General features: G+C 68.4%; 52 protein-coding genes, 1 pseudogene and 1 riboswitch (1 of these 54 only partly in view). Of the genes and pseudogenes, 31 read left to right on the plus strand and 22 right to left on the minus strand.

What is annotated here, in order from left to right:
* Window positions 1–342: pseudogene (locus NBRGI_RS24770) on the minus strand (lipase); the annotation flags it as partial.
* A gap of 251 nt (window positions 343–593) precedes the next feature.
* Window positions 594–1799: an esterase/lipase family protein gene (locus NBRGI_RS24775; RefSeq protein ID WP_148310942.1), complete on the minus strand. Its 1206-nt coding sequence runs from the start codon at window positions 1797–1799 to the stop codon at window positions 594–596.
* 279 nt (window positions 1800–2078) lie between these two features.
* On the opposite strand from NBRGI_RS24775, the gene NBRGI_RS24780 reads away from it, so the two are divergent.
* Window positions 2079–3089: an FAS1-like dehydratase domain-containing protein gene (locus NBRGI_RS24780; protein WP_051728015.1), complete on the plus strand. Its 1011-nt coding sequence runs from the start codon at window positions 2079–2081 to the stop codon at window positions 3087–3089.
* A 4-nt stretch (window positions 3090–3093) separates the two neighbouring features.
* On the opposite strand, the gene NBRGI_RS24785 is transcribed toward NBRGI_RS24780, so the two are convergent.
* From NBRGI_RS24785 to NBRGI_RS24800, 4 genes are read right to left on the minus strand one after another with little or no spacing between them, the layout of a single operon-like run.
* Window positions 3094–4116, minus strand: a complete 1023-nt coding sequence (locus NBRGI_RS24785; RefSeq protein ID WP_029899612.1) for an LLM class flavin-dependent oxidoreductase — start codon at window positions 4114–4116, stop codon at window positions 3094–3096.
* Window positions 4117–4153: 37 nt separating this feature from the next.
* A complete protein-coding gene (locus tag NBRGI_RS24790; protein WP_029899613.1) occupies window positions 4154–5191 on the minus strand; it encodes an alpha/beta hydrolase in 1038 nt (345 codons plus the stop codon).
* A complete protein-coding gene (locus NBRGI_RS24795) occupies window positions 5188–6138 on the minus strand; it encodes an acyl-ACP desaturase (RefSeq protein ID WP_029899614.1) in 951 nt (316 codons plus the stop codon). The genes NBRGI_RS24790 and NBRGI_RS24795 overlap by 4 nt, the downstream gene beginning before the upstream one ends.
* Before the next feature lie 57 nt (window positions 6139–6195).
* Window positions 6196–7167, minus strand: coding sequence for a transcriptional regulator (locus tag NBRGI_RS24800; protein WP_235211093.1), 972 nt, complete (start codon window positions 7165–7167; stop codon window positions 6196–6198).
* Between the two features lie 535 nt (window positions 7168–7702).
* On the opposite strand from NBRGI_RS24800, the gene NBRGI_RS24805 reads away from it, so the two are divergent.
* Window positions 7703–9250, plus strand: a complete 1548-nt coding sequence (locus NBRGI_RS24805; protein ID WP_029899616.1) for an acyl-CoA carboxylase subunit beta — start codon at window positions 7703–7705, stop codon at window positions 9248–9250.
* A gap of 278 nt (window positions 9251–9528) precedes the next feature.
* On the opposite strand, the gene NBRGI_RS24810 is transcribed toward NBRGI_RS24805, so the two are convergent.
* The 6 genes from NBRGI_RS24810 to NBRGI_RS24835 all read right to left on the minus strand — a co-directional run bounded on the left by NBRGI_RS24810 (window position 9529) and on the right by NBRGI_RS24835 (window position 15943).
* Entirely contained in the window at window positions 9529–10113 is a 585-nt protein-coding gene (locus NBRGI_RS24810) for an Rv1733c family protein (protein WP_148310943.1), read from the minus strand.
* Complete coding sequence (locus NBRGI_RS24815) at window positions 10110–10754, minus strand: TetR/AcrR family transcriptional regulator (RefSeq protein ID WP_029899618.1); 645 nt, start codon at window positions 10752–10754, stop codon at window positions 10110–10112. Before NBRGI_RS24815 ends, NBRGI_RS24810 begins: the two co-directional genes overlap by 4 nt.
* A 58-nt stretch (window positions 10755–10812) precedes the next feature.
* The gene (locus NBRGI_RS24820; protein WP_029899619.1) at window positions 10813–11751 is read right to left on the minus strand and encodes a helix-turn-helix domain-containing protein; all 939 of its coding nucleotides are present in this window, start codon (window positions 11749–11751) and stop codon (window positions 10813–10815) included.
* 105 nt (window positions 11752–11856) lie between these two features.
* Complete coding sequence (locus NBRGI_RS24825; RefSeq protein ID WP_029899620.1) at window positions 11857–12924, minus strand: fused (3R)-hydroxyacyl-ACP dehydratase subunits HadA/HadB; 1068 nt, start codon at window positions 12922–12924, stop codon at window positions 11857–11859.
* Window positions 12925–13138: 214 nt separating this feature from the next.
* A complete protein-coding gene (locus tag NBRGI_RS24830; RefSeq protein WP_029899621.1) occupies window positions 13139–14569 on the minus strand; it encodes a lipase family protein in 1431 nt (476 codons plus the stop codon).
* Window positions 14570–14767: 198 nt separating this feature from the next.
* On the minus strand, window positions 14768–15943 hold the full coding sequence (locus tag NBRGI_RS24835; protein WP_029899622.1) for a lipase family protein: 1176 nt from the start codon (window positions 15941–15943) through the stop codon (window positions 14768–14770).
* Between the two features lie 342 nt (window positions 15944–16285).
* Here NBRGI_RS24835 and NBRGI_RS24840 point away from each other — a divergent pair, with 342 nt between their 5' ends.
* Window positions 16286–16528 (plus strand): hypothetical protein, encoded by a 243-nt coding sequence (locus NBRGI_RS24840; protein ID WP_029899623.1) that lies wholly within the window; start codon window positions 16286–16288, stop codon window positions 16526–16528.
* Between the two features lie 183 nt (window positions 16529–16711).
* On the opposite strand, the gene NBRGI_RS24845 is transcribed toward NBRGI_RS24840, so the two are convergent.
* Window positions 16712–17821 carry a lipase family protein gene (locus NBRGI_RS24845; RefSeq protein ID WP_036560691.1) on the minus strand — a complete coding sequence of 370 codons (1110 nt, stop codon included), beginning with the start codon at window positions 17819–17821 and terminating at the stop codon, window positions 16712–16714.
* 252 nt (window positions 17822–18073) lie between these two features.
* Here NBRGI_RS24845 and NBRGI_RS24850 point away from each other — a divergent pair, with 252 nt between their 5' ends.
* The 4 genes from NBRGI_RS24850 (at window position 18074) to NBRGI_RS45420 (ending at window position 20121) form a co-directional block, all read left to right on the plus strand.
* Window positions 18074–18535, plus strand: coding sequence for a DUF2599 domain-containing protein (locus NBRGI_RS24850; protein WP_036560694.1), 462 nt, complete (start codon window positions 18074–18076; stop codon window positions 18533–18535).
* 32 nt (window positions 18536–18567) lie between these two features.
* On the plus strand, window positions 18568–19257 hold the full coding sequence (locus tag NBRGI_RS24855) for an SDR family oxidoreductase (protein WP_029899626.1): 690 nt from the start codon (window positions 18568–18570) through the stop codon (window positions 19255–19257).
* A 34-nt stretch (window positions 19258–19291) separates the two neighbouring features.
* A complete protein-coding gene (locus tag NBRGI_RS24860) occupies window positions 19292–19594 on the plus strand; it encodes a putative quinol monooxygenase (RefSeq protein WP_029899627.1) in 303 nt (100 codons plus the stop codon).
* 296 nt (window positions 19595–19890) lie between these two features.
* Window positions 19891–20121: a hypothetical protein gene (locus NBRGI_RS45420; RefSeq protein ID WP_226887355.1), complete on the plus strand. Its 231-nt coding sequence runs from the start codon at window positions 19891–19893 to the stop codon at window positions 20119–20121.
* A gap of 442 nt (window positions 20122–20563) precedes the next feature.
* Here the strand turns inward: NBRGI_RS45420 and NBRGI_RS24875 are convergent, their stop codons facing one another.
* Both NBRGI_RS24875 and NBRGI_RS24880 read right to left on the minus strand, forming a co-directional pair.
* Window positions 20564–21451 (minus strand): helix-turn-helix domain-containing protein, encoded by an 888-nt coding sequence (locus NBRGI_RS24875; protein WP_029899629.1) that lies wholly within the window; start codon window positions 21449–21451, stop codon window positions 20564–20566.
* A gap of 88 nt (window positions 21452–21539) precedes the next feature.
* Window positions 21540–21761 carry a DUF397 domain-containing protein gene (locus tag NBRGI_RS24880; RefSeq protein WP_029899630.1) on the minus strand — a complete coding sequence of 74 codons (222 nt, stop codon included), beginning with the start codon at window positions 21759–21761 and terminating at the stop codon, window positions 21540–21542.
* An 859-nt stretch (window positions 21762–22620) separates the two neighbouring features.
* Here NBRGI_RS24880 and NBRGI_RS24885 point away from each other — a divergent pair.
* From NBRGI_RS24885 to NBRGI_RS24895, 3 genes are all read left to right on the plus strand, one after another.
* Complete coding sequence (locus NBRGI_RS24885; protein ID WP_014984799.1) at window positions 22621–22857, plus strand: hypothetical protein; 237 nt, start codon at window positions 22621–22623, stop codon at window positions 22855–22857.
* Window positions 22858–23064: 207 nt separating this feature from the next.
* The gene (locus NBRGI_RS24890; protein WP_029899631.1) at window positions 23065–24327 is read left to right on the plus strand and encodes a PucR family transcriptional regulator; all 1263 of its coding nucleotides are present in this window, start codon (window positions 23065–23067) and stop codon (window positions 24325–24327) included.
* A 90-nt stretch (window positions 24328–24417) separates the two neighbouring features.
* Window positions 24418–24852 carry a CBS domain-containing protein gene (locus NBRGI_RS24895; protein ID WP_029899632.1) on the plus strand — a complete coding sequence of 145 codons (435 nt, stop codon included), beginning with the start codon at window positions 24418–24420 and terminating at the stop codon, window positions 24850–24852.
* Window positions 24853–24854: 2 nt separating this feature from the next.
* Here NBRGI_RS24895 and NBRGI_RS24900 read toward each other — a convergent pair whose 3' ends face one another.
* Window positions 24855–25277, minus strand: a complete 423-nt coding sequence (locus NBRGI_RS24900) for a pyridoxamine 5'-phosphate oxidase family protein (RefSeq protein ID WP_029899633.1) — start codon at window positions 25275–25277, stop codon at window positions 24855–24857.
* A gap of 166 nt (window positions 25278–25443) precedes the next feature.
* Here NBRGI_RS24900 and NBRGI_RS24905 point away from each other — a divergent pair, with 166 nt between their 5' ends.
* The 10 genes from NBRGI_RS24905 (at window position 25444) to NBRGI_RS24950 (ending at window position 36966) form a co-directional block, all read left to right on the plus strand.
* On the plus strand, window positions 25444–26709 hold the full coding sequence (locus NBRGI_RS24905; RefSeq protein WP_029899634.1) for an aminotransferase class V-fold PLP-dependent enzyme: 1266 nt from the start codon (window positions 25444–25446) through the stop codon (window positions 26707–26709).
* Window positions 26710–26711: 2 nt separating this feature from the next.
* Window positions 26712–27995: a heavy-metal-associated domain-containing protein gene (locus NBRGI_RS24910; protein ID WP_235211094.1), complete on the plus strand. Its 1284-nt coding sequence runs from the start codon at window positions 26712–26714 to the stop codon at window positions 27993–27995.
* Window positions 27992–29482 (plus strand): decarboxylase, encoded by a 1491-nt coding sequence (locus tag NBRGI_RS24915; protein WP_029899636.1) that lies wholly within the window; start codon window positions 27992–27994, stop codon window positions 29480–29482. Before NBRGI_RS24910 ends, NBRGI_RS24915 begins: the two co-directional genes overlap by 4 nt.
* A complete protein-coding gene (locus NBRGI_RS24920) occupies window positions 29482–30807 on the plus strand; it encodes a pyridoxal-phosphate dependent enzyme (protein ID WP_029899637.1) in 1326 nt (441 codons plus the stop codon). Before NBRGI_RS24915 ends, NBRGI_RS24920 begins: the two co-directional genes overlap by 1 nt.
* 108 nt (window positions 30808–30915) lie before the next feature.
* Window positions 30916–31323, plus strand: a complete 408-nt coding sequence (locus tag NBRGI_RS24925; protein WP_029899638.1) for a hypothetical protein — start codon at window positions 30916–30918, stop codon at window positions 31321–31323.
* A 117-nt stretch (window positions 31324–31440) separates the two neighbouring features.
* On the plus strand, window positions 31441–32070 hold the full coding sequence (locus tag NBRGI_RS24930; protein WP_014984790.1) for a TetR/AcrR family transcriptional regulator: 630 nt from the start codon (window positions 31441–31443) through the stop codon (window positions 32068–32070).
* A 101-nt stretch (window positions 32071–32171) separates the two neighbouring features.
* A riboswitch (M-box (ykoK) riboswitch) is annotated at window positions 32172–32342 on the plus strand.
* Between the two features lie 319 nt (window positions 32343–32661).
* Window positions 32662–33381: an MgtC/SapB family protein gene (locus NBRGI_RS24935; protein ID WP_029899639.1), complete on the plus strand. Its 720-nt coding sequence runs from the start codon at window positions 32662–32664 to the stop codon at window positions 33379–33381.
* Window positions 33378–35114, plus strand: coding sequence for an ABC transporter permease (locus NBRGI_RS24940; protein ID WP_029899640.1), 1737 nt, complete (start codon window positions 33378–33380; stop codon window positions 35112–35114). Before NBRGI_RS24935 ends, NBRGI_RS24940 begins: the two co-directional genes overlap by 4 nt.
* Before the next feature lie 82 nt (window positions 35115–35196).
* Complete coding sequence (locus NBRGI_RS24945) at window positions 35197–36534, plus strand: ABC transporter ATP-binding protein (RefSeq protein ID WP_029899641.1); 1338 nt, start codon at window positions 35197–35199, stop codon at window positions 36532–36534.
* A 66-nt stretch (window positions 36535–36600) separates the two neighbouring features.
* On the plus strand, window positions 36601–36966 hold the full coding sequence (locus NBRGI_RS24950; RefSeq protein ID WP_036560699.1) for a hypothetical protein: 366 nt from the start codon (window positions 36601–36603) through the stop codon (window positions 36964–36966).
* A gap of 7 nt (window positions 36967–36973) precedes the next feature.
* On the opposite strand, the gene NBRGI_RS45425 is transcribed toward NBRGI_RS24950, so the two are convergent.
* Window positions 36974–40234 (minus strand): tetratricopeptide repeat protein, encoded by a 3261-nt coding sequence (locus NBRGI_RS45425; RefSeq protein ID WP_051728017.1) that lies wholly within the window; start codon window positions 40232–40234, stop codon window positions 36974–36976.
* 41 nt (window positions 40235–40275) lie between these two features.
* On the minus strand, window positions 40276–43308 hold the full coding sequence (locus tag NBRGI_RS45430) for a tetratricopeptide repeat protein (protein WP_148310944.1): 3033 nt from the start codon (window positions 43306–43308) through the stop codon (window positions 40276–40278).
* 189 nt (window positions 43309–43497) lie between these two features.
* Between NBRGI_RS45430 and NBRGI_RS24965 the strand changes: the two genes are divergently transcribed.
* The 5 genes from NBRGI_RS24965 (at window position 43498) to ligD (ending at window position 47506) form a co-directional block, all read left to right on the plus strand.
* Window positions 43498–43731, plus strand: a complete 234-nt coding sequence (locus NBRGI_RS24965) for a hypothetical protein (protein ID WP_029899645.1) — start codon at window positions 43498–43500, stop codon at window positions 43729–43731.
* Window positions 43732–43750: 19 nt separating this feature from the next.
* Window positions 43751–44851, plus strand: a complete 1101-nt coding sequence (locus NBRGI_RS24970) for an SPFH domain-containing protein (protein WP_014984781.1) — start codon at window positions 43751–43753, stop codon at window positions 44849–44851.
* Window positions 44852–44885: 34 nt separating this feature from the next.
* Window positions 44886–45290, plus strand: coding sequence for a cold-shock protein (locus NBRGI_RS24975; protein ID WP_014984780.1), 405 nt, complete (start codon window positions 44886–44888; stop codon window positions 45288–45290).
* A gap of 135 nt (window positions 45291–45425) precedes the next feature.
* Window positions 45426–46508 (plus strand): ATP-dependent DNA ligase, encoded by a 1083-nt coding sequence (locus tag NBRGI_RS24980; protein ID WP_200882218.1) that lies wholly within the window; start codon window positions 45426–45428, stop codon window positions 46506–46508.
* Window positions 46505–47506 carry a non-homologous end-joining DNA ligase gene (ligD, locus tag NBRGI_RS24985; RefSeq protein WP_029899647.1) on the plus strand — a complete coding sequence of 334 codons (1002 nt, stop codon included), beginning with the start codon at window positions 46505–46507 and terminating at the stop codon, window positions 47504–47506. The genes NBRGI_RS24980 and ligD overlap by 4 nt, the downstream gene beginning before the upstream one ends.
* 28 nt (window positions 47507–47534) lie before the next feature.
* Here the strand turns inward: ligD and NBRGI_RS24990 are convergent, their stop codons facing one another.
* Window positions 47535–48305 carry a DUF4190 domain-containing protein gene (locus NBRGI_RS24990; protein WP_029899648.1) on the minus strand — a complete coding sequence of 257 codons (771 nt, stop codon included), beginning with the start codon at window positions 48303–48305 and terminating at the stop codon, window positions 47535–47537.
* A gap of 253 nt (window positions 48306–48558) precedes the next feature.
* On the opposite strand from NBRGI_RS24990, the gene NBRGI_RS24995 reads away from it, so the two are divergent.
* Window positions 48559–48918 carry a hypothetical protein gene (locus NBRGI_RS24995; protein ID WP_029899649.1) on the plus strand — a complete coding sequence of 120 codons (360 nt, stop codon included), beginning with the start codon at window positions 48559–48561 and terminating at the stop codon, window positions 48916–48918.
* 19 nt (window positions 48919–48937) lie between these two features.
* Here NBRGI_RS24995 and NBRGI_RS25000 read toward each other — a convergent pair whose 3' ends face one another.
* From NBRGI_RS25000 to NBRGI_RS25010, 3 genes are all read right to left on the minus strand, one after another.
* Complete coding sequence (locus tag NBRGI_RS25000) at window positions 48938–49591, minus strand: TetR/AcrR family transcriptional regulator (RefSeq protein ID WP_014984775.1); 654 nt, start codon at window positions 49589–49591, stop codon at window positions 48938–48940.
* Complete coding sequence (locus NBRGI_RS25005) at window positions 49575–50720, minus strand: acyl-CoA dehydrogenase family protein (protein ID WP_029899650.1); 1146 nt, start codon at window positions 50718–50720, stop codon at window positions 49575–49577. Before NBRGI_RS25005 ends, NBRGI_RS25000 begins: the two co-directional genes overlap by 17 nt.
* A 103-nt stretch (window positions 50721–50823) precedes the next feature.
* Window positions 50824–51510 carry a TetR/AcrR family transcriptional regulator gene (locus tag NBRGI_RS25010; protein ID WP_029899651.1) on the minus strand — a complete coding sequence of 229 codons (687 nt, stop codon included), beginning with the start codon at window positions 51508–51510 and terminating at the stop codon, window positions 50824–50826.
* Window positions 51511–51682: 172 nt separating this feature from the next.
* Between NBRGI_RS25010 and NBRGI_RS25015 the strand changes: the two genes are divergently transcribed.
* From NBRGI_RS25015 to NBRGI_RS25035, 5 genes are all read left to right on the plus strand, one after another.
* Complete coding sequence (locus NBRGI_RS25015) at window positions 51683–52612, plus strand: alpha/beta fold hydrolase (RefSeq protein ID WP_029899652.1); 930 nt, start codon at window positions 51683–51685, stop codon at window positions 52610–52612.
* Window positions 52613–52673: 61 nt separating this feature from the next.
* On the plus strand, window positions 52674–52889 hold the full coding sequence (locus NBRGI_RS25020) for a hypothetical protein (protein ID WP_029899653.1): 216 nt from the start codon (window positions 52674–52676) through the stop codon (window positions 52887–52889).
* Window positions 52886–54409 carry a hypothetical protein gene (locus NBRGI_RS25025; RefSeq protein ID WP_029899654.1) on the plus strand — a complete coding sequence of 508 codons (1524 nt, stop codon included), beginning with the start codon at window positions 52886–52888 and terminating at the stop codon, window positions 54407–54409. Before NBRGI_RS25020 ends, NBRGI_RS25025 begins: the two co-directional genes overlap by 4 nt.
* Window positions 54410–54454: 45 nt before the next feature.
* On the plus strand, window positions 54455–55261 hold the full coding sequence (locus NBRGI_RS25030; RefSeq protein ID WP_029899655.1) for a hypothetical protein: 807 nt from the start codon (window positions 54455–54457) through the stop codon (window positions 55259–55261).
* Window positions 55262–55358: 97 nt separating this feature from the next.
* Window positions 55359–56352, plus strand: the 5' portion of a protein-coding gene (locus NBRGI_RS25035) for an SDR family NAD(P)-dependent oxidoreductase (protein ID WP_029899656.1). It continues 437 nt past the right edge of the window; 994 of the gene's 1431 nt are visible here — the first part of the coding sequence; the start codon lies at window positions 55359–55361; the stop codon falls past the right edge of the window.

Genomic DNA, 56352 nt, shown 5'->3' on the forward strand with positions numbered 1-56352 from the left:
ACGCGGATGCGCCGCGGTCGGCCGGCAGTTCCAGTCGTTGCTGCCCGGCGGCGCCGCGTCCGGATGGAACAGGCCGTAGCCGAAAGCCGCCAGGAACGCGCGCTGCGGCGGACCGTGACCGACGGTGTCACTGGCGAATCCACCGGACAGGCCGGAGATGCTGTCGGACGCGGCGATCGGCGCGGGCCGCCCGCGCACACCGATCAGCTCGGCGAGCCGCGCGGCCACCGACGGCTCCGGCGGTGCGGCGCGCACGGTCGGGGCCGCAAGCCCGAGCACGAGCATCGCGACACCTGTCAACACCGCGGCGATCGACCACCGACCGGCGGACCTTCGTCTCATCGCACGCCTTCCACTGCACACCTTGCCGAGAACTGCCGCACAACAACACGATCCGGTGCGGGGGCCCGGATCCCCTGCACGTGGTCCCGGACCTGCCCGCACCGGATCGGCGCGACTTCGAGCAAAACAGCGCTCGATGGAGGCGATGCGACAGCTCGGCCAATGGCCGGTGAATCTCGTTCAGTCCCCCTACAACGAGTACAGACCGAGCGGCGCGTGCGATCGCCGCTCGGTCGCGCACCCGTGCGTAGCTACAGCGATCCGCCGCCGCCGACCACCCACGGGTTGAATGTGCACTCCAGGTTCGGATGACCGACCGGGTCGAGCACGCGCAGCGCGATGGACAGGGAGCGCGGCGAATACATCATCGTCAGATGGTCCGAAAGGTCCTGTTCGCAGCCGTCCTGCAGGGTGATGTTCTGCACCGTGGCGCCCGGCCCGGGCTGCAGGAACGTCAGCGGGTACGGGTTGGTGACCTCGTCGTAGCGGGTGCCGACGATCGTGTAGTCCACGCCGGGCACGGTGTCGCCGTTGGCATTGAGCTGGTTGACGAAGTCCGAGCCGATCGTCTGCTGGATACCCGCGTGCCCCACGAAGATCTCGATGAAGCCGAGGATATCGATGCCGAGGTTATTGATCGCCCGGCCGAGCGCGCCGATGCCGTCGAGCGAGGTGCCGTGGTGGGTGGCGCCGTAGGTGATCAGATTCTTCGTCTTCTCGGCCCCGCCCTCGAACTTGGTGTACCAGTTGGCCATCGAGCCGCCCTGCGAGTGCGCCACGATGTCGACCTCGCTGGTGCCGGTGGCCGCGAGCACCCGGTCGACGAAGACGGCGAGCTGCTTGGCCGAATCCTGGATGTAGCCGGTGCCCATCACGCCGGGCAGCACCGCGCCGAGCCCGCCGCCCTGGATCACGCTGGAGCGGCCGTAGTTGAACGTGAAGGTACAGAAGCCCGCGTCCTTGATCGGCTGGCCCATGTAGGCGTAGCCGTTGTAGGCGTTCATCCAGGTGCCGTGCAGCAGCACGACCGGGCGCGGATGCGCGGCGGTAGGCTTGCAGTTCCAGTCGTTGGCGCCGGGCGGCGCGGCGTCGGGATTGGCCAGGCCGTAGCCGAAGGCCGCCAGCCAAGAGGTCATCGGCGGCCCGTAACCGACTGTGTCACTGGCGTATCCACCCGAGAGCCCCGAACTGCTGCCCGATCCGCCGTAGCAGTTGCCGGAACCGTTGCCCGAACCCGCGCCACTGCCGGAGTTGCACGCGGAACCCGATGAACTGCCCGAGTCCGCGACCGGCGCGGCCTTGCGACCCGCCGCGATGTAATCGGCCAGCTCTTGTTCGGTCGGTTGCGCTGTGGGTTCGGCGTTCGCGCCGACACCTCCGACGCCGAGCACGAGCACCGAAACACCCAGCATCACCGCCGCCGCGAGCGTCGAACGGCCTGAGGTACTTCGCTTCATTGCATACCTTCCTATTTCGAGCAGAAGATCTCGGACGCGCTGCCGAAATTCCGCTCGACAGCGTGGAAACTGCGCCAACGCTAAATCCGGGAGAAAGTGCGACCTAGCTCACGCCGGGGTATCTGGACAGCTCACCAATGTCGTTGTCGGGCTTAGGTAAACGGCACAGTTCGCCGGCACCGGAGCTTTTCCCAAACACAGCGGCCCGCGGATCGTGAATTCTCCAGAAAAGCTGCCGACCAGCAGCCCTCTCCCCACGCGCGAGCCGAGTATGGGCCGATGACCGAGGTGAACACGTGGACGCCGGCCGACCAGCGGTGCCGGGCGACGGCGCCCTATCTGGTCGATGCCGCCCGGATTCGCGAATTCGCCCGGGCCGTCCAGGATTTCCATCCGGCGCACTGGAGTACCGATGCCGCCGCCGAGCTCGGATTCACCGGCCTGGTCGCCCCCGCGACATTCGCCTGCGCCATTCTCGGCGATGCCCAGAGCGAATTACTGGATGCGGCGCTCGCCGACTGTCGACCGGCCCGAATTCTGCACGCGGATCAAGTGTTCGATGCCATGCGGCCGCTGGTCGCGGGTGATCGGCTGACCGGCGACCTTACGATCGAGTCATTTCGCCAGTTCGCCGATTACGACGTCCTGACGATCAAGAGTGTGCTCACCGACCAGCACGGCGCGCCGGTGCAGACCGGCTCCACCGCACTGCTCGCACATACCGGGTCGAGCGGACCGCGCCTGGCCGAGACGGTCCGCGCTATCAGGACGCGTGCGCAGTCCGCGCCTCGTCCCCGGCGCACCGGGCGTCGTCTGCCCACGCGGCTTCGGACTACGCCATTCCAGCTGCGCCACAATGCCTTCCATACCCTGACCGTGGGCACCATGCTGCCCGCACAGACGGTTCGGCTCTCCCGTGACGACATCCTGGACTTCGCCGCGATCGTCGGCGACCGCGCCCCCGACACTCCCGGCACAGCGTCGGCCACGGACTACACGCTGCCCGCGAGCACCGCACCGAGCATGCTGAAACTCGGCTTGGCCGCGGCCTTCGTCGGCTCGCGTCTCGGCGAACCGGCCGCGATCACCCGGCTGCGCGCCCAGTTCGCGCACTACACGCACTATCTACGGATCGGCCCGGCGGCGACCTGCGAGATCGAATTCACCGGCCGGGTCACCGCGGTCGACGCACGGCGCCGCCGTGCCACCATCGCGATCGACGCCCGGTCCAGCGGCCGCACGGTATTCGGCTATGCGGCCGCCGAAGTCGCGTTGCCCGTACAGGATTGAGTGTTCAGGCGGCCGATTCCGTTCGCGCGGAGGTCAATCCGGCCACCCGGGCCAGCCGCCGGTGCGACTCCAGGCGCGCCGCGCGATCGTAGGTGCTGGTGTGTACCAGGATCTCGTCGGCGCCGGTGGCGCTCACCCATTGCTCGAGTTGTTCGGCGACCTCGTCTTCGGTGCCGTGCACGTGCCCGGCCGACGACTCCTCGAAGATCCGGCGTTCCCGCTCGGTCATGCTCATCGCCTCGATCTCCGCGGGCGGGATCAAGGCCGGAAACTCGCCGCGCGTGCGCGAGTACGCGGCCGACCACGCCTCGGGGAGCAGCAGCCGCCGCGCCTGCTCGGTGGTATCGGCGATCACGACCGAGCCCGAGACCATGACATACGGCTCGACGCCCCAAGCGGTGGCCTGGAATCCGTCGCGGTACCGCGCGATCGCCTCGATCATCCGATCCGGCCCGCCGACCGCCGCGATCACCAACGGCAACCCGAAACGGGCCGCCCGCTCCGCGCCCGACCCGGTGGCCAGCAGGAACGCCGGGACCCGCAGACCCTCGGCCGGCCAACCGTGCACGCCGTGCCGACCGTGGGTGAAGTAGTCCAGCAATTCGGTCAGCTGCGCGTCGAAGTCCTCGGCGTCGCGTTTGTCGTGTCCGAGGGCGCGCCGGACCCCGTCGGTGAAGCCGACCGAGCGGCCCAGACCCATGTCGATCCGGCCCGGATACAGCGATTCCAGCACGCCGAACTGTTCGGCGACGATCAACGGCTGATGGTTGGGCAGCATGACTCCGCCGGTGCCGATCCGGATGCGCGCGGTCGCCGCCGCGGCGGCCGCGGCCAGCACCGTCGGCGCCGACCCGGCGACGCCGGGCACGCCGTGGTGCTCCGACACCCAGAATCGGTGATAGCCCCATTCCTCCGCGAGCCGCGCGAACTCGATCGTGTCGCGCAACGCCGCGGCATGGCTCTGGCCGCGCCGGACGCGGGAGCGGTCCAGGACGGAGAACCGGACGGAGGGAAGTGCCGAGGTCATACCAGTCTCAACGCGTGCGCCGAGCGGTGATTCCCCGTCACTTCGGCGACGGCAGCGCCAACGCCTCGGCCAAGACCCGCCAGGCCCGCGGCAGCTGGGCTTCGAAATCAGGCCAGGTGTGCATGCCCTCGGGCGCGTATTCGACGACGGCGGGGATCTTCAGCTCGTGCAGTCGCCCCGCGAAGCGTTCAGTGCAGGTGCGCGCCCCCGCTTCCAGCGCGGCGCCGCCGCCGGCCAGCCGCAGCGCGTCGACGATCGACGGCGACTGCGCGATCGACACCAGATCGGCGCCGGTCGGCGTGCCGGTGGCGGCCGACAGATAGATCGCGGTGCCGCGCAGCGCCGACGCGCCGAGCAGGCTGTCGTGGGCGGCCCACTCCGGAGAAGTCGGTGGCCCCCAGAGGTTCTCGACATTCCCGCCGCGCGAGGCCACGGTGATCGTGGTGACCGCGTGACCGAGCGGGTCGGCGGTGGAATAGCAGCCGCTCATGCCCGCGACGGCGCGGTAGCGACCCGGATGGCGCTGCGCCAGCATCATCGCCGCCTGCGCGCCCATGGACACGCCCGCGATGGCCCGGCGTCCGTCGGCCTTCAGCAGCGATTCCACGATCGGCGGCAGTTCCTCGGTCAGGAAGGTCTCCCACCGATTGAGTCCGAGCGCGGTGTCGTGGCGCACCCAATCGCTGTACATGCTGCCGGTACCGCCGCTGGTCAGCACCACGTCCACCGGCTTGTCCGCGAAGAACTCCGCCGCGCCGCCCTTGCTGAGCCAGCCCGAGGTGGTCTCGCCGTCGACGCCGTCGAGCAGATACAGCGTCGGGCGCGGTGCCGCGCCGGTGCCGCGCAACACGTCCACCTCGATCACCCGGCGCATAGCCGCGGACGCGATCTTCAGGCGGTCCCGCTGCGGTCCGGTGCTCTCGATGGACAGCAGTCCGGTCCTGGTCATCGCGGGATCGATCGCGGGCGGCGGAGCGCTCGGCACACCGGGCACGTCGTCCGCCTGCGCGGGCACACCGGCCAGCACGGCGATGGCTACCATCGCCGCCGCGGTGATCGGCCCTCGGGTACTCATTGCGCCGCGGCGGCTCGTTCTGCCTGTCTTGCCGCTACTCGGTCGCGTTGCTCCTCGAATCGCGTTGCCTTCTGCGCCAATTCGTCGAGGTAGGCTGCCAGCTCGTCGCGTGCGCGTTCGCCGTCGCCGGACAAATCGGTGCGCTCGAACACGCGCCACGCCCGTAAAACCGGCTGTACCACGGTGTCCAGGTGTTGCCGGAGGTCGTAGATGCCATGTTTGGCGAGCACGACGGCGTTGCGGCGGAAGTTCGGCTGGGTCAAACCCGGCATCTGGAAGCGCGTGACGATATCGGTGACGGCACGCAGCATCTCGTTCGGCAGCAGGTCGAGTGCCGCGGCGCTGATGTTGCGGTAAAAGATCATGTGCAGGTTTTCATCGGCGGCAATACGTTGCAGCATACGCTCGGCGACAGGCTCATTGCACGCGATACCGGTGTTCCGGTGACTGATTCTGGTGGCCAATTCCTGGAGTGTCACATAAGCGACAGAACGCAGAAACTGCGGTCCTTTAACGGGTTTCGCGATACCCGTCGTCATATGCGCCATCCTGGCCTGCTCCAGCGCCACCGGGTCCACCGCGCGGGTGACCACCAAATAGTCGCGCATGACAATCGCGTGCCGGTTCTCCTCGGCAGTCCAGCGCCCCACCCAGGTGCCCCAAACACCGTCGAGGGAGAACGATTCCGAGATCTCCCGGTGATAGGAGGGCAGATTGTCCTCGGTGAGCAGGTTGGTCACCATCGCGATCCGGGCCACCGCGGTGAGCTTCGATTGCTCGGGCGCCCAATCAATTCCGCCGAGCGCGGCGAAATTCCGCCCATCATCCCAGGGCACATAGTCGTGCGGGTGCCACGCCTTGGTCTTGCGCAAATGATCATCGAGCAGGCGCTCGGCGACCGGTTCCAGTTCGCGGAGAATATCCGTATCGGTCAACGCGGTGGTCACTCGCACTCCTCTGCTCGGCGCGGTGCGCACGCCGATTTCGACGATAACGCGGAAATATCAGGCCGAACGGCCTATTTCGTGATCATTGGTGGAGGTGACGACCGGAACTCGGCCCGGCTGTTCGGCATCACAATCCGGCGCCACCACCGGCTCACAGACCCGATACAGACCGGGCGGCCGGCCCGCCGCCCGCATCCGGTCGAGCAGGTCGTGGGTGTGCGCGGCCAATTCGGGGATGCACGCGGTCTCGCCCGCGGCCACCACCGCGGTCAGCGACACCTCGGCGGCCTCGCTCAGCAGGGTGAGCACGTCGGCCGTCATCGCGGGCGCGCCGACCCGCGCGTGCGGGGCGTCGACCGGAACCAGGATCGTCCCGCCCGCCGCCGAGAGCAGCGGCAAGGCCCGGGACCCGAGCGGATCGGCCAGCGCCGCCTGCAACCTGCGCAGTTTGCGCCGCGCGGCCACGGTTCCGGCACCCGGTCTTCGCTCGTCCGGGTGCGCCGGGATGTGCAGCGCCACCACCTGATACCGCGCGGCGATCGCGATCCCGGTCTGCGCCGCCAGCTCCCCCAGTGCGTGCCCGCCGAGCAGCGCGGCGACCAAAGTCTGTGCAGCGGTCTGGTGTTCGCGGGCGACCAGCCGATGCTCGTCCACATAGGCGGTCGAGGCGGTGAGCGTGACCATCTCCAGTACCTGCAAGATCAATTGCGCCCCCGCGACCAGCTCGTCGTTCTCGGTGCCCGCGGCGACGAATTCCAGGCCGGAACGGATTTCGTCGTGGTAGGCGCCGAGCACCGTTTCCAGTGCGACGCCCTCGCGCGCCGATCGTGTTGCGATGCCCGCGATTTCGGGTGGTTCGCCCAGCGCCGCCTGCCATCGTGGCGTCCGCCGCTCCACCGCCGCCACCACACAGTTGCGCGTGGTCCGCGCGACGTCGCCGTGCAGACCACCACCGCTGTGTTGCGCCAAGTAGTCCAGCAGTTTCGACGCGAGACTCTCGGTGCCCGAACTCATCCGCATAGCCGTCATGACTGACAAAGGCTAGCGACGGATCGTGATCGAATCGGGATACGCCGGAGGAATCGGGTAAGTCATCAGCCTTCGCTGCTCCCATTGGGCGAAATCACAAGCCTGCGAGTGATTTTCGACATAGCGATCGCTTCAGTGCGGATTTCTTCTGTTGACCGGCAACACAATACGTTCACCGCGATATCCGGCCGATGCCCGATCCCCCTCGGCACCAGGGAATGACGCAGCGCCGACCGCGCATTCCGGCGCTGCGTCGAGCCCACCCTAGAACCCGCCGCATGCCTTCAAAAGGTGAAGCCGCGGCTGTCATGAACACTCATCGCAACCTGCGGCGACGGCTGGTGTTTCGCACAACTCGCGCCCGAGTACGCAGGTCGCACCGAGGCCCGCCGGACCGGAGCGGGAGCCGGGTAAACCTGTGAACTGTCCCATCGGTAACGACCGGCAGGTGTGCAGCGACACGGTCCACGGATACCATCGAGCGCTGCGCCCCCGTCCGGCGACGCGGCAAAGTTTTCGAAGGGCTACACCACACATGAGCGGTACGCGAGACAAGCTGGAAGAGCTGCGGGGGATCCTGGAGCTGGCCGAGGAACCCGCGGGCGAGACCGGCATCGCGAAACGCAAGGCGAAAGGCATACCCAGCGCCCGCGAGCGGGTGCGCGCGCTGCTCGACACGGGCAGTTTCGTGGAGATGGGCAAGCTGGTTCGGCAGCCGGGCGCGAACAACGCGATGTACGGCGACGGCGTCGTCACCGGCCGCGGCACCATCGACGGACGACCCGTCGTGGTGATCGCGCACGACCAGACCGTGCACGGCGGCTCGGTCGGTGAAATGTTCGGCCGCAAGGTCGCGGCCGCGATGGAGTTCGCCTACGAGAAGGCCTGCCCCGTGGTCGCGATCAACGACTCCGGCGGCGCCCGCATCCAGGACGCCGTGACTTCGCTGGCCTGGTACGCGCTGATGTGCCGGCGTCAGGAGGAGCTGTCCGGATACGTGCCGATGGTGGCGATCATGCTCGGCAAGTGCGCGGCGGGTTCGGTGTACGGCCCGGTCAACATGGACGTGCTGGTGGCGACGGAGAAGTCGTACATGTTCGTCACCGGGCCCGAGGTGATCAAGGCGGTCACCGGCGAGGTGGTCAGCGCAGAGGAACTCGGCGGCGCCGCCGTCCAGGCCGTGAACGGCACGCTGCACCACGTCGCGCCCGATGAGCAGGCCGCGTTCGACTGGGTGCGCAACTACCTGAGCTATCTGCCCACCAGCTGCCTGGAACAGCCGCCGCTGGTGAACCCGGGCCTGGAGCCGGAACTCACCGCGCACGACCTGGAACTGAACTCGATCATTCCGGACTCGGACAAGGTCGGCTACGACATGCACGAGGTCCTGCTGCGGATGTTCGACGACGGCGAGTTCCACGAGATGGCCGCGGCCACCGCGCAGAACCTGATCACCGGCTTCGCCAGGGTCGACGGCCGCAGCGTCGGGGTGATCGCCAACCAGCCGCAGGTGCTCGGCGGCGCGCTGGACGCGCAGTGCTCGGACAAGGCCACCCATTTCATCCGGCTGTGCGACGCCTTCGGCCTGCCGCTGGTGTTCGTCGTCGACACCCCGGGCGTGCTGCCCGGCGTCGAGGAGGAACGCAACGGCGTCATCAAGCGCGGCGGACGGTTCTTCCGCGCGGTGATCGAAGCGACCGTGCCGATCGTGACGGTGGTGACCCGCAAGGCCTACGGCGGGGGCTACGCCGTGATGGGCTGCAAGCAACTCGGCGCCGATATCAGCCTCGCCTGGCCGACGGCACGCATCGCGGTGATGGGCGCGGAGAGCATGGTCGGCATCATCGGCCGCAAGCAGCTCGAAGCGACCCCGCTCGCGCAGCGCGCCGCCGCGCGCGAGCAGATGATCGACTTCTACAACGCGACCATCGCGACGCCCTGGATCGCCGCCGAGCGCGGGTACGTGGACGCGGTCATCGAACCGGCGCAGACGCGCCTGGAGATCCGTAAGGCGCTGCGGTTGCTGCGGGAGAAGGACACGGCGAAGCCGAATCCGCGCAAGCACAGCCTGATGCCGGTGTGACTTGGAATGGCCCGGTTGTGTTGTCTCACAACATAACCGAGTCTTCGTTCATCAAGTATCCGGGATAAGGTCGCACGCATCGCCGGGCTGGACTTCGGTCCTCTAGTGTCATTTTCGTGCCCGGTCGTCGTTCGCCGCGATAGAACCCCGGCACCGCAGCGGGCCCGTCGCCTGCACCCTACTGGGCGCTGCCGGACGTAGTCCGCCTTCAGCCGCGCACGGCCGGAGCGGATGCGGAGGTACGCCTACCCTCGTCGGCGGGCACGCTGCACTATTCTTCAGCTGTGGCTACCCCAGCGCAGATCGGCTGTGGCCCATTCCATTTCCCACATCCGCAGGCGCTTGCGGTCGAGGCGGTGACGCAGTCCGAAGTAGCAACCCGCGAGGACCGTCACCGCGCCGAAGAGGGCGCCGCCGGTGAGCAGCACCGCTTTGCTTAGGGCCTGGGTTTCCGACGGCGGCTCGACGATGCGGCCGGCGCCGTTGAGCCAAATGGTCACGTTCTGACCGGGTTCCACCACCGTGGTCGACTGATAGTCCTCGGTGTGCGCGATCCCTTCGGCGTCGGTCCAGGACACCTTCGCCGGCATGATCGGCGCGTACAGCGGCGCTTTTCCGGTCGCGGTCACCACCGCCTCGACCCGGTGCAGTTCGGCGATTTCCGCTTGCACCGCAGCGGTTTCGGTGCGATACACGGTGGCGCCCACGGTCAGCACCAGCAGCGGCACGAGCAGCGCGAACAACAGCAGCAATCCGGCGGCGACCAAGGTTTGCACGCGATCTTCTCTGCGGCGCATCGGGTTTCGATCCAGCCCGACGCGGCGGCAGGTCCTGCGGTACATATTCACCGACCCTGTGGTCATGACGGTGACTCCTCGTTCCGGAATTCGGTGGTGAGTGCGACCAGGGTGTCGAAGTACCCGTCGATCAGGTCGGGCAAACGATCCGGATCGTCGCCGGCGGCCCAGGTCTGCAATGCCGCCATCAACAAGCCCGCGCCCGCGGCGACCGCGGCGGCCGGACGCAGGTCGAGCACCGGGTCGACACCGAGTCGTCCGGCGATGATCCGCACCGATTCTCGCTGACCCTCGACCCGGATTCGCTGATATCCGGCAAACAATTCGGGCTCGTCTTCGAATCGCTGGAATAACGTCCACCGCCTGGCCAGCCGCACCGACCGCGCGCCGCCGTATTCGGCGTCGAACCAGTCGTGCACGGCGTTGCGATATGCCGCCAAGGGCGACTCGCCGAGCGGCCGACGGCAGAGCGCCTCGTTGAAGAGGTGCACGTCTTGGTCGACCTCGCCCAGCACCGCCTCGGTGATGGAGGCGAAATGCCGGCTGAAGGTGCGCCGGGTGACACCCGCCCGTACCGCGATGTCCTCGACGGCCACCGCGCCCAGACCTCGCTCGTTCAGCAGGTCGAACGCGGCACGCGACAGCGCTTCCCGGCTGCGCCTGGTGCGCAGCCTACGGCCATCGAGATCGACACCGGTGTCGCTCATACCCGCAGCTTACCACCTTATTGTCCCGTCGAGACAATACTTCGCGGACGGTGGTGGATCAGGCCGGACCGGCGGGCTGATCGAGAATCCGCGGCTGCCGCCTGCGCAACGCCTCCAACAGACCGACGGTGTACTCCGGGGGCGCGGCGTGCACCGAAAGTTGGTTCGCCACAGCGCGATACGCGTCCAGGTCGACCTGCTTCTCCAGATAGAGCGCGCTGGTGAGCTGCTGCAGATAGACGATGTCGGGCAGATCCGATTCGGCGAAACGCAGCATGGTGAACGCGCCCTCGGCGAGCGCCGGGCCGCCGACATGGTCGGCCAGTACCTGCAGGGTGACGTTCGGCCGGGCCACCGCGCGCAGCAGGTGCTCGATCTGCGCGTTCCACACCGTGGAGCCGCCGATCGGGCGGCGCAGCGCGGCCTCCTCCACGACCACCCACAGCTGCGGCGGGTGCTTGCGGTCCAGGATCTCCTGCCGGCCCATGCGCAGCGCGACCCGTCGCTCGATCGCGGCCTGCGGCTCACCCGAATGCGCCAGCGAGAGCAGCGCACGCGCGTATTCCGGTGTCTGCAACAGTTCCGGCACGGCCCGCGGTTCGTACGAGCGGACCAGTGTCGCAGCCTGTTCCAAGCCCAGGTAGGTGTCGTACCACTTGGGCAACCAGTCACTGTCGCGATGCCACCAGCCCGACGCGTTCGCCTGCTGCGCGAGTTCCAGGTATTCGTCGATTTCCGCCGGATCGGTGACCTGGTAGAGGTGCAGCAGATCGATCAGGTCCCGCTCACGGAAGCCGGTGCGGCCGAGCTCGAGCCGGCTGATCTTCGAATGCGAACCGCGGATCGCCTCGCCCGCGTCCTCCCGGCTGATACCGGCCGTCTCGCGGAGTTTACGCAGCCGACCGCCGAGCACCATGCGCAATACGGTGGGTCCGCCCGCCGGCGTCGCGCCGGCGCGCGACGTATCGGTCGACTGTCGTACTTCCGCAGCACGCATTCACCGAGTCTGCCATGTGAAGCTTGTCGGTTTCTACTGACCGAAGACCCTGGCGCTACTACGGCGAGTCGTGCTCGATCTGCGCCCGATCCGTCCGCGCCCCGCTCAGCGCAGTGCGACGTCGGCTGTCGCACGACCGAACAGCTTCCGGCCGTCACACGTGGCCGTGAGCGCGACGGTTGCCGTGCGCCGTTCGGCGTCGAGATCTTTGATCTTGCCGCGGAATTCGAGCACGCTCGCCTTGGTCGCCGCGACGGGCGCGAACCCCGCGAACCGCACGCCGTATCCGGTGACTGCGGCCGGGTCGCCCAGCCAGGAGGTGAGGTATCCGGCGCCGAGTCCCATCGTCAGCAGGCCGTGCGCCACCACGTCGGGCAGCCCCGCGCTGCGCGCGACCTCGTCGCTGAAGTGGATCGGATTCGAATCCCCGGACACGCCTGCGTAATTCACCAGATCACCGCGTGAGAGCAGCACCGAACGCGGCGGCAGTTCCATGCCCACCGCGAGGTCCTCGAAGCGGGGCACGGTGTGCGGGGTCCTGGCGCGATCGCGCGGATCGGCCACGGGCGTTTCGTCGAAACACTCGACGATGCCGGATTCCTCACCCAGGCTCGCCCGCCGCGCGGCCGCGTCCAGCCGGTCGGCCCCGGACTGACCGGTCATGATGACGCCGTCGACGGCGGTGCGCAGTTCGGCGGCGATCGCCACGCCGGTCTGCGCCACAGCGGTCGAGGTCGCGGTCTGCAGCAGTTCCTTGTGCTGGTTGGTGAGCACGTTCCTGGTCACCATGAAGTCTTTGTCGCCGAACTGCCGGAACGACTCGATGTACGAGACGCATTCGAGCCGGTCGCCCGCCAGGACCGGCCGATGCACCTGGATCGTCTGCTCGGTCTGCAGCACCTGACCGATGTCGTAGGCCGTCAGTACGGACTCGAACATCTTGCGCTGCATCAACATCAGCATGATCGAGGTGAAGGTCATCGGCGCGAGCAGACCGTCGTAGCCGAGTTCGGCCGCGGCTTCCTCGTGCCAGTGCGCCGGATGCTGCTCCTGGACCGCCCGCGCGAACTCGCGGATCTTCTCGCGCCCCACCTCGTAGTGCTCGGTCATCCGATAGTGGCGGCCCACCAGGGCCTGTGCCTGTTCCGACGCGGTGATCGTGATGTCGTTCATGTGCCTCTTTCGCGAATCCGAAGCGTCTAGCTCGCCCGGACCGGCCAACACTACCGAAACCGCGGCCGAGTCGCACAGCGCGGGCGGTGGGTCCGGACGCCGCCCGATCGCCCTTGTGAGTTGTGGATCGTCCGTCTTACATCGCGGCCGCGGCCGTGATCTGTAACAAAACCGTTCAGGGGCCTGGACAGCCCACCGCTACCGTGGCAAATGCTCAGCACTCGTTCGGTGCGTCGAGGCCTTGCAGCCGTTGATCCAGCCAGTGCATCGCCTCCGGGTAGCCGAGCCCGGCCGCGATGATGTGCTCCCCCGGCACGCTCCGATACACCGCGGGCACGCCGAGCGCGCACTGCTCGCGGTAGAGATTGCGCGCCCCCTCGGCGGGGATCCAGAACTCTTGTTCCCCGTTGTAGATGTAGAGCGGTGTCGCCGAAGGCATCCCGGGCATCCTCGTCACCTGGTAGATCTCGGTCGCGAGCGCGGAATGCAACGGATCGGGGATGTTCGCGGCGATGTCGATCGGCAGCATCAGCACACCGATCGCCCCGTAGGTGCTGCCGCACGCGTTCTTCAGCGGCGAGGTCGCCACCCATTGCGCCAGGTTGTTCATCCTGGTCAGGATTTCCGGTCGTTCCCGGCCGATCCCGAACACCGCGGCCATGAACACCGCCGAGGCGAGATTGCCGTTCATGCTGCGGGCGAGGATCTCATAGTCGGCGGGCACCCCGCCGAGCGCCGCGCCGACGATCCGGTCGGTCAGCTCCGGCGCGTAGCCCGCGATCAGTTTCACCGCGCCGTGCGTCGCGATGGCGCCGCCCGAATAGCCGGTGAGGCCGAACCGGCTGGCGCCGAACTCTTCCGGCAGCAGCGCACGCACCGCGCGGATCGCGTCCAGCACGGCATGGCCTGCGGTGACCGGCTCGGCATAGGCCATCCACGGACCCTCGTGATCGGGGATGAGCACCGCATAGCCGCGCAGCGCCGCGATATGGGTAGTGGGCGGAATGAAATCGGTGACGCTGGTTTCCGAGTTCAGGCCGTGGGCCAGTGTGTATCCGGGAGTGCAGACCCGGCCGAGCGCATCGATCGGCAGGTTGTTGACCACCACGGGCCGCGGGCCCGGGCCGGGCCACGTTGCGGCGGGCACCACGAGGGTCGCGGTGGCGAAGGAGGGATTGCCGTTGGCGTCGGTGGTCCGGTACTTCAGCAGCTGCGCGCGCTGGATCGGCAGCACCAGCAGGGGTGCGGTGGTCGCCGTGACGTCCCTGACCTCGATGACCTCGCCGAGCGCAAGGTCGGCCAGGTTCGCCGGCCACGCGTCGAAGATCGGGTCGCCCACGTTCTCCGGCCGCACCGCGGCTCGCAACGCGAGCACCGGCGCCGGCGCACTGGTCGCCTCCCATACCGGCGACGGTTCGATCGGCGCGGCGGCGATCGGCGGTGGCGGAATGACCTGATCGATCAATTCATGCAGGGGCGCAGGCGCGTTCGGCAACGGCACGTCCAGAAGCTGCGGAAAGAGTTCGGGCAGCGACGGCAACGCGGGCAGACCGGGTGGGGCAGGCGGCGGCTCGGCGGCCGCCTGCCCCGACATGGCCGGGTACATCAGCAGCAGTGCCACGGCAATGGCGGAAAAGCATCTCATGGCACACGCCTTTGGGTGCGAACATCGGGTTACCCTGGCGCCCGGAGATGCGACCTTCGGCCCTCGGAAAGTCCCCTTTGCTACCGAGGCCAGATGGTCAGGCTAACCCGCCCGGTCCGCGCGATCCCCGCAAAGCGGCCGAGTCGTAGGAGACACGTGGCCGAACCGCAACAACCGAGCCGAGGATCCCCGTTTCGTTCAGCAGTTGCTCGGGGCCCGCTCCCCACGGAAGCGCGCGTCCAGCCAACCCAGTGCCGCCGGGATGCCCAGCACCGCCGCGGTCAGGTGATCGGGCACCGGAATCTGCTCGGACTGCACGGTCGCACCCGCTGCACACCAGCGCCGATCGGTGTTCACCACCGCGTCCACCGGAATCAGGCCGTCGATCGGCGAATGCCACTCGAACACCGGTGTTTTCGGCACGCCGTCGTAGAGTTCCAGGCTGTTCTCCTCGACCACGCCGCGCGCGGTGCTGTCGTTGATCATCGAGGTGGTCTTCGCGAAATCGAGCGCGCCGCGACCGGCACCCGCTGCCAAGATGTCGTTGGTGCAACTGTTCGCGATCTGCGCGCGAGCCGCGAGACCCCGCTCGTTCAGCTGATCACTGAGCGGAAAGCGGTCGGGGTATTCGCGTTCCAACCCCAGACCGGCCGCCAGTGCCAGTCCGAACACCGGATGCGAGCTGAGTCCGAGCGCTTCGAGCATCTTGACCAGGTTCATCGGCACGCCGCCCATCGCGGCGCCGGCCAACTCGAGCTCCGGCGCGTACCTCGGCGCCAGCGCGGCCGCCCACGCGGTGGCCATGCCACCGCCGGAGTAGCCGACCATCGCGGTCTTGCTGTGCCGCACACCGAGTTCGGCGACCTGTTTGACCGCGCGGATGCCGTCCAGGGTGATCTGCCCGCCGAGTTTCGCGGCGCCGTAGGCGAAGTTCGGGCCGAGATGGTCCGGCAGCGCGACCGTCCAGCCGCGCTGCAGCAGCACATTCCAGCCCGGCGCCTCCCGCACGACCAGGTTCGGGTCGCCGGTGTAGAGGACCTTGGACACCGAGCACTCGGCGCCGAGCCCGTTGATGATGTGCTGGAAGGAAAGCAGCGGCCCGTCCGGCATGTGGGCACGCGGCGTGAGCACGGTGGTGGTCGCGGCGATGGGCTTGCCCTCGGAACTGGTGGAACGGAACCGCACCAGGGTCACCGTGGTGTCGGGGAAGATCGGCAGCGGCGGCATCGGCTTGGTGGCGAGCACGTCGCCCGGCTGCCGGTCCGCGATATCCGACGGTGTCGCGTAGAAGGGATCGGGATCGGGGGCCGGATAGAGCGGTGCGCTGTGGCCCACTCCCGCCATGGTCGCCACCAACATCACACCGGCCGCCATGGCGCCGAATGCGCGGCCGAGTCGGGTGCGGGACGCTCCCCCCGCCGAACGTGGGGCCTGGCTCATCGATCGGTACCTCTCGAATGGTCCAACGTTGTGATCATCCTCGACAATTTCTCCGTCGAGCGGCACCGGCTGCGGAGATCGTGTTGAGAATTCACAAGTTTGGAGCGACCGGTCTGTGACGTGGCGGCGCATTCGCTCGTGACGCAGCCCCATCGACCCCTAGCGTCCCTGTGACATGTCCAGCCAACAAGACGGAACATGTTCTAAGCCATGGTGTCCCCCTTACCTTCACACTTACCGGAGCGGTTACCGGCCGGCGGAAAAGGAGACGGTGGCATGGACGGCACTGCACACAGACTCGCGTACGACTCGCACGTCGAGGAGGCGCCGACTCGGCGGGTCACCGTCTACTTCGACGGCCCGACCCCCGAGGACGCGCTGATTCTCGAATACGCCGCGAGCAACACCGAAGCCTGGGAGTTCACCTCGGCCGCCCTGCATGCCGGACTCACCGTCACCGTGGACGGCAAGGTACGTCCCGGATTACGCCGACTCCCCTGCCGATCCCTGTGGCACTGAATATCTTCCGCAACGAAACGGCCGGAAATTCGCCATTCTCAACATATTCTGCACATCAGCACGGTGCGCATCCGTGCATCGCGTGCACTTATTCCTCATTCTTCCGTGAATTCCGAACATCGAAACACGCAACGACCGCGCTCGAGCGCGAACTCGAGCGGTCGTTGCACCCGATGCGAATCGTCAGGCCGGATCGAGGACGCGATGCAGGAACGCCAGCGAGTCGGGCAGCGAGGTCCGGGCCGCGCCGAGATGGTCGCCGGGATAGACGTGGGTCTCCAGGTCGGTGCCGGACAGATACAGCTCGGCGATCAGCTTCGCGGTCAGCGGCGCGGGCACTTCCATATCGGTCAGACCCTGGCCGATGAACAGCGGGACGGTATAGCCCGAGGTCGGAATCTGCAACATGGCCCGGGCGGCGGACCACAGCGCCGGATCGTCGAGCGGCTTGGCCAGCATCGCCCCGATCGGCACCTCGGCCAGCCGCGCGTTGGCGTCGGTGATGCATTCGGTCTCCACCACCCGCAAAGCCGCCAGACCGGTCGGTGTCAGATAGCTGTCGACGTCGAGTTCCGGTGCGCTGGCCCGCAATCCGGCCAGCAGCATCGCCACATAGGCGGGCGTCTTCTCCAACGGCAGGCGCGGAATCCACGGTCCCGCGATGGCGATCGCCAGCTCGAGATTCGACGGCGGCCCGGTGGCCGCGGCACCGCGCAGCTGCAGTTCCGGCGCGTCGGCCGGCGCGAGCGCGGCGGTGAACAGCGCCGCCTGCGCACCCTGCGATTGGCCGAGCGTCGCCCATTTGGCGCCGAGCTCCGGCCGGATCGTTTTCGCGGCGCGGACCGCATCGATCACGCTGCGCGCCTGCGACGGTCCGTCCAAGTAAGGATGCGTGCCGGGCGTGCCGAGCCCGACGTAATCCGTGATCACCACCGCGTAGCCGGCACGCAGCAGCTCGGGGTACAGCGTGTCGAGATAATAGGGCCGGGGTTCCAGGGTGAACGCGCACTGATCGGCGATACCCGTGGTGCCGTGCGCGTAGGCGACGATCGGCCAGCCGCCCGGCGGCGTCGGTCCCGGTGGCAGGTAGACCACCCCGGTGCTCTCCATCGGTCCGCGCGGTCCGCGCGACCAATAGGTCAGCCGTTGCGCGGTCGCCGCGCCGTCCACTCGAAATCGCCCGGTGAGTTCCGCCAGCTGCGTCACCGTTCCCGGTGCCTCGCCTGCCCCCGCCGTCGCCGGCGTTGCCAGCGCGACCGCCACCGAGACCACGACTCCAACCGCCCCAGCCATGATCCGTGTACACATCATCGACCGACTATCCCCACCCGGCCGACCGACGGCAAGCCACCACAATCAGTGGCCTGAGCGGGGCCTCGAGGTCGGCGACTGTCGAAGGTACCGGGTGGTCGCTAGGCTCAGGTGGTCAGATCCACGGACGCGACGGCACCCGGCGCCGACGCGGAAGGAGCCCGAATGGAGTGCCCGGACCGGTCGGTTCGCGTCCACCGTCACAGCGACTCGGCACGTCGGGCCCGTGCTCTCGTGCTTCTGTGCGGCGCACTGCTGCCGGTGCTCGCAGGCTGCGGCTCCGACGACCCGGCCGCGATATCGCCTACCGCCACAACGACTCCCCCCGCCGGCACGCCGAGCCCGCCCCGCACGGCCGCCGCGACGCCGACCGTCGATCCCTATGCCGGGCTGCCGCTGATCGACCGACTCACGTGGACCGACACCATCGACGGTGCTCGGCTGCTCGTCTTCCCCACCGACGCCGGACGCAAGACCACAGCCGCCGACGCCGAGGGCCGGGCTTGGCGCGAGGTGCTTACCCGCTCGCCCGAAGCGGGTACTCCCGGAATGGACGACCAGTTCCGCTGCCATTGGATCTGGGCCCGCCTGATCCAGCCGGACAAGCCCAGCTGGAATTTGGAACCGTGGCGCCCGGCGGTCGGCTATCAGGCCACCGTCGACGCCCAGTGCAACCCGGGCGGCCCCGAACGTTGAGGCGGACCGCTCGCTACCGAAAGGACGTAGGCATGCGCGTTGTCATCGCAGGGGGGCACGGCAAGATCGCCCTGTTGCTCGCCCAGCTGCTCACCAGCCGAGGCGACCAGGTCGCAGCCCTGATCCGCAAGCCGGACCAGGCCGACGACATCATCGCGACCGGTGCCGAACCCGTCCTGCTCGACCTGGAGCAGGCCACGCCGGACGACCTGCTGGCTGTCGTGAACGGTTCGGACGCAGCGGTTTTCGCCGCGGGCGCCGGGCCGGGCAGCAGCGCGGCCCGCAAGTACTCGGTGGACCGGGACGGCTCGGTCCGGCTCGCCGAGACCGCCGAACGCGCCGGCGCCCGGCGCTTCGTGCAGATCTCCAGTATGGGCGCCGGCCAACCGCCCGCGACCGGCACCGACGACGTCTGGGCCGCCTATATCGACGCGAAGACACAGGCCGAGGAAGACCTGCGCGGGCGCGATTTGGCGTGGACCATCCTGCGCCCGGGGCGCCTCGTCGACACCGCCGGTAACGGATTGGTCACGCTGACCGGACCCCCGGTTCCCCGGGGCGATGTCCCCAGAGCCGATGTCGCGCAGGTCATCGCCGCGTTGCTGCCTGCGACCCACACCGCGGGCGCGACGCTCGAACTCGTCGCGGGCAACACACCAGTTGACCGCGCGGTGGCCGCACTCGCCGGGGGCACGAACGGTGGTGCCGCCCTTACCGATTGACGTTGCAGTCGACGTTCTCGATAGGAGAGGAACTGTGTTCAGCCGCATCGTGTCCATGAAGATCCGGGAGGGCGCCCGCGCCGACTTCCTCGACGCCATCTCGCGCAGTGCCGTGTCGTCGGTCCGCGACGAGCCGGGCTGCCTGCGCTTCGACGTCTGCGCCGACCGCCTCGACCCGCACCGCTTCTTCCTCTACCAGCTCTACACCGACGACGAAGCCGCCGAGGCGCACCGTTTCACCGAGCATTTCCTGGCCATGCGCGCCGCGGCCGATCGTTTCGTCGAGCCCGGCACGCAGATCGACTACAGCACCGATGTCGTTTTCGGCGCGAGCTGATGAATTCCGCGTAACCGCCGCTTCAGCAAACTTTCAGACGCTAATCATGCACGTGCGCTTGCAAATCGATCGTGCAGATGTACTTGCATATGAAAGGTACAGCGACCTAAACTCAGTCCCGCAACGCTTTACAGGGGACAACCAGGGGAGGCCGCATGGGCGAGCCGAAGGCCGAAGTCGCCGTGGGTCCGCTGCCGCCAAACGTCAGGGGCGTTCGAATGAACCAACCACTTTCCGGCGTCCGGTTCGGCATAGCCGATGTCGCACTGGTCGACCAGCCAGCGAACGGTACAGAAATGATGAGCACACCGTCGGCCCGGAGCGGCCACAGGAACAGCGCATACTCCCGGGAGACCGCCGTCGCGTTCGTCATCGACGCCGTCGAGTCCACCGGCGCGGCCACCCGGCACGATTTCGATATCGACCGGATCGTCACCACCGCGCACGATGTCGTCGACGACTGGGATTTCCACACCATGCAGCCTGCGACGTTCTGGCGGATCGCGTCCAGCTTCATCCGGCAGTAGCTCCACCGGGCGGCTCGGCGCGCCACGCATGCCGAAATGCCTTGTCCCGCAAGCCCTGAGCCATCTTGCTCCACTGGCGATGATTCACCCTCGGGCACAGGGCTTGCGGCGCAAGGCCTTACGGCAGGTAGTGCCGCCGAGCCGTCCGACCCAGTTCGGACCGAGTAACCCCTCGCTCGTGCCGAACCACGTACCGGCGCTCGCACCGACACCCTCGGTGCGGGCGCTGCGTCGTTCGGCGCGCGCGCCGAATCCGGCGGCACCCGAACCGAACAGCCGGGGCCGACTGTGAAAGTGGAGGCCGGCCATGGATCGTCACGTGACAACACTCGCGCCGTGCTCGACACCCGTCCGCTACCGCGACAAAGGGTCTGAAAACCGGAAAACCACGCCCGTCCTCGTGGCGGTGCGTGGCGTTCTGGAAACCCCGTCGCGGGGTGGCTCATAGTTCTGCGGCGTAACCGGCGAGGATCTCCATCGACTTCTCCGGCCGCTCGGCCTGCACGCTCAGCCGGTCCATCACCGACAGGTACAACGCCAGATCCTGCCTGCGGTCCAGGTACAGCGCGCTGGTCAGATGTTCCAGGTACACGATGTCGGGCAGTTCGGCCTCGGCGAAGCGCAGAATGCTGAACGAGCTACCCGCCGCGGCGTGTTCGCCTGCGGAATAGGGCAGCACCTGGACGGTGACATTGGGCAGCTTGGCCAGTTCGATCAGGTGCTCGAGCTGTTCGCGTTGCACGCGCGGCCCACCGACGGGCCGGTGCAGCGCTGCTTCATCGATCACCGCCCACACGACCGGCGGATCGGCCCGGTGCAGGATTTCCTGCCTGCGTTGCCGAACCTGAACCCGCCGATCGGTGTCGGCGTCCTCATACCCGAGCGCCACCACTGCCCTGGCGTATTCGGGTGTTTGCAGGAGTCCCGGAACAAGATGCGCTTCGTACGTGCGGATCTTGCTCGCGGCTTGTTCGAGGCCCAGGTAAGTACCGAACCACTGGGGCAGCAGGTCGCTGTAGCGATGCCACCATCCGGGCTCGTTCGCCTGCCTGGCCAACTCGAGGAACCGCTGGCGCTCCTCGGCGTCGGTGACGCCGTAGAGGGTCAGCAGATCCCGGATATCGCGTTCCTTGAAACCGGTGCGGCCCAACTCGAGACGGCTGATCTTCGCGTGCGAGCCACGGATCGCATCGCCGGCGGCCTCGCGGGTGATGTTCTTGCTCTCCCGGAGCTTGCGCAGCTGACCACCCAATGCGATGCGTAGCACCGTCGGGCCTCGTTCTGCGACAACGGCATCGACCTGACCATCGTCATTGGGTTCAGCGATCATTGAGTTCGTCTCCGATACTCGAGGTTGCCCGCAGCATGTCACAACCACCTGTCGCGAAACACACCGCACCGATCGCTAATGCTACCGCTCAGCTCGTCAAATAGTCGAACTCCCCCGCCTTCGCGCCGCGGACGAACGCGTCGATCTCCGGACGGGTGTAGAAGAGCGTACCGCTCTCCGGATCACGCGAGTTACGCACTGCGACCTGGCCGTTGGTCGCCTCGGCGACCTCGACGCAGTTACCGCTGGGGTTGCTGAACGAGCTCTTACGCCAGGTTCCGATGACCTTGTTCATGGCTGTATCCGACATGTTCCCCACTCCTCAGTATCGCCAGTTGTTGCAAATCGGTTCGTGCATCTGCACTCTCAAACGTTCTTGCATTTGCACCAACAGTTTGGACGATAGCACGATGTTCGCCGCTGCGCCTCTACTAATTCGGACCACTCGGTCCGAGATCTGAGGCAAGCCTGTTTCGACCCGGCGGTACGAACCGCGCGGCCCGGCGCGCACCCGCTTGACCTGCACGAATCCCTAACAGTCGCAACACGGATGGAACCCATGGGACATGCACGCCAAGGGCGCGAATCGACCATTCCGAGGCGCCGCCAGGCGCGTGCCAGGGCGCCGCACCCGCCCGGCGGAGCCATCGTCGGCCCACCGCCCCCGCTTCGGCCACCTCCGGTCCGAGGCACATCCGGAGCTACCGAACGAGCGGCGAAGACCGTTCCGTGACCAATCGAGTCACGGTGCGGCGCGAACCGGTCCGAGGTGTCGACCTATATAGAGGACAACCCGATCGCGCGACCTCATCCCCGCAAAGTCCCGCGTCAGGCCCACCATCGACCCGCCGCGCCGGGTCGGCTGCCCGGAACCGTGCGGAACAACCGATGGACGCCACGGCCTCCGGGCGTCTGCGCGCCGGCGCCATCGAGCAGCTATCGCGTCGGCCCATTCGCCCGATATGCCCCCGAGGTTCGCGACAGCTCGTCGCGAAGACGTTTTCCGCCTCGTTCCCCCATGTTCATCGGCGGCGTCTGTGCAGATGTACTTGCATCTGTAAGCGACGGCGGCCTAGACTCGGTGCCATATCGGGGAGGTACGCAGGGAGTTCGAGCCGGCGGCGCCTACACAGCAACCTCCCCACATGCCACACGCGAGGGGCGGTCGAATGAGCCAGCCATTCCGGACTCCCCGCCGGGTCGCCGTCATCGGCGGCACCGGCGTCGAGCTGCCGCGGCAATGTCCTGCACCGGAGTTCCCGGTGTCCGACTGCGGTGTCGAACCACCGGGCCTCACCTATCGACTGGCGCGTGACATTCTGTCGGCCCACGAAGTCCACGGCCCGCAATGCCGGCAGTGGCTCGCTGCCGCCGCATACCTTTCCGCCGGCCTGGACGACGAGTAGCAGCCCGATCAATTTCCGCCAGAGTAGCGTCGTGACTGCCAAATGTCTTGTGCACTGTGCCAGGTCATGACCAGACGACTCGATAATGTCGTAGGCTCCCAATAGATCTCATCGATAAGCCACCACGCGCAGCACCCTTTCGTATAGTGAGCCGAACGATTCGGGCACCCGTTCTTTTCCGCCCGACGTGGCAATGGAGCGACCCGAATGACCTTCTCCGCGCTGGATCTTTCCGCTGATTCGTCCGACACAGCGCTCGAAATCGGCGGCCGGCCGGCCTCGATGCCGCTACAAAATACCGACCGGGTTGCTTCGCGAATGGTGGGATATTTCGCCACCTGTATGGCCCCGTGTCGCACCCTGCCCGGCGAGCAATTACGCGGGGACGTCACGAAACTCACCCGCAGCTGCCTCGGCCTGGTCGCGGAAATGTTCGATCGCCGGGCCGTGCCCGGCGACGAACGGCTCGGCGAGGTCCGCGAGGCGGCCACCCAGTGGGCGCGGGAAGGCGTGCCGCTCAGCACCATTCTGCGCGGCTATCACGAGGGCGTGCGCATCGCGTTCGGTCTGGTCACCGCGCCCGCGAAGGCCGACGACGTGCGCGAACTGCTCGTCGCCAGCGATCTCATGCTGGAGCTGCTCGAGGCGGTCACCGCCGCGGTGGCCGACGCCTACGTCGAGGAACAGCATCTCGTCGCCAAGGAGCACCAGACCGCCACGCAGACGCTGGCCTCCGCGCTGCTCAGCGGGCGCGGCAGCTCCGCCCTCGCCCGGCAGGCCGGCATCCCGATCGCCGACGCGTATCAGGTTGTCGCGCTGTCACTTTCGGAACACGCCGACGAGCGCGACCCGCGGGTCGACGCGCATGTCGCAGCCCGGCGCAAGCTCCGCAGGCTGCAATCCGCGCTGGCGACCGTGTTCGCCTCCCGCGCGCTGGCGCTGCTCAGCACCAAGGGCGGCACCATGCTGGTCCCGATCGGCGAGGACGGCGAAACCACCATGACCGCAGAGACATTGGCGCGACTGGCCGAGGCGGCCGAGGTGCCGCTCACCGCGACCGTCGTCGCCAGCGACACCGACGAGGTGCCCGAATCCGCCGACCAGGCCCACGAATTGCTCAATCTGGTGCGGGTCGGTGGCAAGCCCCCTGGCCTTTATCAGATGGCCGACCTCGCGGTGGAGTATCAGCTCACCCGCGGCGGTCCGGCCACCCGGCGCATCGCCACCGTGCTCGCCCCGCTCGACGCCCACCCCGAGCTGTTCGAGACCATGCGCGCCTACCTCGGCAACGATATGAACCGGCAGCTCACCGCACGTCAGCTGTACGTGCACCCGAACACCGTCGACTATCGGCTGCGCCGGATCGCCCAGCTCACCTCGATCGATCTGGCCACCTCCGCGGGGATTTCGCAGGCCGCGATCGCGCTGCTCGCCCGCGATCTGGACCGCAGCGTCACCCGTCGCCTGTGACCCGGCGTGACCCGTAACGGATTCGTGCTGGCCACCGGGACCTCGACTTGGGATCCTGAAACTGCCGCGCGGACGTCTGGATGGTGAAGCATGCGAATAGCCGAGATCTTGCGTAGAAAAGGATGCGACGTGGCCACGGTCGCACCCGACACGACGGTACGGAGCCTGCTGGCCACGCTGGCCGAGCACAATATCGGCGCGGTGGTGGTGACGCCCGACGGTGACGGGATCGTCGGCATCGTCTCCGAACGCGACGTGGTGCGCACGCTGCACGCGCGCGGCGCCGAGCTACTGGACACGGCGGTCGCCGACATCATGACCACCGACGTGCGCACCTGCGGTCCCGACGACGAGGTGGACAGCCTGCGAAACACCATGACCGAACACCGGATTCGGCATCTGCCGGTGGTCGGCGAGGGCAGGCTGGTCGGCATCGTCAGCATCGGCGACGTGGTGAAGAGCGCGATCTCGGAACTGGCCACCGAGCGCCAGCACCTCGTCGAGTACCTGCAGGGCAAGTACTGACCCTAGATGCTGCCGAGGTCCTTGGACAGCCAGTGCTCGGGTCGCAGGTAGACCACGACCTGTTCGCCGAAGTCCGCGGCCTGCTTCAGGTACGCGTCGACCGCGTCGCCGCTCAGATAGCGCTCGACCATCTCGAGGTGCAGCGCGTCGGTGATCGGGGTGATCTTGGCGACCGGCCCCTCCACCGTCACGTAGCGCACGCTCGGCTCGGTGCGCTGCACCATCAGGGTGAACCGCCCGGCCGCGTTGATGGCGCTCAGCTTCTGTGAATCCGCCCCGGTGAGCAGCCACGGCTCGCCGCCGGGTGCGTACTGATACCAGACGGGCACGGTCAGTGGGCCGCGATCGGGGCCCGCGGCCACCGACAACGCCGCGATATGCGGCTGGGCGAGGAACTCTTGACGCTCTTTCAAGGTCAAAGCCATGACCCCCAGACTAGCCGGAAACCGGTGGCGTGAAAGGCATTGCCCACGAGAAACCTTCGAGACCTCAGGAAAAGTGCGTATCGTTGGGGGCGTCCCAGCGCATCCGGCTCAGCGCTTTTTCGGAGGGAGCGTCACGTTGCGATCCCACGCCTCGCGGTCGCATGTCGTGCGACCACCGGCTGAGCGGTCCTCCGCTGCGCCCGCGCAGGCCGCGGTCCGCAAGCTCTTCCCGGCGCTGGCCGAATCCACCGAGGTGTATCTGGACAGCGCGGCCACCACGCAGAAGCCGCGGCCGGTCATCGACGTGATCAACCACTATCACAGCTCCCGCACCGCCAACGCCGGTCGCGGCACCTATCCGTGGGCCACCAGCCTGAGCGGGCGGATCACCCGCATCCGGCAGCGCGCGGCCGCCTTCATCGGTGCCGCGCACGCCGACGAGGTGGTCTTCACCGGCGGGGCGACGGCCGCGCTCAACGCCGTGGCGCTGTCCTGGGGCCTGGCGGTGCTCGAGGACGGCGACGAGATCCTCTACAGCCCAAATGATCACGCGTCCAATGTGCATCCGTGGCATCACCTGCGCGGTCTGCTCGCCCGGTTCGGGCGGCGGCTGGAGCTGGTGCCGTACCGGGTGACCGCGGCGGGCGCCGCCGACACCACCGACATCCTGGCCAAGGTCGGCCCGCGCACCCGGTTGATCACCACCAGCCATCTGCATCACGTGTACGGCGGGCTGACCACCCTGGAAGAACTGCGCGGCCGGCTCGACCCCGAGATCCTGCTGTGCTTCGACTGCAGCCAGAGCGGCGGACATCTACCGGTGGACGTGACCGAGCTCGACGCCGATTTCGCGATCTTCGCCGCGCACAAGATGTTCGGCACGCCGGGAACCGGAATCCTGTACTGCCGCAGGCGGGTCCACGATCGGCTGGTGCCGTTTCTGCCCGGCGGCAATTCCGGGGTACGGGTGAGCGAGGCAGGCCTGGTGCCCGCGGCGATGCCGGCGCTGCTGGAGGGCGGCACGCAGAACATTCCCGGCATCCTCGCGCTCGGCAGCGCGCTCGAGGTGCTCGAATCGCTCGACGTGGCCGCCATCGCCGCGCACAACCGCATGCTGACCCTGCGCCTCATCGAGGGGCTGCGGCCGATCCACGGGCTCGAGTTCCGGCCGGGCCCCGCCTACGCGCCGGACCCGGTCGGTTACGGCATCGTCTCGTTCACGCTGGACGGGATCTCGGCGGCGGACCTCGGGTTCGTGCTGAGCGAATTGGGTTTCCTGGTCCGGACCGGCCTGCACTGCACCGTCGCGCCCGAGGAGAGCCCCGCGGGCCACGACGACTCGGTCCGGGTCAGCACGCACATCTACAACACCGCCGACGAGATCGACCGGTTCACCAAGTGCGTCATGACGATTGCCGAGGAGGTCACATAACCATGGACACCCCGCGCTACGACCGTAGGGCCGCGTCCCGGGTGCTGGCGGGTCTGGCCCAGCCCGGGCTGTTCCGCACGCCGGTACCGTTGCCCGACCGCCGCCGTTTCGAATACACCTGCACCGCACTGCATACCGAGCCGAACAGTCATCTCACCTACTCCCAGCGGCTGTATCTGGAGCGGTTCATGCGGCCGTGCCGTCCCTACCAGGTGACCAGTGCGACGCACCGGATCACCTGGACCGACAGCGACGGCATCCCCAACACCGGCCACTTCCGCGCGGACGGCCTCGGCCCGCTGGTGCCGATCGCCATGCGCGAGACCGTGCTCGCGCTGTGGCACGCGTTCGAGGCGAATACCGCCTTCGCCGAACGCGTCTCGGCGCTGGGCCCACGCGAGCACGCGGTGCTCGACGCGACCACCACCGACCACGAACCGACCGATATCTTCCGGGTCGGCATCGAGGCGGCAGGTCGCGCGCTCGCGCAGCACGCACTGCTGGCCAGGCAGACCCCGTACCGCAGCGCCGCCGAATTCGCCAGGGGCATCCACGAATCCGGTCTGTTCGCCGCGGTTGCGACCCGATGGTATTGGGAACTGCAGGCGTCCACGTATCGGCGCGGCATGATCCCGGTGACGCTGATCACCCAGCCCGACGGCACGGTCCGGTACTCCGCGGAGACCGTGGCGACACTGCGGGCGATGAAGGACGCCACCATCTCCGACGCGCACACGGTGATGCGGCGCGCGACCCACGTCGAGGGCTTGTCCATTCCCGAGGCGATCGCCAAGTACCACGACGATCTCGATCTCATCTCCCGTCAGTACGCTCTGCTGCCCGCGGGCACCCGACCCGCCTGCCTGGCCGCGATGCCGCACCACCTCGGTGGCGGGCACTACAGCATCCTGCCGGTAGTCGTCGACCGCTTCGTCGCGGTGTTCGAGCAGTTGGTCGGTCGCTGCGAGCCGGCCGAGGTGAGCGCCGAGCTGAACGAGGCGACCGCCGACCAGGCAGCGACCGCCGAGGATCAGGTGTTCTACGTCCCGGACATGACCTGCAAGCACTGCGTGCGGACGATCGGCGGCGTGCTCGAGTCGATGGACATCCGAGTGGTCGAGATCGATCTGATCAGCAAGCGTGTGGTGGCCGAGTTCCGCAGCCCGCGCAACCGGGCGCGGGCGTTCGAGGCGATCCGCGACGGCGGCTACAACCCGGTCGCCGAGCAGCCGCAGACCCCGGCCGAAGAAGCGGTCGCCGCCCAGCCGTCGGAATCCGCGGTATGACGGCAGCGCCACCGGCGCTACCCGCGAAGATCCATCCGCTGGTACGCGCCTATCTGGACACCCCCGGTGCGGTCGCCGATACCGTGCGACGGTTCGGCTCGCCGGTGCACCTGCTGTTCCCGCAGGTGTTCGCGGAGAATCTGGGGCGGTTTCGTGCGCTGCTGGAACAGCGGCTGCCCGGCCATCGAATCTGCTACGCGCACAAGGTCAATCAGTCGCAGGCGTTCGTCCGCACCGCCGAGCGCGCGGGGATCGCCGTCGATGTCGCCTCGCCGCAGGAGCTGGCGAGCGCGGCCGGTGCGGGCTTCGGGCCGATGCGCATCGAGGTCACCGGTCCGAAAGGCGAAGTGTTCCTGCGCGATCTGATCGCCCGCGGCGTGACGATCAACGTGGACAACCTGTGGGAGCTGCGGCGCATCGTCGAACTCACCGAGCCGCATGCCGCCGTGCCGGTGCTGCTGCGCGTATCCGGGTTCCACGACGCACAGGTGAGCCGGTTCGGCGTGCCGCTGTCCGCGGTGGCCGCCGCCTTCGAGTTGCTCTGTGCACATCAGGATCGAATCACATTCCTCGGCTTTGCTTTTCACCTCGACTCCGGAGACGCGGGAGAACGCGTCCGCGCGATAGACGCCTGCCTGTCGCTGATCGAGGAAAGCTACGCGCGCGGCCTCACGCCCTCGGTGGTCGATATCGGGGGTGGGTTCCGGCAGGTCTTCACGGCCGACGCCGATCGTTTCGACGAGTACGTCCAGGCGTTGCGCGATGCGCTGCTCGGCTTGCGGGCGCCGATGAGCTGGGGCAACAACACCTTCGGGTATCACGTGGCCAACGGTGCGGTGCACGGGATACCGGTGTTCCACAAGTACGCCAACACGGTTCCGGCGACCGCGCTGCTCGAGGACGTGCTCGGCGCCGCACTGGAGCGGCACGGCGGACGGACCGTCGCCGAGGTGCTCTCGGACAATCTGCTGGACATGTGGCTGGAGCCGGGAAAGGCGCTGGCCGATCACGCGGGGGTGACGGTGGCCGAAGTCGAGTTCGTCAAGGAGATCGCGGACGGCAGCGTGCTGGTGCACGTCGATCTCAGCCGGGACTGTGTGACGCCGGCGGACCAGGAGGTGATGGTCGACCCCGTCATCCTGCCGGGCGACGGACGGACCATCACCGAAAGCGCCCCGGCGGGTGTGTATTTCGCCGGACGGCTCTGTCTGGAGCGCGATCTGATCACCAATCACCTGGTGTGGCCGGCCGATCGGCCGCGGCCCGGTGATCTGGTGGTGTTCCCGAACACCGCCGCGTACCACATGGATCTGTCCGCGGCGTCCGCGTCCATGCACCCACGCCCGAGCAAGCTCGTCGTGACCTACGACGACAACGATTTCCGGGTGTGCCACGACGCGGAGTACCAACCGGCGCCCACCCACCACACCCCGCCACTCGCGTCCCGGCCACCGTCGGCGCCGCGCCACAGCACCGAGGCGCGCTGATGCGCTACGACCACATCACCGAACTCATCGGCAACACTCCCCTGCTGCGCCTCGACCCGGCGGTACACGGCCTGCGCAATGTCGAGTTGTACGCGAAGCTGGAGTCGCACAACCCCTTCGGCTCGGTCAAGGATCGGGTCGCGTGGGGCATGATCCGCGACGAGCTCGACGATATCGTGGCGCGCGGTCAGAGCTTCATCGAGGCGTCGAGCGGCAATACCGCCAAGGCGTTGCGGATTCTGGGCGCGGTGCACGGCATCGGACTGCGCGCGGTCACCAATCGGATCAAGGTCGCCGAGGTGCGCGAGCTGCTCCAGCTCTTCGGCACCGAGATCGTCGAGCTGCCGGGGCTTTCCGAGTGCCCCGATCCGACGACACCGAACGACGTCTACGCGGTGATCGAGGCGACCATGGCGCAGCGGCCCGGCGCTTACCACCACGCCTCGCAGTACACCAACGAGAAGAACATCGAGGCGCATCACCACGGCACCGGGCGCGAGATCCACGAGGACCTCGCCGCCGACGGGATCACCCGGGTCGACTACCTCATCGGCGGACTCGGCACCACCGGCTCGACCAGGGGCACCGCCACCTACCTGCGCAAGCACAATCCCGAATTGCGCGCCGTCGCCGTGGTTTCCGAGCGCGCCGACTTCATTCCCGGGATCCGCTCGGAGAGCGAGATGTGGGAGGTGGGACTGTTCCAGCCCGACTTCTACGACAGCATCGTGACCGTCGAGGCCGCCCGCGCGGTCGACGCCACGCTGCGCCTGGCCACCGGCTACGGCATCCTGGCCGGGCCGACCAGCGGCGCGAGCTACGTGGCCGCGCTGGATACCCTTGCCGCCGAAGCGGATTCGGCGCGCCCTGCGGACGACCCGATCGTCGCGGTGTTCATCGTCTGCGACCGGCTGGAACCCTATCTGTCCTACCTCAAGAAGCGCAGGCCCGACCTGTTCTCGCCTGCCGCGCGCGCCTCCGCGCCGACTCCGGCCGAACTGAGTACGACCCCGACCGTATCCCCGGACGAACTCGCCGAACTGGACCGCACCGGCAAGCCGACCATCGTCGACACTCGCGGTGCGATGGCCTACCGGATCGGGCATGTGCCCGGCGCGCTCAATATCCGCGACGATCAACTCGATGACATGTTCGCCCAGGGCATTCCGTTTCCGCGGTCGCGGCCGCTGGTGTTCGTGTGCCCGGTCGGCGAGCTCTCGCTGCGGTTCGCGGCCCGCGCGCAGCAGGCCGGGTACGACGCCACCAGTCTGGCGGGCGGGGTCGCCGCGTGGCGCGCCGCGGGCCTGCCGCTCGAGCGCGGCTGATCCATCACTCGATTACGGGCGTGTCCCGTGGCCATGGCAGGCAAACTACCGGTGAGCGCAGCACCGTGCTGCATGTTCTCTGCCAATGCCCGAAAGAGATGGTTCATCATGTTCCGCTCGAACAAATCCATCGCCGCCGCGTTGACCTCGTTCGGCGCCGTGTCCGCGGCTCTGGTGGTCGCCGCGCCGGCCGCGCCCGCGACAGTCAATGCCGTCGGCGTGGCGCCCGGATTGAGCTTCGGCAGCTCCACCGCCTTCGGCACGAGTTGCACCTACATCGCCACGGCCACCGCGACACCGGGCGACGTCGTCGGCTTCTTCGATCCCACCGGCACCTTCGATCCCGGCGGCTGGATCACGGTCCCCAGCTCCGGCACCGTGACCGCGAAGTGGACGCCGCTGGTCCCCGGCAATCACACCGTCTACGCGGTGCGCAACGAAGGCGAGTTCGTCTCGACGCAGGCGACTGTCGGCACCGGTGTCAATCTGGGCTTCGCGTGCCTGGTGCTGCCTTGATCGGATGGCGCGAGTCGCGAGCCCGGTGACGACCGGCCCGCCGATGCCGGTGGGCCGGTCGTCCTGTCGCGTCGCGGGTCGCCGTTGCCGGGGGCGACCAGGCACTAATGTGGTGCCGTGCAATCAGGCCAGGAATCAGACGACGACGCGGGCCCACGGATCTGGGGCGGCACGACCCTCACCGAACGCCGGGAGGCGCGCCGCGGCGCGCTGCTCGAGGCCGCACTCGATCTGATCGGCGAGGCGGGCGCGAGCGGGGTGACCATGCGCGCGGTCTGTCGCAGAGCCAATCTCACCGACCGCTATTTCTACGAAAGCTTCAGCAGCCGAGACGAACTGCTCGACGTGCTCTACCGTCAGGTCGCCGAGGAATTCCTGCAGCCGATGACCGCGTTCGCCGCGGCCGACGAGCCGTCCCGGGATCGCGAACTGGCCCAGATCCTGGTCGACAAGGTGCTCGCCGATCCCCGCAAGTCCCGGCTGTTCCTGGTCGAGCCGTACTCCAGCACCGGGCTCGGGCAGACCACCATCTCGGTGATGCCCGAATTCACCCGTTTGATGCAGGATCACCTGTTCGCCCACATCGACGATCCGGTCAAACGCAGGCTCGCCGCGGTCACCATGGCCAGCGGCAACGCGGGCATGTTCTCCGCCTGGCTCAACGGCTCGCTGCGCGCCACCCGCGACGAGATCGTCGACCACTGCGTCGCGGTGCTCACCGCGTACCGCGCGATGTACCGCGACTGAATCGCCGCGTGCGCGGCTCAGGCACAACAGGATTGGGCACTGCGACCGCGATCACATCGGGTTGCCAACGTTTCCGTTCGGGTGTTTACTGGCCACCGCAAGGTGCCGATCGTTCGCTGAGGCTCCTTCACGGAAACAGGCCAGCGACCCCGAACGTCGAGAGACGCCCCGGGTCAGGACAGATCTCCCCGGCTTAAGGGGTGATCCCGATTGGCTCCCGGTCCGCCGGGTTCACGCCGTGAAGTGCCAAAGGTCTTACGAGGAGGGGTGCCCACCGGCGTTTTTGCCGGGTTCCCCTGCTGTGCTCTGCAACGATCAAGTCATGACGCTCGGTGGATGCCGTGTGCCGAGAGGCGAGGGAGGTGAGCCGGATGCCCGGCGGTAACAGTCCGAATACCAGTTTGCCCATTATTCACCCAGCGACCACCCCGCCAGCGTTCCGAAGGCGGCCACCGCGGCATACCCTCGCGCGATACCCGGCGCACGGGCGCCGGCGAGTACGCCACGTGGACAAAGCAACCTCGTGACCTAGCCGAGCGTCGGCTCGGCGCGGGCACGGGCGGGCGGCGCTGACTGTTCAGGAGTGCGGTCATGACAACAGTGGAAATGATCCTCCGGCTGCTCACCGGCGTCGGTCTGGGCGCGGCCATCGGCTTCGAACGGCAATACCGGGCCCGGATGGCGGGCCTGCGCACCAACGCGCTGGTCGCCGCGGGGGCCACCCTGTTCGTGCTGCTCTCGGCGCACGGCTTCGCGGGCGGCACCGCCGACCCGACCCGGGTCGCCGCGCAGATCGTGTCCGGCATCGGCTTCCTCGGCGCGGGCGTCATCATCCGCGACGGGCTCAATGTGCGCGGTCTCAACACCGCGGCCACGCTGTGGTGCGCGGCCGCCGTCGGCGCGCTCGCCGGCGCCGGGATGTACAGCACGGCCGCGGCGGGCACCGTGGCGGTGATCGTGGTCAACATCGCGCTGCGCGCCGCCGGACGCGCCGTCGACCGGCAGCCCGAAGCGGGCGGGGAGCAGCCTGCGTCCTACGCGTTCGCCGCCGTAACCAACGACGACAATGAAGCGCACGTCCGGGCATTGCTCGTACAAGCGTTGACGCGCACCGATTTTCAGCTCGTCTCGATCTCCAGCGCGAACACCGGCACGCCGGGCCGGGTCGAGGTGCGCGCCGAACTGTTCGGCGATCAGCGCGACGACCGGCAGATGGAATCCGCGGTCAGCAGGCTGAGCCTGGAGCCGTCGGTGACCAGCGTCGGCTGGCACATCGCGGGCACCGCCGAGGCGAAGGGACCGCAGGCATGACGCTGTTGCGCCCCTACCCCGCCGGGGCAGCGCTGGACCGGCCCCGCAACCGGTACGCCGATGTCGTCGTCTTCGTCGGCGCGACGGTCCTGGTCTGGCTGATCGTGCGCGTCTCCGCGAGCGCGAACGTGCCGTTCGACCAGGCCGCCGCACCCGCGACGGTGTCCACCGATCCGGATCAGCTCCCCTACTACGCGGCTCGGTCGCTGCTGCGCATGTTCGCCGCACTCGGGCTCTCGATCCTGTTCACCTTCGTGTACGCGACCGCGGCCGCCCGGCTGCGGCGAGCCCGCACGGTGCTGCTGCCGCTGCTCGACATCCTGCAGTCGGTGCCGATCCTCGGTTTTCTCTCGATCACCGTGGCCGGGTTCATCGCCCTGTTCCCCGGTTCGCAGCTCGGTCTCGAAAGCGCTTCCATCTTCGCCATTTTCACCTCGCAGGCATGGAACATGGCGTTCGCGTTCTACCACAGCCTGGCCGCGCAGCCGCGCGAGCTGGACGAGGCCTCGCGCAACCTGAGACTGTCACGCTGGCAACGGTTCTGGCGGGTCGACGCGCCCAGCGGCATGATCCCGCTGGTCTGGAACGGCATGATGAGTTTCGGCGGCGGCTGGTTCTTCCTGGTCGCCTCCGAGGCGATCAGCGTCAACAACCACGAGTACGCGTTGCCCGGCATCGGCTCCTATGTCGCCACGGCCACCTCGGACGGCGATCTCGGCAAGGTGTTCATCGCGATCGGCGTGATGGTCCTGATGGTATTCGGAGTGAACTTCCTGTTCTGGCGACCGCTCACCGCGTGGGCCGAACGCTTCCGGGTCGAGGACACCGGCGCGGCCGAAGCACCGCGCAGCATCGTGCTGAACCTGTTGCGGCGCTCGCACATTCCGCTGCTGCTCGGCAAGGTGTTCGGCCCGTTGGTCGCACCGCTGGATCGGGTGATGAGCGTGTTCGGGCTCGCCGAGTACCCGCTGCACAGCTCGCCGCTGCGGCGTCGGGCGGGCGATCTGGTGTTCGCCGCGGTGATCGCGCTCGCCGTTGCTTACGGGGCCTACCGGGTGGTCGGCTACATCGACTCGACCGCAGGGTTCGGCGAAGTCGGGCACGCGTTCGGCCTCGGTTTCCTGACCCTGCTCCGCGTCGTGGTGCTGCTGGTGCTCGCCACCGTGGTGTGGGTGCCCATCGGGGTGTGGATCGGATTGAACCCCAAGGTTTCCCGGCTCGCCCAGCCGGTGGTCCAGGTGCTGGCCAGCTTCCCCGCCAACTTCCTGTTCCCGTTCATCACCGCCGTGCTCGTGTGGAGCGGGGCCAGCCTGAACTGGGCGGGCACCCTCCTGATGGCGCTCGGGGCGCAGTGGTACATCCTGTTCAACGTCATCGCCGGCGCCAGCGCGGTGCCGACCGATCTGCGCGAGGCCGCCGCGAACCTGCAACTCCCGCGAAAACTGTGGTGGCGCAGGCTGATTCTGCCCGCCATCTTCCCCAGCTACGTCACCGGCGGGATCACCGCCGCCGGCGGAGCATGGAACGCGTCCATCGTCTCCGAGGTGGTCGACTACGGCTCCACCACCCTCGTCGCCGCCGGACTCGGCTCCTACATCCACGAGGCGACCACAGTCGGTGACTCGCCACGGATTCTCATCGGCGTGCTGGTCATGAGCATCTACGTCGTCGGCATCAACCGGCTGTTCTGGCGGCGACTGTACGCACTGGCGCAACGGAGGTACTCGCTGTGAGCACCACCGCGCCCGATCTTTCACCGGCCCATCCACGAAATGCCCTGGGCCGAATCGCTCTTCGCTCGACAGGAGGTCGCTCATGACCACGTCCATCACTTCCGAAGTCCTGCTCGACATCGCCGCGGTCGGCAAGCGGTTCACCGGCGCCGCGGGCGACGAACTGCGGGTGCTGGACGGCATCGACCTGCAACTGCGCAGCGGTGAAATCGTCGCGCTGCTGGGACGTTCGGGCTCGGGCAAGTCCACGCTGCTGCGCATCATCGCCGGGCTCATCGCGCCCTCCGACGGCGAGGTCCGGTACCGGGGCACGCCGCTGAACGGCAGCAATCCCGGTGCGGCGCTGGTTTTCCAGTCCTTCGCACTGATGCCGTGGCTCACCGTGCAGGACAACGTCGAGCTGGGACTCGCGGCGCGGAATGTGGCGCCCGCCGAACGCAAGCAGCGCGCCCTCGCCGCCATCGACATGATCGGCCTCGACGGCTTCGAATCCGCCTATCCCAAGGAGCTTTCCGGCGGTATGCGCCAGCGGGTCGGGTTCGCCCGGGCGCTGGTGCTCGAACCGGATCTGCTGCTGATGGACGAACCGTTCTCCGCGCTCGACGTGCTGACCGCGGAGAACCTGCGCACCGAACTGGTGAACCTGTGGGCCACCGACGATTTCCCCACCAAGTCGATCTGCGTCGTCACGCACAACATCGAAGAGGCGGTGCAGCTGGCCGACCGGGTGCTCGTGCTCGGCTCCAATCCGGGACGGATCATCGCCGAGATCGCGGTGTCGCACCCGCGTCCGCGCGATCGGCGGGCGCCGTGGTTCGAGGCCATGGTCGATCAGATCTACGGTCTGCTGACCGGGCGCGACACCGAGCCGGTCGTCACCGGACCGGACAAGGCCACCCCCACGGCCCAACCACTGCCCGACGCCTCGGTCGGCGGGCTCGCCGGCCTGGTCGAACTGGTCTACGCCGGCGGCGGGCGGGCCGATCTGCCCGATATCGCCGACGAACTCAACTTCGAGATCGACGATCTGCTCCCCCTCGTCGACGCCGCCGAGATGCTCGGCTTCAGCACCGTCGAGGACGGCGACGTCCTGCTCACCGATATCGGCACGGCGTTCACCAGCGCCGACATCCAGGAGAGCAAGCGCATCTTCGCCGAGCAGGCCCGCCACCGCGCCCCGCTGGTCCGCACCATCTGCAAAGGCCTGGCGGGCAGCTCCGACGGCAGCCTGCGCGCCGGCTTCTTCCTCGACCTGCTGCGCCGCGGCTTCGGCCCCGACGACGCCCGCCGCCAACTCGACATCGCCATCGACTGGGGCCGCTACGCCGAGCTCTACGACTACGACACCGACTCCGACAAGATCACCGCCGACCCCGCCGCCAAGGTCTTCGCCGGCGTCCGCGGCCGCTGGACCGCCTAGGGTCGTCCGGGTCGATTACCTCGGAGGTAATCGACCCGGTGGGGTGTGCCGGGGCAGGCTCGGGGTATGGGAATCACTAGTGCGCTGCGCGGTCTCGCGCTGGGCCGGATCGCGCTCGGGGTCGCGGCGCTGGCCGTCCCCGGGCCGTTCGCGAAGGCGTTCGGGATTCGGCCCACGCCCGAACTGACTTATATGACAAGGATTTTCGGTGCACGGGCGATCGCGCTCGGGATGGGCTACCTCGGCGCCGCAGCCGAGGAACGCACCCGCTGGCAGCGCCTGGCACTGCTGGTCGACCTCATCGACACGACACACGGTGCCGCACACAGCGTCCGCGGCGACCTCCCACGGCCGGTCGCGCTCGCGATGACGACTCTGACCGGTAGCTATTTGGCGGTCGGCGCGACCAAGCTGGCTCGCGATCTGAGGTGACACGAGGTCAGGCGTCGAGGCGGGATTGCCAGTGCGCGAGGTTTTTTCGTGTCTGCGCCGTGTCGGGGTGGTCGGGGCCCAGGATGCGCTCGCGGTCGGCGAGCAGGGAGGTCAGCTCGGCGACCGCGCCCGGCACATCGCCGTTCCTGGCGCGGTAGGCCGCGAGGTTGTTGCGGGTCAGCAGGGTTTGTGGGTGGTCGGGGCCGAGGACGCTCAGTTGATCCGCGAGCAGGGCACGGCTTTCCGACTCGGCGGCCGCCACCTGTCCGGCCTTGGCGCGGAAGGCCGCGAGATTGCCGCGGGTGACGAAGGTGTCGGGGTGATCGTGGCCGAGCAGCCGCACCTGGTCGGCCAGCACCAGCCGCGCCTCACGCAGTCCGCTGTGCGGGTCGCCGTTGTTCGCTCGCAGGTACGCGAGATTTCCTCTGGTGTAGAGGATCTCGCGGTGATCGGGGCCCAGCACCTTGATCCGCTCGGTCAATGCGCTGTACAGCTCCTGTATCGCCGCGTCCAGGTCTCCGCCGCGCGCCCGATAGCCGGCCAGATCGGCCCGAGTGCGCAAGGTGGCGGAGTCCTCGGGACCGAGCACGCGCACCTGATCGGCCAGCAGCACCTCGCCGGCGGCGATCGCCCCGGCGGTATCGCCGCCCCGGGCTCGCGCGGTGGCGAGTTTGGCCCGGGTGAGCAGCACACGCGGGTCATCGGAGGCCAACACACCCAGCTGCTCAGCCAACAAACCCTGCAACTCGTCGACGGTGGTCGCCGAATCACCGCCCATGACGCGATATCCCGCCAGATTGCCCCGGGTCGCCAGGGTCTCGGGATGCGCCGGACCGAGTACTCGACGCCGAATCGCCAGCAGCTCTTCGGTTTCCGCGATCGCACCGGCCAGATCGCCCTGTATCGCGCGCAACGCCGCCAGCTTGCTGCGGGTACGCAGGGTATCCGGATCGTCCGCGCCGAGGACGCGGCGCTGGTCGGCGAGCACGTCTTCCAGTTCCGCCGCGGCGCCCGCCGGATCACGGATCTCCCCGCGCGCGGCGGCGAGCCGATAGCGGGTCGACAGAGTGTTGCGATGCTCGGCGCCGAAGATCGCGATCTCGTCGGCGAGCACTCGCTCGTAGTCGGCGACCGCACCGCGGAAGTCACCGCTGTCCGCGCGCCGCGTTGCGAGATACTCCCTGGCGCGCAACGTATCCGGATGCCGGTCGCCGATCGCGGCCGCGATCGAGGGCACCCATGCCGCCCACATGTCCCGATTGTCGGCGGCTCGAACGGTTTCGAGTTCCACGAGATGATCGACCGCCCGGCGGCCGTCGCCGCCGGCGAGGTAGTGCCGCGCGCCCGCCGCACGGGCGTACGCCTCGCTGCGCTCGCCGCCGCGCGTCCGGATCGCCAGCAGGATCGCCGTGTGCGCGTCCTCGATGCTCGCCTGCAGCGCATCGCACGCCTGCGCCAGCCCGGCGAGCAACACGTCGTGTGCGATGCCGAGCGCTTCGTCCGCCGTTCCGGGGCGGCTACGTGTGAGCAGGGCGCCGAGTCCGACTGCGGCGTCCCGGATGCCGGCGGAGTGCAGCGGCCGCTGCCATTCGGCCAGCGCGGCTTCCAGCACCTCGATGGGCAGGACCGGGCCCACGCCCGCCGCGACGAGGATCGCCACCATTCGGCCGATGGCGTCCGCGACCTCGGGTGCCGCCGACTCCTCGGCAAGCCGAAGACGTTGGGCGGCAAGGGTATCGATGTCGGCACGGAAGGACAACCGATCGCTCACGCGCGGATGGAGTTCGCGCAGCAGCTTGGCCAGCAGCCAACCGGCCGGAACGCGTGGATCGTCGGCGGGCCCGAGATCCCCGCCCATGTAGTCGATGCCCTGGTACCCGGTATCGGCCGAATGGGCGGGCCGATCGCCGCGCTGCACCTCGGCGGCGATCTCACCGACTCCGGGCCCGGTGATCGCGATCGGATGCATGTGCGCGAGCCGTGGATCGGACTGCGCCGCCGCTGCGGCCCGCACGCCGACGATGACCCGAACATGCGCCAGCTCGGGCCGTTCGGTCAGCTCGGCGACGGCGTCGATCAGCAGATCCCGGCTCCCCGGCTCCGGTAGATCGAGCCCGTCGAACACGAGCGTGATCCGCTGCCCCACCCGGCGCAATCGGGCCAGCGGGGCAGCCAGCTCGAGCTCGAAGATGTCCGGCTCGCCCGCCCCGGCCCAGGGCACACGGGCGGCCTGCGCATACCCGGGCAGCCGATCCGACAGTTGCTCCGCCAACTCCCCGACGGCAGTCTCGAGCGAGCTGCTCGCGGTGAGAAACACTGCCGCGGTGACGTATTCGGGTGCGATCGGCAGCCCCTCGGCCACGCTCGGCCGGATCAGCAGTGCCAGCAGCGTCGATTTGCCCGACCCGGCCGGCCCGACCACCGCGCGCAGGCGCCGCCCGCCCGATTCCACGAGATCGATCAGGCTTTCGCGCAACGCGTCGGTCACCACCACATCCCGCGTGAGCTGATCCAGCAGACCGGCCGCGGGTCGCCCGGTCAGCGCGTCGCGCCGCCGAGCGGCGTTGGGCACCAACCACAATCCGGGATCTCCGCCCGCCGTGCCGGCCACCGTGCCCGCGGTGAAGGACAGGTGCTGTGGTTCCTGCAGGCGGCAGCTGCGCGCGATCGGGTCCACCAGATCGTGGGCGAGCAGGGTCTCGCCGCGCAGCGGCAGTCCGGTGTCGAACGTCGCCAGCACCGTGCGCGTGAAACATCCGGAGTACGCGGGCCCGGCCCCCGACGCGACCAGCAGCTCCATCCGGCCCGCTGCGTCGGCGAGCAGATCGGTCCATCTGGTGGCCGCGCCGCGCAGGCCCTGTTCGGTCTCGCAGGCGTCGATCAGCACGATCAGCCCGTCCAGCGTCGACTCGTTCAATCGTTCCCGGATGCCCTGGGCGAGGTGAAAGGCGTTGTGCGAGCGCGGCACCGCCGGGGAATCGTGCGCGAGTAGAAAGAAGTCCCCGGCGCCGGTCGCGACCCCGTGACCGATGAACGCGACGAGCAGGGTCGCGCGCTGTTCCGAGGCGACCCGGAACGCCTCGTCCATCACCGACACCAGCTCGGCGGCGGTGGGATTCAGCACCGGCCCGGCCGTACCGGTCGCCGCCGACCACCCGCCGGACCGGCGCAGGCCCCCGTACAGTTCACCGGCCAGCGCCGCGGTGAACCCCAACTCCCCCAGCGCGACACACTCCGACCCCACCACCAGCGCGAGCCGTCCTCCCATGCAAGCAAGATACCCGGCCGCCACCTGCCGACCGGACCGCGCTATCCCGCGAGACGGGCGCGCCAGTGCGCGAGGGTGGTCTGCGTGCGGATGGTCGCGGCGTGGGTCGGTCCCAGTGCCCGGAGTTCGGCCACCAGCAGGACTTCCAGTTCGGCGATCGCTTTACCGAGGTCGCCGTGTTCTGCCTGCCGGGAGGCCAGGTCGTTGCGGGTGGCGAAGGTATCGGGATGATCGGGACCGAGCACCCGCAGGCGATCGGCCAGCAGCTGTTCGAGTTCGGCGATGGCACAGGGCAGATCACCCGCGTCGGCGCGATACGCGGCCAGCGTGCTCCGGGTGGTGAGCGTGTCGGGATGATCCGCGCCGAGCACCCGCAGCCGGTCGTCGAGCAGGTGCGTGAATTCGGCGCGCGCACCGGTGATATCGCCGCTGCGCGCGCGAAATGCCGCGAGATTGTTGCGGGCGCTGAGGGTGGCGGGATGGTCCGGGCCGAATATGCGCAGGCAGTCGGCGAGCAGCTGCTCGAATTCGCGCAGGGCCGCGGCGACGTCGCCGTGCTCGCCGTGCCAGTAGGCGAGGCTGTTGCGGGTGCGCAGGGTTTGCGGGTCGTCGGGGCCGAGGATGCGGGCGCGGTCGGCGCGCAGGGCTTCGAAATCGATGATCGCGCCGACCAGGTCGCCCTGGTCGGCACGGTTGGACGCCAGGTCGTTACGGGTGCGCAGGGTATCGGGATGGTCGGGGCCCAGCAGCCGGATCTGATCGGCGAGCAGGCGCTGGTAATCCGCCCGAGCACCGGGATAGTCGCCGCACCGGGCGCGATAGGTGGCCAGATTGGTGCGCGTGCCAAGGGTTTTCGGATGATCGGGGCCCAGCACCCGGAACCGGTCGACGAGCAACTGCTCGAAAGCCGTGATGGCGCCGAGGTAGTCACCGCTCTCGGCCCGGTGATAGGCCTCGCGGCTGCGGGTCGTCAAGGTGTCGGGATGATCCGGACCGAGGGTCTCGATGAACGCGGGCACCCAGGCCGCCCACAGGTCCCGGTTGTCGGCGGCACGCGCCGTCTGCAACATCTCCAGGAAGTGCAGCGCACTGGTGGAATCCCGGTAGGCCAGGCAGTGCCGCACCGCCGAACCGCGGGCGTAGTCGGCGGCGCGATCGCTCTGACTGTGTTTGATGGCCGCGACGATGGCCCGGTGCGCGTCCTCGATCTCCACCCCGAGCTGCTTGCATTCCGCGCGCAGGCCGGGCAGCAACGCGCCGTGCGTCACGCCGATCGATTCCCGCAGTGTGCCGGGATGACTGCGGGTGACGAGCGCGCCGAGCGCCACCGTGATGTCGCGGATCCGGGCGATGTGCAGGTCGACGCCGAGCGAGGTCAGCGCCGCGTCGGCGAGTTCGATCGGCAACACGGGCCCGACACCCGCGGCGACGAGCACGCCGAGGTAGGTGCCTGCGGCGCGGACGGTTTCGGGCTGCATGCCGCGCAGCGCCGCATCGACGCGCAGCGCGACGATCCGGTCCAAGCCGATCCCGGCGGCCACCGCGCCGTCGGTGATGCTCGGCGCCACCTCGAGCAGCATGCGCGCCAGCAGCCAGCCGCCGGAGACCACATGGGTGTCGTCCTCGACGGCCGTCGGTGTTTCCGACAGCAGGCCCTGGATCCAGCGCACCCAATCGGCGGGGTCGGCAGGCGCACCGGCGCCGCGCGCCGATCCCACGACGGTGGCGATATCGTCGGCGGCGGGCTCGCCGACCTCGATCCGGTGCATGTGCGCCAGGGTGGGCTCGTCCTCCACGCCGGTCCCGTCGCGCACCCCGGCGATCACCCGAACATGGCGCAGGTCTTCGCGTTTGGTCAGATCGCAGATGGCGGCGCAGAGCAGTCGCCGGGTGCCCGGCTGGGGCTGGTTGAGCCCGTCGAACACCAGCGTCACCCGGCGACCCGCCGTGGACAGCCGCGCCAGCGGATGACGCACCGCGATATCGAAGATGTCGAACTCGTCGCGGGCTCGGTGCGCGCGCACGGACCGGGCCGCATCCGCGAAACCGGGCAGGCGCGCGCTCAATTGGGCGGCGAGCTCGGCCGCGACCGCCTCGATCGAGCTCGCGGCGGTGAGAAACACTGCCGCGGTGATGTATTCGGGAGTCACCGCCAAGCCCTCGACCAGGCTCGGCCGAATCAGCATGGCCAGCAACGTCGATTTGCCCGCGCCGGTCGGTCCGATCACCACGCGCAGGCGATGCGACCCCGCGTCGACGATGGCGTCCAGATGCTCGCGCACGTCGGGGGTCACCAGCAGCCCGCGGGTGAGCTGGTCGACGAATCCCGCTGCGGAGCGCCCGCTCACGGCGTCACGGTGCCGGGCGGTGTTGGGCACCAACCAGAGTCCCGGGTCGGCGCCGTGCTCCACCGACACCGTGCCGGAGGTGAACGAAAGGTACTGCGGCTGTTGATGAACGCACTCGCCCGCGATCGGATCGACCAGATCGGCGGGCAACAGGTTCTCTCCCCGCAGCGGCAAGCCCGCGCCGAAGGTGGCCAGCATGGTCCTGGTGAAACACCCGGAGAACGCCGGGCCGTCGCTCGCCGCGACCAGCATCTCCATCCGCCCCGCCGACTGCGCGAGCAGATCGGTCCACCGGCGCGCCGCGCCGAGCACGCCCTGCCCGGTCTCGCAGGCGTCGACCAGCACCACCAGCCCGTCCAGCGCCGCCTGGTTCAACCGCTCCCTGATCTCCTGCGTCAAATGAAACGCATTGTGCGAGTTCGGGTTCGCGGGCGAGTCGTGGCCGAGCAGATAGAAATCCTCGGCGTTGGTCGCCACGCCGTGGCCGATGAAGGCGAGCAGCAGTGTCGCCTGCCGCTGCGCGGCCGCCGTGAACGCCTCGTCCACCGCCGTGAACAGTTGCGCCGCTGTCGGATTCAGCACCGGACCGTCCTCGTCCGTCGCCGCGCGCCACCCGCCGGCCTCGGTCAAACTCCCATACAAACCCATCGCGAGTTCGCCGGTGAAACCCAGCTCCCCCAGCGCCACACATTCGGACCCGACCACCAATGCGAGCCGTCCTCCCATGCAAGCAACATACCCGCGCGCACCTCGGCATACTGAGACACCCGCAACCCGGCCGTGCACCCCCTACGCCCGCGCGAGCGGCAACTGCCGTGGTCACGAACCGGATTCACCCGGCCGGGTCGCCTGGGAAACCGGCGGTCCGGGACGTAGTGTGGCCACTCGGAAGGTCAGTGGGAGGAGATCGGTGCGATGAGCGACCCCGTGGTCGGTTTGACGGGTACGCTCACCTCGCCCATCCGGGGTGCGGGCGGGTTAGGGGAGGTCTTGGTGGCGATTCGCGGGGGCACAGAGCTGTACATCGCCCGTGCGGCCGAAGCGATTCCGGCCGGCGCCGCGGTGCTGGTCATCGAGGTCCATCCCGGACGCGTCGTCGATGTGGTGCCCTGGATCCCGCTGACGCCGGATCCGGCCGAAGGAATTTGAAACAGTAAGGGAGACAACCGTGCTGGGTTACCACGTACCCGACCCGGACGAGGCGATGCTGATCAGCGGCGCCAAGAGCAAGGACAACACGCCGTTCAAGGTGGTGATCGGCCGCGGCAGCTGGGTGGTGCCGCTGTTCCGCAAGGTGCGCTACCTGTCGCTGGCCATGTTCGAGGCCGAGATCAAGGAACGCTGCGTCACCAAGCAGGCGATCCAGCTCGAGGTGCGCGCGGTGATCGCGTTCAAGGTCGCCAACGACACCCAGTCGATCGTGAATGCGGCGCAACGCTTCCTGTCCGAACAGGAAAAGGAGATGTCGGTGCTCACCGGCCGCATCTTCTCCGGGCACCTGCGCTCGATCGTGGGCTCGATGACGGTCGAGGAGATCATCCGGGAACGCCAGAAGCTGGCCGACGAGGTCCTGGTCGCGTCGAAGGTGGAGATGGGCAATATCGGCCTCTGGGTCGATTCGTTCCAGATCCAGTCCATCGACGACGGAAATCTCGGCTACATTCAGGCGCTGGCCGCACCGCACAATGCCAGCGTGCAGCGCGACGCGCAGATCGCCCAGTCCCAGGCGGCACAGCTCGCGGCGCAGGCCGAACAGGAGTCGCTGCGCAGGCAGGCCGAGTACCAGCGCGAGACCGCGATCCTGCGCGCGCAGTACCAGCGCGATATCGACAAGGCGAATGCCGAAGCGGCACAGGCAGGTCCGCTCGCCGAGGCGATGGCATTGCAGGAGGTGCTCACCGCGCAGGCCGAGCAGGCGCGCAAGGAAGCCGAGCTGCGCGAGCAGCAGTTGCAGACCGAAGTCGTGAAACCCGCTCAGGCCGAGGCGGATCGGGTGCGCATCCTGGCCGAGGCCGAGGCCGACCGCACCCGGATCCAGGCCGCCGCGGCCGCGTCGAACAACCGGATCGCGTTGGACCAGTTGTTGATCGAGCAGTTGCCCGAAATCGTGAAGCAGGCCTCGAACGGACTGGCGAACGCCAATCTCACCGTGCTCAACGGGCCGGACGGAGTCGGCGAACTGGTGAACGGAATGGTCGGTCAAGGACTCACGGTTTTCAATTCATTACAAAAGGCGCTTTCGTCCAACGACGAGGATAAGGCGGGCTAAGGTGACCGGGTAGTGACCGCGTGGCGAGGAGTGGGTGTTGGTGTCCATCGGGAAATTGGTCTCGTTCGACAGCTCTCGGGGATTCGGTTTCATTCGACCGGAGGACGGCGGTCCGGACGTATTCGTGCATGTCAACGACATCGGCCTGGATGAGGACGAGTTACGCCAGGGCCGGGTATTCGAATTCGACATGACCGAGGGCGATCGTGGGCCGAAGGCCGTGAACCTCACGGTGGTCGGCGGTCAGCCGAACCCGCCGGTGCTACCGCACAAATCGAAACACCGGTCGAACTCCGGGCACCTCACGGTCGCCGAACACAAACGCCTGATCACCGAGCTGCTGCTGGACGCCAGTCCCGCATTGACCGCCGGGGAGATCCTCACCATCCGCGATCGGCTCACCGCCTTCGCCGAGCAACACGGTTGGCTGGACAACTGACCCGTGTTTCGCCGCAGCCGCCAATTCCCGATCTTGTCGGCTGCGGCGCTTACGATCATCGGCAAGTGCCGATGAATTCTGCTCGAACACGCCGTCTGCATCGGTAAGGAACACGAACCGAGGAGGGTAGTTCGCGTGGACTTACCGGTGATGCCACCTGTCCGGCCGATGCTGGCCAAAACCGCGCCGGGCGTGCCTCGTGAACCCGGGCTCAGCTATGAGCCGAAATGGGACGGCTTCCGCTGCATCGTCTTCCGCGACGGCGCCGAGGTGGAACTCGGCTCCCGCAACGACCGCCCGCTGACCAGGTATTTCCCCGAGGTCGCCGAGTTACTGCAGCAGGCGCTGCCGGACCGGTGCGTGGTCGACGGCGAGATCGTCGTGGTCACCGATCAGGGCCTGGACTTCGACACGCTGCAGAACCGGCTGCATCCGGCCGCGTCCCGGGTCAACAAGCTGGCGGTGGAGACACCGGCCAGTTTCGTCGCGTTCGATCTGCTCGCCCTCGGCGACCGCGACCTCACCGAGGAGCCGTTCGCCGAACGCAGGCGACTGCTGGAGACCATCCTCGACACCAAACCCGCTCGGGTGCACCTGACCCCGATCACGCAAGACCCCGACGTCGCCGAGGACTGGTTCACCCGGTTCGAGGGCGCGGGCTTCGACGGCGTCATGGTCAAGGCCGACGGGCTGGCCTACCTGCAGGACAAGCGCGTGATGCTGAAGGTCAAGCACGAACGCACCGCCGACTGCGTGGTCGCCGGTTTCCGCTGGCACAAGGACGGCGAAGGTGTCGGCTCGCTGCTACTCGGGCTCTTCGACGACGAGGGCAACCTGCACCACGTCGGCGTGGCGAGCAGCTTCACCGCGGCCCGGCGCAAAGAACTGGCCGACGAACTCGCGCCGCTGCGCGAGAACGCGCTGGAAAACCATCCGTGGCGCGAATGGGCCGACGCCGCGGCACAGGCCAGGGCCGACGGCAAGATGCCCGGCGGGGTGAGCCGCTGGACCGGCGGCAAGGACCTCTCGTGGGAGGCGTTGCGCACCGAACTGGTCGCCGAGGTCCGCTACGAACACGTGCAGTCCGGCCGGCTCCGGCACGGCGGCAGGCTGGTTCGGTTCCGCACCGACCGCACCCCCGAGTCGTGCACCTACGCGCAGCTGGACGAGGCGCCGCCCGCCGAGCTGAGTGAGATCTTCAGCGAGGTGAAGGCGTGAGTGAATCGGTCGATATCGAGGTCGACGGCCGGACCGTCACCATCAGCAACCCCGGCAAGATCTACTTCACCAAGCGCGGCGAGACGAAGCTGGACCTAGTCCGCTATTACCAGGCGGTGGCCGAACCGTTCCTGAGTGTCGTCGGCGGACGGCCGCTGCTGTTGGAGCGGTATCCCGATGGCGCGTCCGGGAAGTCGTGGTTCCAGAAGCGGGTGCCCAAGTCGGCGCCGGACTGGTTGCACACCGTGGAGGTGTCCACACCGAACGGCACCACCAGCGACGCGCTCGTCGCACACGACCTCGCCCACATCCTGTGGGCGGTGAATCAGGGCTGCCTCGGTTTCCATGTGTGGCCGAACCGGGCGGACAATCTGAAGATCGCCGACGAGCTGCGCATCGATCTCGATCCGTCCCCCGGCATCACGTTCGACGATCTCAAACAGGCCGCCGTGCTCACCCGCGACCTGTTCACGGAGCTGGGCATCGAGTCGCGGATCAAGACCTCCGGCTCGCGCGGGCTGCACATCTATGTTGCGCTGGAACCGAATTGGGACGGCTACCAGGTGCGCGCGGCCGCCGTCGCGCTGGCCAGGGAACTGGAGCGCAGGCATCCGGACGAGATCACCGCGCAGTGGTGGAAGGAAGAACGCGGCAATCGCGTATTCGTCGACTTCAATCAGAACGCGCCGCACAAGACGGTTTTCGGCGCGTGGTGCGTGCGCCCGAAGGTCGGCGCGCAGGTGTCCACGCCGATCACCTGGGACGCGTTGGCAGAAGTGGTGCCCGACGAACTCACCATCGCCACGGTGCCCGCGCGGCTGACCGAGCTCGGCGATCCGTGGGCCGACCGCACGCCGCAGTCAATCGCACCGCTGTTGGAGATGTCGGCGCGGGATATGGCCTCGGGTCTGCTCGACGCGCCGTGGCCGCCGCAGTATCCGAAGATGCCGAACGAACCGCCGCGGGTACAGCCGAGCCGGGCCAAGAAGGAAGAGTAGACCGGGCCGGCTATTCGGTCGTCCCCGGTTATTCGGTCGTCCACAGTGCCCAGGTGCCGTTGCGCCCGGGGTTCTCGCAGATCAGCGCGCGGCCGTCGGCGGTGCGGGCCGTCTTGCCCGTGGTGCCATCGCATTTCGAGCCCGGCTGCTGGGTCGTCGTGGCGACGTTGACCGGGCCGGACCACTGGTAGCTGCTCGCGCTTTGCAGGCAGAGCAGCGTCGTGCCGTCTGCCCCGGTGCCGATCTGCCCGGCCTGCGACTCGGTACAGGCCGAGCCCTTCTTCAGGTTGCTCTGGCTCGCCGAGGTGGCGGTCACGCTCGGGGCCGCGGACGGCGGGACCACGGTGGTGATCGTCGTCGGCGGTGGTCGATCCGTCGTGGCCTGCGCCGATAGGTTCATCGTCGGTTTGTTCGCCCGGGTCACGCTGTCCGGCAGCACATTTCCGGCCAGCACGAACAAGCCCACCAGGGCCGTCACCTCGGCCACGCCGATCAGCAGCGCGAACAGCGCCATCACCCGGCCGCGCGGATGCGAGAAGGCGATGAAGCCGAATACGATCGCGACCGGGAACAACCCGAGCAACGCCGCCACCAGCGCGACGATCGCGTAAGGGTTGACGATGGGCGGGATCTCCACCCGCAGTCGTCCGGTGCGGCGCCGGCTCGGCGCGGGCTCCTGCCACCGTTCGTCGGGGTCGGGTTCGCCCCAGCGCTCCTCCTCCGCCGCCTCCGGCCACCGATCGTCCTGCTGCGCCGCCGCAGGCCAGCGTTCCGTTTCACGGCGTTCTACCCGTGCCATGCCAGGTTCCCTCTCCACACCACACACCGCGCAGGAACCTCGGACAATCCGGACCCGCCCCGATATCCCGACCCACAATAGGGGTCCGACGGCGGCCGGATCATCCGAAAGGTCGAATTACGGTGATGCAACCGTAATAACGAACCGACAACGTTGCGCGCGGTTTCGTGCGCGGACGGTTCATGCTGAGCACACCGTGCGGTCTCGCACGCGCTCCGTGTCACTGATCTTGCGCTGACTCTCAGGAGGAACCATGTTCGGTAGCACCGACCCCGACGGCCGCGACGATCGGCCGTGGCATGCGCAGGCCGGCGATCTGCTCGGCGACAACTACAACGTGCCCGGTTTGATCCTGTGCGCACTCGGCATCGTGGCGATGGCGTGCACGCTCACCGCGGCCGGGTACGGATTCAGCGAATGGGTCCAGATCGGCGCCATCGCGACCGCGACGCTCTGGATCCTCGGCGTCGGTGCGCTGTTGGTCGAGCACCGGCGCTCAGAAGTCATCGAGCTGAAGTACGGGCGGCGGGGGCACGCACCAGGCACTCGGCGGCCGGTGCGTTACAGCGCGGCCCCGCTGGCCGCCGAGGTGGCGCCGGAAACGGGCAGCTGATCTGCGACCGCGGGCACGCTCAGTGCCTGCGGTCCACCCGCGGCAGCGATTCGGTGACCAGGGTCATCAGCATGTCGGCGAGCAGGTCGTGCACCTGCGGCCGGGTCAGCGTGGCGCGGGTGATCCATTCGCGCCCTGCCACTTTCACCAGCCCACCGTAGGCGCGGACCATCGCGCGCAATGCCGCACTGCGTGCCGAATCGGCCAGACCGATCATGAGCAGCAGCCGTTCGGCCGCGGCGTCGTCGGCCTGATCGAGGATCTGTTGCACCTCGGGGTCGTCGCCGACACCCTCGTGGCTGGTCACCTTCACCCAGGTGCTGCCGTGTTCGGCGATGGTGTCCAGCAGCCAGTGCACACTTGCGTCGACGCGCTCGCGCTCAGTACCGGTGGGCACGATCATGTCGTCCAGCTTGGGCAGCGTCACCATCCGGCGCACGACCGCGAGATACAGATCGCGCTTGTTGCCGAAGTAGTGGTTGATCAGACCGCGGGCCACTCCGGCGCGCTGCGCCAGCTCGGCGGTCGAGACCGCGGCGTAGGGCCGCTCGCCGAACATGTCGATCGCGCACGCGAGGATTTGCGCGCGCCGCTCGTCGGGTTCGAGCCGGCGGCGGCGCGGCGACGCAGCACCGTCCGCGGTCTCACTCGTGGTATCAGAGAGACCGGGCAATGAGATCCTTCATCACCTCGTTGCTACCCGCCAGGATGCGCAGGACGCGGGCGCCGGTGTAAAGCTGCGAAATCGGATACTCCGTCATGTAGCCGTAGCCGCCGAACAGTTGCAGGCAGCGGTCAACCACGATACCCAGCTGATCGGTGAGCCAGTACTTCGACATCGCCGCGGTGGGGATGTCCAGCTCGCCACGCAGGTGTTTCCCGATGCAATCGTCCAGGAAGGTGCGGCTGATTTTCGCCAGGGTGGCACACTCGGCGAGCTCGAACTTGGTGTTCTGCATCGCGAACAGCGGCTTGCCGAACGCCTCGCGGCCCTTCGTGTAGTCGATCGTGAGCTGCACGGCCTGCTCCATCATCGCGACCGCGATAATGCCCGTGACCAGGCGTTCCTGCGCCAGCATCTGCATCATCTGATAGAAGCCGAGGCCCTCGGACGCGCCGAGCAGGTTCGTCGCGGGCACCCGCAGGCCGTCGAAGAACAGCTCGGCGGTGTCCTGGGCCTTACCGCCGATCTTGTTCAGGATGCGGCCGCGCTTGAACCCAGGAGTGTCGTCGGACACGTCGGCGTAGATCAGCGAGACACCGGCCGCGCCCTTGGTCGGGTCGGTCTTGGCGGCGATGACGATGCCGTCGCAGAGCCAGCCGTTGGTGATGAAGATCTTCGAGCCGGTGATGACGTACTCGTCGCCCTCGCGCACCGCGCGAGTCTTGATGTTCTGCAGGTCGGAGCCGGTGCTCGGCTCGGTCATGCCGATGGAGAGCACGATCTCGCCCGCGGCCGCCTTGGGCAGCACGCGACGCTTGAGCTCCTCGGTCCCGAATTCCTTGATGTACGGCGCGATGATCGAGGTGTGCACCGGCATGCCCAAGGCGCCGTCGCCCGCCCGGGTCTGCTCCTCGATGATCGCCGCCTCGTGCGCGAAAGTACCACCGCCACCGCCGTATTCGGCCGGAATGGCGGTGCACAGCAAGCCCAGTTCGCCCGCGCGGTGGTACAGCGCGCGGTCCGGATGGCCCTGCGCGACGAATTTCTCCTCGTGCGGGACCACCTCCTTTTCGAAGAACGCCTTCGCCAGGTCGCGAACCGCCTCGACCTCGTCGTCACTCCACGCGGCGCGTGCCATCTCAGATCCTTTGCTCGCTCGGTGCTTCCGCATCAGATTCGCGCACTATTGGCATGCTGTCAACAAGGCGGGCACAAGGGTGTGCCCGAGGAAGCGAAAGTGGTCAGCCCGTGGGCCGCTGCGCCTGATTGACGGCGGTGAGCGAAGCGAGAATCGGGGTGTCCGGATCCGCCGAGATGCCCTGCCTGCGCAGGAAACCGTCGATCAGACCCCACACGAATTCGGTGGCCTGGTCGACGAACTCCGCGGTGCGCGTCGACGGCGCCGGATCGGCCAGCCAGAGATCGGTGATCGAGACGACCACGCCGACCACCGCGCGCGACAGGTAGTCGATGCCCGCGGTCTCGATCGGAATGGACTCGGCGATCTCGCGCGCCTGCCGGGCGAAACGGTCCGAGGCGGCGCGGCCGAGGTCGAATTGCAGCACCGTGCCGTCGGACCGCTGGGTCACCTGAGCCTGACCGAGGAAGCGAAACACATTGGGATGCTGCAGAATACTGTCGGCATAACCCGTCAGCACCCGGCGCAGCGCGGCGCGCGGAGGCTGCAGCATGAGCGTCAGATCGTTGCCCGCGGCGGCCGCGGCGGACTTCGCCATCCGGTTGCCGATCTCGGTGTAGAGGTCGGCCTTGTCGGCGAACTGCCGATACAGGCGCGGTTTCGTCATCGCGGCTTCGCGGGCGATGTCGTCCATGCTCGGCCGCGGCCCGGCCCGGTCGATCACCCGGATCGCGGCATCGACGATCTCCGCGCGGGAGGTCGCCGAAGGACGGGAGCTGGGACGGGGCACGACCGCAGCATACACGTACCGCCAGTACGGTTATCGACGTGAGGTACGCCATAGTCTGGGCGTACCCCTCGCCTTGCCCGGGATTACTTCGTACTGTCGGTATCGGAAAACGTACTGGCGGTACGACACCTGGTGTCCGGCCGGCAGCTCGCCCCCGAACGAGGCTGACAACATGACCAACCTGATCGACACCGATACGCCGCGCCCGGACCGGCAATGGACGGTGACCGCCGACGGCGCCGATCTCGCCGTTTTCGAATGGGGCGACCCCGCGGCCGAACCCTTGGTTCTCGTGCACGGCCTCACCGACACCCATCGCGTATGGGCCACCGTCGCCGCCCTGCTGAGCGACGGCTTCCGGGTGATCACCTACGACGTGCGCGGGCACGGCAGGTCGGACACTCCGGCCTTGCTCGCGGACTTCCGCCTGGACCGGCTGGCCGCCGACTTCTTCGCGGTGATCGACGCGGCGAGTCCGAAGCAGCCGGTGCATACCTGCGGCCACGGCTGGGGCGCGGTGCAACTGTGGGAGGCGGTGTGCGATCCGCGGGCGAACACCCGGATCGCCTCGTTCACCGCCATTTCCGGTCCCAACCTCGATCATCTGGGACTGTGGCTGCGCGCGGTCGCGCCGCACGCCAGAGGCGTGCTCGGCGATCTCGGCTGGTGGCTGCACGGCGCGCGCTGGACGTTGCGGCCGATCCCCGTCGCGCGGCGGCTGTACCCGCCGCGGGTGCGCACGTTGCTGGTCGAGCGGCTCGGCGGGCTCTCGCCGATCCCGGCCCGGATCGCCCGCACCTGGCGCACCGACCTGGTCTCCGGCGGGCGGATCGCGCAGGCCAACCTGCTGCATCATCTGCGCCGCCCGCGGCTGCGCCGCACCGCGGTGCCGGTGCAACTGCTGGTGGACTCCACCGACCCGTTCGTGCCCGCCGCCATCTACGACACCTCGATCCGCTGGGTGGACCGGCTCTGGCGCTGCGCCGTGCCCGCGGACCACTGGCTGCCCGTCACCGAACCGCTGCTGGTCGCCGAGGCGATCGCCAACTTCGTCGACGACCTGCGCGCCGACCGGGCCGCGATCACGCCGCGCAGCAGCTGACCCGCGCGCCCGCCGGAACACGGCCGCGCGCACCAGGATTCGACACCGATACGGAGATGCCATGCCGGACCCGGCGCACCCGCTGACCCAGACCCTCGGCGCACCGCTGCCCGACGAGTTCGGCCGGCTCACCGAAGCCGACCTCGCCGAGCTCGACCGCCTGCTGCGCACCGCCGTCAGCGCCCGCGGCGAACGCCTCGGCGCGGCGGTCGAATCCTCGCTGCAGCTGATCCCCCGGCTGATGCGGCCGGCCGTGAAGCGGGCGCTCGGCTTATGAGCGCGCAACTCATGGTGCGCGCGGAGACGACGAAACTCGCGCGACTACTGGATATCGCCGACCCGGCGGATCTCGCGTTCCTGCACAGCCTTTCGCCCGAGGCGATCCGGGCGTTCCGGGAACGCGCCACCGATCTGCTCTTCGATCGCGACGCCGCGCGGATGCGGCGGGTCGCGGCGGCGACCAAGTTGGTGCCGACCGTGATCAGCGCCAAGGCCGCCGAGCGCGCGTTCGGGCCGGTGCTGTGCGCGGCCGTCGCCGGATCGGTCGAACCCGCTCGCGCCATCGATATCGCGAAGGCGCTGCCCGCTCGCTTTCTCGCCGAGACCGCGGCCCAGCTGGACCCGCGGCGCACTGCCGACATCATCGCGTCGGTGCCTACCCGGCTGGTCGCCGACGTGGCCCGGGAGCTGCTGCGGCTGGACGACCACGTGACCATGAGCCGGTTCGTCGGCGTCGTGCCGGAGGAATCGATGCGCGCCGCGGCACCGGTGCTCGGCGATGCCGATCTGTTGCGCGTCGGCTTTCTCATGGAGGACAAGTCCGCACTGGACCGGCTGATGGGTCTGTTCACCGACCGGCTCGCCGGGGTGATCCGGGCCGCACACGAACAAGACCTGTGGGCAGAGGGTCTCGATCTGCTCGACAGCGTCGGCCCCGAGAACCGGGCCGCGCTCGGCGATCTCGCGGCCGGACTCGGCGGCGCGGTGCTGGACGGCCTGATCGAGGCCGTCCGTGCCCTGGACGCCTGGGATTCGCTGCTGCCGGTGACCAGCGCGATGAGTCCGGACAGCCTGCGGGCTTTCGCCGAAAGACCTGCGGTACAGGAGGAATCGGTGCTCGCCTCGATCATGGACGCCGCGTTGCAGAAGGGCTTCTGGCTGGATCTGCTGCCGCTGGCGGTGCACTTGCAACCGGATCAGCTGGCCATCCTGGCCGCGCGGCTGGCCGACAAGCCCGACGACGAACTCGGCGAGCTGGTCACCCGAGCCGACGCCGCCGGCATGTGGAGCGCGATGCTGCCGATCGCCCTGGCGATGACCGACACCGACCGCAGGCGGATGGCGGGCCTGCCGATCATGCAGGACCCGGACGTCCTGCGCGCGGTGATCGGCACCACCGCCGAACACGAACTCTGGTCCCAGGCTTTGCCTTTGGTCGACGCGCTGCCGGCGACCGCGACCCCGATCCTGGCGTCCTGCATCGGCGAGCTGAGCCGCGCACAGCTCTTGGCCGCGGTGCTCGTCGCGGCGCGCAGCGACAACATCGATACCCTCGTCGAGATCGCGCTCGCGCAGGAGGCCGACGGCCGGGCCAGGGTGCTCGAAATCATCGACGGCATGGACGATCTAGACGAGTTCCTCGCCGCGCTCACCGCGGACACCCCGAAAGTGGTGTGGGACGGGCTGATCGAGGTCCGCGCGGAGATCCCGGCACCGTTGCTCGCCCGTCTCACCGCACGCGCCGACCAGCTCGGCCGCACCACCGCTGCGGAAGAACTGCGCTCCGCCCGGCCCTGATCCGAACTTCCCCGGGACGTCGGATGAAGTGATATTTTCGGGGCGATGACGGGATCGGGGGGTTCGGGGCCCTCGCGCCCCGACTACACGGGCTGGCTGGACCAGCCGCTGACTCCGGCGGCACCACCACGGCCCTATCCGGACGGCACGGTGCCGCCGCGCCGCGCGCTGACCTGGCGCGGGTCCACACCCGGCAAGAGCTGGCAGTGGGCGCTGGGCGCCGCGGCGGCGGTCTCGGCGCTCTGGTTCGTCGCCTCGCTCGACACCTCCGGCACCGACCGAACCGCCGCGACCGTGCCCGATCTGCGGGGATATCACCATGTCGACAACCTCTGCGCGATCACCGACACCGCCCCCTATCTGCGCGCTGGGTTCGCCCTCGCGTCCAATAGTGCGACCGGACCGAAATACCCACTGCACCAAACCCTTCTGCACCCGGCCGTCGACACGATGATGTGCACGATTCGGCTCGGCACGCCCGGCGCGCTCGATCGCGGCGACGACAGCACGGTGAAGGTGCGGGCGGTGGTGCACAAGCAGACCGATCCCGGCCCCGAATTCACCGCCCGGTTCCAGACCTGGACACAGGCCCCGCTGTCCGAGAACGACGAGATCACCGCGCTGCCCGGCCTCGGCGACGAGGCGTATCTCGTACAACGCAAGAGCGCGGGCGGCACCCGGCCCACCAGCCTCACCCTCGCCGTCCGCCACGGGTGGACCACCTACGAGATCAGCTGGCTGCGCCTGTCCTCGGTCGCCGCCACCCCCACCAGCAGGCCGCCGACCACCGCCGAAGCGATCGAGCTGCTGCGCGGGACCGCGGACACGACGCTGCGGCTGCTGCGCGCATAACCGCCCGAGCAGGCAACCGGGCGGCAACCCGGTTCGCGCGTTTGCGACAATGAGCGGGTCGATTTCCCAGCTCAGCAAAAGGATGCCTGTACCACCGATGGCCGAAAGCATGATTGATCCGGACGAGCTCGCGACCTGTCTGCGCGTACTGGACAAGGCCGGGCAACTGGAGAAGGACCATCCCGACTCGGTGGCGGTACAGCGCGCGGTCGGCCACATGTTCAAGAAGCTCAAGCAGCGGCGGCGCATTGAGGCCAGGGCGGCGGTGTCGGCGGCCGACCGCGAGGTCGTCGCCGCGACCGCGACCGGCTCGCCGCAGCGGATCGACGACGAGACCGCGGGCATCCCGCTGGCCTCGAGCGCGGCGGGCGCCAGCGCGGGCACGCTGATCCGGCCGCGGCCCTGCTATATCTGCAAGCAGAAGTACACCCAGGTGGACGCGTTCTATCACCAGCTGTGCCCGGAATGCGCCGCGCGCAGCCACGGCAAGCGCGACGCTCGGACCGATCTGACCGGACGCCGCGCCCTGCTCACCGGCGGCCGCGCCAAGATCGGCATGTACATCGCGCTGCGGTTGCTGCGCGACGGCGCGCACACCACGATCACCACCCGGTTTCCGAACGACGCGGTCCGCCGCTTCGCCGCGATGGAGGACAGCGCGGACTGGCTGCACCGCTTGCGCGTGGTCGGCATCGACCTGCGCGATCCCGCCCAGGTCGTCGCGCTCGCCGACGACGTGGCGGCGCAGGGCCCGCTGGACATCCTGATCAACAACGCCGCCCAGACGGTGCGCCGCTCCCCCGGCGCCTACAGCGCGCTGGTCGACGCCGAGTCCGGGCCGCTGCCCGCGGGCCTGCTGCCCGAGCTGGTCACCTTCGGCAAGACGATGCAGGCGCACCCCACCGCGCTCACCGCCTCACTCACCCCGACGCTGTCCGCCGCCGATATCGCCGAACTCGCGCTGGTCGCGGGATCGGCCACCCCGGAACGCATTTCGCGTGGCGTCGCGATCGACGCGGGCGGTCTGGTGCCCGACCTCGCGCACACCAACAGCTGGGTGCAGACCGTCGCCGAGGTCGATCCCACCGAAC

Origin of the sequence: Nocardia brasiliensis IFM 10847 (assembly GCF_000710915.1) — a bacterium.
Classification (GTDB): domain Bacteria; phylum Actinomycetota; class Actinomycetes; order Mycobacteriales; family Mycobacteriaceae; genus Nocardia; species Nocardia brasiliensis_A.

Excerpts from the sequence above, each read along its gene's own strand:
- NBRGI_RS24775 (WP_148310942.1), bottom strand. The coding sequence starts at position 1,799 with ATGAAGCGAAGTACCTCAGGCCGTTCGACGCTCGCGGCGGCGGTGATG.
- NBRGI_RS24780 (WP_051728015.1), top strand. The coding sequence starts at position 2,079 with ATGACCGAGGTGAACACGTGGACGCCGGCCGACCAGCGGTGCCGGGCG.
- NBRGI_RS24785 (WP_029899612.1), bottom strand. The coding sequence starts at position 4,116 with ATGACCTCGGCACTTCCCTCCGTCCGGTTCTCCGTCCTGGACCGCTCC.
- NBRGI_RS24790 (WP_029899613.1), bottom strand. The coding sequence starts at position 5,191 with ATGAGTACCCGAGGGCCGATCACCGCGGCGGCGATGGTAGCCATCGCC.
- NBRGI_RS24800 (WP_235211093.1), bottom strand. The coding sequence starts at position 7,167 with ATGACGGCTATGCGGATGAGTTCGGGCACCGAGAGTCTCGCGTCGAAA.
- NBRGI_RS24805 (WP_029899616.1), top strand. The coding sequence starts at position 7,703 with ATGAGCGGTACGCGAGACAAGCTGGAAGAGCTGCGGGGGATCCTGGAG.
- NBRGI_RS24810 (WP_148310943.1), bottom strand. The coding sequence starts at position 10,113 with ATGACCACAGGGTCGGTGAATATGTACCGCAGGACCTGCCGCCGCGTC.
- NBRGI_RS24815 (WP_029899618.1), bottom strand. The coding sequence starts at position 10,754 with ATGAGCGACACCGGTGTCGATCTCGATGGCCGTAGGCTGCGCACCAGG.
- NBRGI_RS24820 (WP_029899619.1), bottom strand. The coding sequence starts at position 11,751 with ATGCGTGCTGCGGAAGTACGACAGTCGACCGATACGTCGCGCGCCGGC.
- NBRGI_RS24825 (WP_029899620.1), bottom strand. The coding sequence starts at position 12,924 with ATGAACGACATCACGATCACCGCGTCGGAACAGGCACAGGCCCTGGTG.
- NBRGI_RS24830 (WP_029899621.1), bottom strand. The coding sequence starts at position 14,569 with ATGAGATGCTTTTCCGCCATTGCCGTGGCACTGCTGCTGATGTACCCG.
- NBRGI_RS24835 (WP_029899622.1), bottom strand. The coding sequence starts at position 15,943 with ATGGCGGCCGGTGTGATGTTGGTGGCGACCATGGCGGGAGTGGGCCAC.
- NBRGI_RS24840 (WP_029899623.1), top strand. The coding sequence starts at position 16,286 with ATGGACGGCACTGCACACAGACTCGCGTACGACTCGCACGTCGAGGAG.
- NBRGI_RS24845 (WP_036560691.1), bottom strand. The coding sequence starts at position 17,821 with ATGGCTGGGGCGGTTGGAGTCGTGGTCTCGGTGGCGGTCGCGCTGGCA.
- NBRGI_RS24855 (WP_029899626.1), top strand. The coding sequence starts at position 18,568 with ATGCGCGTTGTCATCGCAGGGGGGCACGGCAAGATCGCCCTGTTGCTC.
- NBRGI_RS45420 (WP_226887355.1), top strand. The coding sequence starts at position 19,891 with ATGATGAGCACACCGTCGGCCCGGAGCGGCCACAGGAACAGCGCATAC.
- NBRGI_RS24875 (WP_029899629.1), bottom strand. The coding sequence starts at position 21,451 with ATGATCGCTGAACCCAATGACGATGGTCAGGTCGATGCCGTTGTCGCA.
- NBRGI_RS24880 (WP_029899630.1), bottom strand. The coding sequence starts at position 21,761 with ATGTCGGATACAGCCATGAACAAGGTCATCGGAACCTGGCGTAAGAGC.
- NBRGI_RS24885 (WP_014984799.1), top strand. The coding sequence starts at position 22,621 with ATGAGCCAGCCATTCCGGACTCCCCGCCGGGTCGCCGTCATCGGCGGC.
- NBRGI_RS24890 (WP_029899631.1), top strand. The coding sequence starts at position 23,065 with ATGACCTTCTCCGCGCTGGATCTTTCCGCTGATTCGTCCGACACAGCG.
- NBRGI_RS24895 (WP_029899632.1), top strand. The coding sequence starts at position 24,418 with ATGCGAATAGCCGAGATCTTGCGTAGAAAAGGATGCGACGTGGCCACG.
- NBRGI_RS24900 (WP_029899633.1), bottom strand. The coding sequence starts at position 25,277 with ATGGCTTTGACCTTGAAAGAGCGTCAAGAGTTCCTCGCCCAGCCGCAT.
- NBRGI_RS24910 (WP_235211094.1), top strand. The coding sequence starts at position 26,712 with ATGGACACCCCGCGCTACGACCGTAGGGCCGCGTCCCGGGTGCTGGCG.
- NBRGI_RS24915 (WP_029899636.1), top strand. The coding sequence starts at position 27,992 with ATGACGGCAGCGCCACCGGCGCTACCCGCGAAGATCCATCCGCTGGTA.
- NBRGI_RS24920 (WP_029899637.1), top strand. The coding sequence starts at position 29,482 with ATGCGCTACGACCACATCACCGAACTCATCGGCAACACTCCCCTGCTG.
- NBRGI_RS24925 (WP_029899638.1), top strand. The coding sequence starts at position 30,916 with ATGTTCCGCTCGAACAAATCCATCGCCGCCGCGTTGACCTCGTTCGGC.
- NBRGI_RS24935 (WP_029899639.1), top strand. The coding sequence starts at position 32,662 with ATGACAACAGTGGAAATGATCCTCCGGCTGCTCACCGGCGTCGGTCTG.
- NBRGI_RS24940 (WP_029899640.1), top strand. The coding sequence starts at position 33,378 with ATGACGCTGTTGCGCCCCTACCCCGCCGGGGCAGCGCTGGACCGGCCC.
- NBRGI_RS24945 (WP_029899641.1), top strand. The coding sequence starts at position 35,197 with ATGACCACGTCCATCACTTCCGAAGTCCTGCTCGACATCGCCGCGGTC.
- NBRGI_RS24950 (WP_036560699.1), top strand. The coding sequence starts at position 36,601 with ATGGGAATCACTAGTGCGCTGCGCGGTCTCGCGCTGGGCCGGATCGCG.
- NBRGI_RS45425 (WP_051728017.1), bottom strand. The coding sequence starts at position 40,234 with ATGGGAGGACGGCTCGCGCTGGTGGTGGGGTCGGAGTGTGTCGCGCTG.
- NBRGI_RS45430 (WP_148310944.1), bottom strand. The coding sequence starts at position 43,308 with ATGGGAGGACGGCTCGCATTGGTGGTCGGGTCCGAATGTGTGGCGCTG.
- NBRGI_RS24965 (WP_029899645.1), top strand. The coding sequence starts at position 43,498 with ATGAGCGACCCCGTGGTCGGTTTGACGGGTACGCTCACCTCGCCCATC.
- NBRGI_RS24990 (WP_029899648.1), bottom strand. The coding sequence starts at position 48,305 with ATGGCACGGGTAGAACGCCGTGAAACGGAACGCTGGCCTGCGGCGGCG.
- NBRGI_RS24995 (WP_029899649.1), top strand. The coding sequence starts at position 48,559 with ATGTTCGGTAGCACCGACCCCGACGGCCGCGACGATCGGCCGTGGCAT.
- NBRGI_RS25005 (WP_029899650.1), bottom strand. The coding sequence starts at position 50,720 with ATGGCACGCGCCGCGTGGAGTGACGACGAGGTCGAGGCGGTTCGCGAC.
- NBRGI_RS25015 (WP_029899652.1), top strand. The coding sequence starts at position 51,683 with ATGACCAACCTGATCGACACCGATACGCCGCGCCCGGACCGGCAATGG.
- NBRGI_RS25020 (WP_029899653.1), top strand. The coding sequence starts at position 52,674 with ATGCCGGACCCGGCGCACCCGCTGACCCAGACCCTCGGCGCACCGCTG.
- NBRGI_RS25025 (WP_029899654.1), top strand. The coding sequence starts at position 52,886 with ATGAGCGCGCAACTCATGGTGCGCGCGGAGACGACGAAACTCGCGCGA.
- NBRGI_RS25030 (WP_029899655.1), top strand. The coding sequence starts at position 54,455 with ATGACGGGATCGGGGGGTTCGGGGCCCTCGCGCCCCGACTACACGGGC.